The sequence below is a fragment of the Clavibacter phaseoli genome, from assembly GCF_021922925.1.
Classification (GTDB): Bacteria; Actinomycetota; Actinomycetes; order Actinomycetales; family Microbacteriaceae; genus Clavibacter; species Clavibacter phaseoli.
The window spans coordinates 173,015-229,349 of record NZ_CP040786.1 but is presented as its reverse complement, the minus strand read 5'-3'; the positions used below and the strand labels follow the sequence as shown (position 1 = coordinate 229,349).

Annotated in this window: 53 protein-coding genes and 2 tRNA genes (2 of these 55 cut by a window edge); 27 read left to right on the top strand and 28 right to left on the bottom strand. The window is 73.1% G+C overall.

The annotated features are described in order from the left end of the window. From FGI33_RS01080 to galU, 3 genes are all read right to left on the bottom strand, one after another. Positions 1-277, bottom strand: partial view of a hypothetical protein gene (locus FGI33_RS01080; RefSeq protein WP_194676076.1) — the beginning only. It extends 692 nt beyond the left edge of the window; only the first 277 of its 969 coding nucleotides appear in the window; the start codon lies at positions 275-277; the stop codon falls past the left edge of the window. Between the two features lie 97 nt (positions 278-374). Further along, positions 375-1,043 carry a GNAT family N-acetyltransferase gene (locus tag FGI33_RS01075; protein WP_119402712.1) on the bottom strand — a complete coding sequence of 223 codons (669 nt, stop codon included), beginning with the start codon at positions 1,041-1,043 and terminating at the stop codon, positions 375-377. Between the two features lie 57 nt (positions 1,044-1,100). Further along, positions 1,101-1,997, bottom strand: coding sequence for a UTP--glucose-1-phosphate uridylyltransferase GalU (gene galU, locus FGI33_RS01070; RefSeq protein WP_012039135.1), 897 nt, complete (start codon positions 1,995-1,997; stop codon positions 1,101-1,103). 40 nt (positions 1,998-2,037) lie between these two features. Between galU and FGI33_RS01065 the strand changes: the two genes are divergently transcribed. From FGI33_RS01065 to mscL, 3 genes are read left to right on the top strand one after another with little or no spacing between them, the layout of a single operon-like run. Continuing rightward, positions 2,038-2,613, top strand: a complete 576-nt coding sequence (locus FGI33_RS01065) for a 5-formyltetrahydrofolate cyclo-ligase (RefSeq protein WP_119435034.1) — start codon at positions 2,038-2,040, stop codon at positions 2,611-2,613. A gap of 6 nt (positions 2,614-2,619) precedes the next feature. Continuing rightward, entirely contained in the window at positions 2,620-3,030 is a 411-nt protein-coding gene (locus FGI33_RS01060) for an FmdB family zinc ribbon protein (protein WP_119435035.1), read from the top strand. Between the two features lie 28 nt (positions 3,031-3,058). Continuing rightward, the gene (gene mscL / locus FGI33_RS01055; RefSeq protein WP_119435036.1) at positions 3,059-3,541 is read left to right on the top strand and encodes a large conductance mechanosensitive channel protein MscL; all 483 of its coding nucleotides are present in this window, start codon (positions 3,059-3,061) and stop codon (positions 3,539-3,541) included. 41 nt (positions 3,542-3,582) lie between these two features. On the opposite strand, the gene FGI33_RS01050 is transcribed toward mscL, so the two are convergent. Together FGI33_RS01050 and FGI33_RS01045 are read right to left on the bottom strand one after the other, a co-directional pair. Beyond that, complete coding sequence (locus tag FGI33_RS01050; protein WP_237582126.1) at positions 3,583-3,846, bottom strand: hypothetical protein; 264 nt, start codon at positions 3,844-3,846, stop codon at positions 3,583-3,585. Next, entirely contained in the window at positions 3,846-7,571 is a 3,726-nt protein-coding gene (locus tag FGI33_RS01045; protein WP_119402258.1) for a DUF4011 domain-containing protein, read from the bottom strand. The genes FGI33_RS01050 and FGI33_RS01045 overlap by 1 nt, the downstream gene beginning before the upstream one ends. A 234-nt stretch (positions 7,572-7,805) precedes the next feature. Between FGI33_RS01045 and FGI33_RS01040 the strand changes: the two genes are divergently transcribed. Then, a tRNA-Arg gene (locus FGI33_RS01040) sits at positions 7,806-7,877 on the top strand. Between the two features lie 576 nt (positions 7,878-8,453). Here the strand turns inward: FGI33_RS01040 and FGI33_RS01035 are convergent. Then, on the bottom strand, positions 8,454-9,566 hold the full coding sequence (locus FGI33_RS01035; RefSeq protein WP_119434212.1) for a type I restriction endonuclease: 1,113 nt from the start codon (positions 9,564-9,566) through the stop codon (positions 8,454-8,456). Between the two features lie 295 nt (positions 9,567-9,861). Between FGI33_RS01035 and FGI33_RS01030 the strand changes: the two genes are divergently transcribed. Genes FGI33_RS01030 through FGI33_RS01010 form a run of 5 tightly spaced genes read left to right on the top strand, consistent with a single transcriptional unit; the run spans position 9,862 to position 16,600 of the window. Beyond that, positions 9,862-11,235 carry a purine-cytosine permease family protein gene (locus FGI33_RS01030; RefSeq protein ID WP_119434211.1) on the top strand — a complete coding sequence of 458 codons (1,374 nt, stop codon included), beginning with the start codon at positions 9,862-9,864 and terminating at the stop codon, positions 11,233-11,235. After that, complete coding sequence (locus FGI33_RS01025) at positions 11,232-12,791, top strand: hydantoinase/oxoprolinase N-terminal domain-containing protein (protein WP_119434210.1); 1,560 nt, start codon at positions 11,232-11,234, stop codon at positions 12,789-12,791. Before FGI33_RS01030 ends, FGI33_RS01025 begins: the two co-directional genes overlap by 4 nt. Beyond that, on the top strand, positions 12,784-13,911 hold the full coding sequence (locus FGI33_RS01020) for a DUF917 domain-containing protein (protein WP_119434209.1): 1,128 nt from the start codon (positions 12,784-12,786) through the stop codon (positions 13,909-13,911). Before FGI33_RS01025 ends, FGI33_RS01020 begins: the two co-directional genes overlap by 8 nt. Positions 13,912-13,934: 23 nt before the next feature. Beyond that, complete coding sequence (locus tag FGI33_RS01015) at positions 13,935-15,041, top strand: DUF917 domain-containing protein (RefSeq protein WP_237582125.1); 1,107 nt, start codon at positions 13,935-13,937, stop codon at positions 15,039-15,041. Beyond that, complete coding sequence (locus FGI33_RS01010; protein WP_237582124.1) at positions 15,038-16,600, top strand: helix-turn-helix domain-containing protein; 1,563 nt, start codon at positions 15,038-15,040, stop codon at positions 16,598-16,600. The genes FGI33_RS01015 and FGI33_RS01010 overlap by 4 nt, the downstream gene beginning before the upstream one ends. Positions 16,601-16,609: 9 nt before the next feature. Here the strand turns inward: FGI33_RS01010 and FGI33_RS01005 are convergent, their stop codons facing one another. Continuing rightward, a complete protein-coding gene (locus tag FGI33_RS01005; protein ID WP_204585688.1) occupies positions 16,610-18,211 on the bottom strand; it encodes an SNIPE associated domain-containing protein in 1,602 nt (533 codons plus the stop codon). A 211-nt stretch (positions 18,212-18,422) separates the two neighbouring features. Here FGI33_RS01005 and FGI33_RS01000 point away from each other — a divergent pair, with 211 nt between their 5' ends. From FGI33_RS01000 to FGI33_RS00985, 4 genes are all read left to right on the top strand, one after another. Then, entirely contained in the window at positions 18,423-19,205 is a 783-nt protein-coding gene (locus FGI33_RS01000; RefSeq protein ID WP_119435355.1) for an L-threonylcarbamoyladenylate synthase, read from the top strand. 364 nt (positions 19,206-19,569) lie between these two features. Next, positions 19,570-19,920, top strand: a complete 351-nt coding sequence (locus FGI33_RS00995; protein WP_012300007.1) for a histone-like nucleoid-structuring protein Lsr2 — start codon at positions 19,570-19,572, stop codon at positions 19,918-19,920. Between the two features lie 342 nt (positions 19,921-20,262). Then, positions 20,263-21,549: a hypothetical protein gene (locus FGI33_RS00990; RefSeq protein ID WP_237582123.1), complete on the top strand. Its 1,287-nt coding sequence runs from the start codon at positions 20,263-20,265 to the stop codon at positions 21,547-21,549. A 233-nt stretch (positions 21,550-21,782) separates the two neighbouring features. Beyond that, positions 21,783-22,547, top strand: coding sequence for an AfsR/SARP family transcriptional regulator (locus FGI33_RS00985; protein WP_119435665.1), 765 nt, complete (start codon positions 21,783-21,785; stop codon positions 22,545-22,547). 54 nt (positions 22,548-22,601) lie between these two features. Here the strand turns inward: FGI33_RS00985 and FGI33_RS00980 are convergent, their stop codons facing one another. The 4 genes from FGI33_RS00980 to FGI33_RS00965 all read right to left on the bottom strand — a co-directional run bounded on the left by FGI33_RS00980 (position 22,602) and on the right by FGI33_RS00965 (position 27,512). Further along, positions 22,602-24,668, bottom strand: coding sequence for a prolyl oligopeptidase family serine peptidase (locus FGI33_RS00980; protein WP_119434480.1), 2,067 nt, complete (start codon positions 24,666-24,668; stop codon positions 22,602-22,604). Positions 24,669-24,701: 33 nt separating this feature from the next. Continuing rightward, positions 24,702-25,199 carry an HNH endonuclease gene (locus FGI33_RS00975; protein ID WP_119434481.1) on the bottom strand — a complete coding sequence of 166 codons (498 nt, stop codon included), beginning with the start codon at positions 25,197-25,199 and terminating at the stop codon, positions 24,702-24,704. Between the two features lie 360 nt (positions 25,200-25,559). After that, positions 25,560-26,399: a C40 family peptidase gene (locus tag FGI33_RS00970; protein ID WP_237582122.1), complete on the bottom strand. Its 840-nt coding sequence runs from the start codon at positions 26,397-26,399 to the stop codon at positions 25,560-25,562. 414 nt (positions 26,400-26,813) lie between these two features. Then, positions 26,814-27,512, bottom strand: coding sequence for an iron-dependent transcriptional repressor DtxR (locus tag FGI33_RS00965; RefSeq protein WP_104235111.1), 699 nt, complete (start codon positions 27,510-27,512; stop codon positions 26,814-26,816). Between the two features lie 110 nt (positions 27,513-27,622). Here FGI33_RS00965 and serC point away from each other — a divergent pair, with 110 nt between their 5' ends. Next, a complete protein-coding gene (gene serC, locus FGI33_RS00960) occupies positions 27,623-28,741 on the top strand; it encodes a phosphoserine transaminase (protein ID WP_119434483.1) in 1,119 nt (372 codons plus the stop codon). Between the two features lie 72 nt (positions 28,742-28,813). On the opposite strand, the gene FGI33_RS00955 is transcribed toward serC, so the two are convergent. Further along, positions 28,814-29,482, bottom strand: coding sequence for a DUF3027 domain-containing protein (locus tag FGI33_RS00955; protein ID WP_119434484.1), 669 nt, complete (start codon positions 29,480-29,482; stop codon positions 28,814-28,816). Continuing rightward, entirely contained in the window at positions 29,475-29,858 is a 384-nt protein-coding gene (locus FGI33_RS00950) for a cold-shock protein (protein ID WP_119401855.1), read from the bottom strand. The genes FGI33_RS00955 and FGI33_RS00950 overlap by 8 nt, the downstream gene beginning before the upstream one ends. Positions 29,859-30,014: 156 nt before the next feature. On the opposite strand from FGI33_RS00950, the gene FGI33_RS00945 reads away from it, so the two are divergent. The 6 genes from FGI33_RS00945 (at position 30,015) to FGI33_RS00920 (ending at position 36,831) form a co-directional block, all read left to right on the top strand. Next, positions 30,015-30,284, top strand: a complete 270-nt coding sequence (locus FGI33_RS00945; protein WP_119434485.1) for a hypothetical protein — start codon at positions 30,015-30,017, stop codon at positions 30,282-30,284. Positions 30,285-30,294: 10 nt separating this feature from the next. Next, positions 30,295-32,181, top strand: a complete 1,887-nt coding sequence (locus FGI33_RS00940) for a helicase-associated domain-containing protein (RefSeq protein WP_237582121.1) — start codon at positions 30,295-30,297, stop codon at positions 32,179-32,181. A 20-nt stretch (positions 32,182-32,201) separates the two neighbouring features. Beyond that, on the top strand, positions 32,202-33,842 hold the full coding sequence (locus tag FGI33_RS00935; protein WP_119401501.1) for a DNA repair helicase XPB: 1,641 nt from the start codon (positions 32,202-32,204) through the stop codon (positions 33,840-33,842). 75 nt (positions 33,843-33,917) lie between these two features. Then, entirely contained in the window at positions 33,918-34,610 is a 693-nt protein-coding gene (locus FGI33_RS00930) for a response regulator transcription factor (RefSeq protein ID WP_012039163.1), read from the top strand. A 123-nt stretch (positions 34,611-34,733) separates the two neighbouring features. After that, entirely contained in the window at positions 34,734-36,494 is a 1,761-nt protein-coding gene (locus FGI33_RS00925; RefSeq protein ID WP_119434022.1) for a sensor histidine kinase, read from the top strand. A gap of 46 nt (positions 36,495-36,540) precedes the next feature. Further along, a complete protein-coding gene (locus FGI33_RS00920; RefSeq protein ID WP_119401499.1) occupies positions 36,541-36,831 on the top strand; it encodes a WXG100 family type VII secretion target in 291 nt (96 codons plus the stop codon). Positions 36,832-36,960: 129 nt separating this feature from the next. Here FGI33_RS00920 and groL read toward each other — a convergent pair whose 3' ends face one another. The 4 genes from groL to FGI33_RS00900 form a co-directional block, all read right to left on the bottom strand. Continuing rightward, positions 36,961-38,580 carry a chaperonin GroEL gene (gene groL / locus FGI33_RS00915; protein WP_012039166.1) on the bottom strand — a complete coding sequence of 540 codons (1,620 nt, stop codon included), beginning with the start codon at positions 38,578-38,580 and terminating at the stop codon, positions 36,961-36,963. Between the two features lie 192 nt (positions 38,581-38,772). Continuing rightward, positions 38,773-38,991: a cold-shock protein gene (locus FGI33_RS00910; protein WP_012039167.1), complete on the bottom strand. Its 219-nt coding sequence runs from the start codon at positions 38,989-38,991 to the stop codon at positions 38,773-38,775. A gap of 228 nt (positions 38,992-39,219) precedes the next feature. Beyond that, positions 39,220-39,792, bottom strand: a complete 573-nt coding sequence (locus FGI33_RS00905; protein ID WP_119434021.1) for a LytR C-terminal domain-containing protein — start codon at positions 39,790-39,792, stop codon at positions 39,220-39,222. 33 nt (positions 39,793-39,825) lie between these two features. Then, positions 39,826-40,155 carry a DUF3263 domain-containing protein gene (locus FGI33_RS00900; RefSeq protein ID WP_119434020.1) on the bottom strand — a complete coding sequence of 110 codons (330 nt, stop codon included), beginning with the start codon at positions 40,153-40,155 and terminating at the stop codon, positions 39,826-39,828. A 224-nt stretch (positions 40,156-40,379) separates the two neighbouring features. Between FGI33_RS00900 and msrB the strand changes: the two genes are divergently transcribed. Further along, positions 40,380-40,781: a peptide-methionine (R)-S-oxide reductase MsrB gene (msrB, locus tag FGI33_RS00895; RefSeq protein ID WP_012039170.1), complete on the top strand. Its 402-nt coding sequence runs from the start codon at positions 40,380-40,382 to the stop codon at positions 40,779-40,781. Positions 40,782-40,786: 5 nt separating this feature from the next. Then, positions 40,787-41,389 (top strand): nitroreductase family protein, encoded by a 603-nt coding sequence (locus FGI33_RS00890; RefSeq protein ID WP_119434023.1) that lies wholly within the window; start codon positions 40,787-40,789, stop codon positions 41,387-41,389. A 15-nt stretch (positions 41,390-41,404) separates the two neighbouring features. On the opposite strand, the gene FGI33_RS00885 is transcribed toward FGI33_RS00890, so the two are convergent. Next, positions 41,405-41,477 (bottom strand) — tRNA-Thr (locus FGI33_RS00885). Between the two features lie 41 nt (positions 41,478-41,518). Next, a complete protein-coding gene (locus FGI33_RS00880) occupies positions 41,519-42,424 on the bottom strand; it encodes a DsbA family protein (protein ID WP_119434019.1) in 906 nt (301 codons plus the stop codon). A 316-nt stretch (positions 42,425-42,740) separates the two neighbouring features. On the opposite strand from FGI33_RS00880, the gene FGI33_RS00875 reads away from it, so the two are divergent. Beyond that, on the top strand, positions 42,741-43,841 hold the full coding sequence (locus tag FGI33_RS00875; RefSeq protein ID WP_012039173.1) for an ABC transporter ATP-binding protein: 1,101 nt from the start codon (positions 42,741-42,743) through the stop codon (positions 43,839-43,841). Between the two features lie 101 nt (positions 43,842-43,942). Then, complete coding sequence (locus FGI33_RS00870; protein ID WP_119434017.1) at positions 43,943-45,247, top strand: DUF4032 domain-containing protein; 1,305 nt, start codon at positions 43,943-43,945, stop codon at positions 45,245-45,247. A 71-nt stretch (positions 45,248-45,318) separates the two neighbouring features. Here the strand turns inward: FGI33_RS00870 and rlmB are convergent, their stop codons facing one another. The 4 genes from rlmB to FGI33_RS00850 all read right to left on the bottom strand — a co-directional run bounded on the left by rlmB (position 45,319) and on the right by FGI33_RS00850 (position 49,675). Further along, positions 45,319-46,389 carry a 23S rRNA (guanosine(2251)-2'-O)-methyltransferase RlmB gene (rlmB, locus tag FGI33_RS00865; protein ID WP_204585678.1) on the bottom strand — a complete coding sequence of 357 codons (1,071 nt, stop codon included), beginning with the start codon at positions 46,387-46,389 and terminating at the stop codon, positions 45,319-45,321. After that, the gene (gene cysS, locus FGI33_RS00860) at positions 46,379-47,833 is read right to left on the bottom strand and encodes a cysteine--tRNA ligase (protein WP_237582120.1); all 1,455 of its coding nucleotides are present in this window, start codon (positions 47,831-47,833) and stop codon (positions 46,379-46,381) included. The genes rlmB and cysS overlap by 11 nt, the downstream gene beginning before the upstream one ends. An 83-nt stretch (positions 47,834-47,916) precedes the next feature. Next, the gene (gene ispD / locus FGI33_RS00855; RefSeq protein WP_237582119.1) at positions 47,917-49,149 is read right to left on the bottom strand and encodes a 2-C-methyl-D-erythritol 4-phosphate cytidylyltransferase; all 1,233 of its coding nucleotides are present in this window, start codon (positions 49,147-49,149) and stop codon (positions 47,917-47,919) included. A gap of 43 nt (positions 49,150-49,192) precedes the next feature. Further along, positions 49,193-49,675 carry a CarD family transcriptional regulator gene (locus FGI33_RS00850; protein ID WP_012039178.1) on the bottom strand — a complete coding sequence of 161 codons (483 nt, stop codon included), beginning with the start codon at positions 49,673-49,675 and terminating at the stop codon, positions 49,193-49,195. Between the two features lie 164 nt (positions 49,676-49,839). Between FGI33_RS00850 and FGI33_RS00845 the strand changes: the two genes are divergently transcribed. Further along, positions 49,840-50,406 carry a hypothetical protein gene (locus FGI33_RS00845; protein ID WP_119434804.1) on the top strand — a complete coding sequence of 189 codons (567 nt, stop codon included), beginning with the start codon at positions 49,840-49,842 and terminating at the stop codon, positions 50,404-50,406. 85 nt (positions 50,407-50,491) lie between these two features. On the opposite strand, the gene FGI33_RS00840 is transcribed toward FGI33_RS00845, so the two are convergent. After that, complete coding sequence (locus FGI33_RS00840) at positions 50,492-51,172, bottom strand: response regulator transcription factor (protein WP_119434805.1); 681 nt, start codon at positions 51,170-51,172, stop codon at positions 50,492-50,494. Beyond that, positions 51,169-52,332: a sensor histidine kinase gene (locus FGI33_RS00835; protein WP_119434806.1), complete on the bottom strand. Its 1,164-nt coding sequence runs from the start codon at positions 52,330-52,332 to the stop codon at positions 51,169-51,171. Before FGI33_RS00835 ends, FGI33_RS00840 begins: the two co-directional genes overlap by 4 nt. A 205-nt stretch (positions 52,333-52,537) precedes the next feature. On the opposite strand from FGI33_RS00835, the gene phoU reads away from it, so the two are divergent. Next, positions 52,538-53,191, top strand: a complete 654-nt coding sequence (gene phoU / locus FGI33_RS00830) for a phosphate signaling complex protein PhoU (RefSeq protein WP_012039182.1) — start codon at positions 52,538-52,540, stop codon at positions 53,189-53,191. A gap of 101 nt (positions 53,192-53,292) precedes the next feature. Here the strand turns inward: phoU and FGI33_RS00825 are convergent, their stop codons facing one another. Then, positions 53,293-54,048: a phosphoglyceromutase gene (locus FGI33_RS00825; RefSeq protein WP_119401996.1), complete on the bottom strand. Its 756-nt coding sequence runs from the start codon at positions 54,046-54,048 to the stop codon at positions 53,293-53,295. Positions 54,049-54,083: 35 nt separating this feature from the next. On the opposite strand from FGI33_RS00825, the gene FGI33_RS00820 reads away from it, so the two are divergent. Next, positions 54,084-54,896, top strand: a complete 813-nt coding sequence (locus FGI33_RS00820) for a class I SAM-dependent methyltransferase (protein WP_237582118.1) — start codon at positions 54,084-54,086, stop codon at positions 54,894-54,896. Here the strand turns inward: FGI33_RS00820 and FGI33_RS00815 are convergent. Both FGI33_RS00815 and ygfZ read right to left on the bottom strand, forming a co-directional pair. Next, entirely contained in the window at positions 54,893-56,014 is a 1,122-nt protein-coding gene (locus tag FGI33_RS00815; RefSeq protein WP_237582117.1) for an FUSC family protein, read from the bottom strand. The genes FGI33_RS00820 and FGI33_RS00815 overlap by 4 nt on opposite strands. Then, positions 55,998-56,335, bottom strand: partial view of a CAF17-like 4Fe-4S cluster assembly/insertion protein YgfZ gene (ygfZ, locus tag FGI33_RS00810; RefSeq protein ID WP_119435379.1) — the 3' end only. Its footprint extends 817 nt past the window's final position; 338 of the gene's 1,155 nt are visible here — the last part of the coding sequence; its start codon lies off the right edge, out of view; its stop codon occupies positions 55,998-56,000. The genes FGI33_RS00815 and ygfZ overlap by 17 nt, the downstream gene beginning before the upstream one ends.

Here is a 56,335-nt window from a genome sequence, read left to right as displayed (position 1 = left end):
CGCGCTGGGCGGCGGCGTCTCGCGCACGCGCGGCGGCTTCGGCTTCTTCTGCGGCCCGGCGGAGGGCGCGCTGCTGCTCGACGACGCTGCGGGCGTTGGTCTCGGCGCGCACCGCGTCGGGGACCTCGGCCGTCTCGGCCAGGATCCGCAGGGTCTGCTGGAGGCGCACGGCATTGCGCTCGGTCGCCATGTACTGGCGCCGGTGCAGCCACGTGGGCAGGAGGTAGGCGAGCCAGAGCACCGCGGAGAGCGCGATGATGATGCCGCCGGATTGCATGTCCCGAGGCTAGGAGGTCCGGCGGGCGCGACGCGGGAAGCGCGCCGCGTGTCCACGGCGACGCCGACGCATCCGCAGGTCCGCGGACGCGCGGACGTCAGATCCGGCGCTGCACGGCCAGCGGCGCGGCGGCCGCCTCGACGTCCGCGTCGGGGACGCGCGACCACTCGGGATCCACGCCGCCCTCCTTCCAGCGCGCGAGCACGCTGGTCGAGAGCTCCTCCACCACGAGGCCGAAGCAGAAGTGGTCGCGCCAGTCGCCGTTGATGTGGATGTAGCGGCGGCGCAGGCCCTCGTACCGGAACCCGAGCTTCTGCACCACGCGGAGGCTGGGCGCGTTCTCCGGGCGGATGCAGATCTCCATCCGGTGCAGCCCGAGCGTCGTGAAGCAGTAGTCGGTCGCGAGGGCGACGGCCGTCGGCGTGACGTTCCGGCCGGCGAACTCCTGGCCGACCCAGTAGCCGATGGTCGCGCTCGACAGCGACCCGTACGCGATGGACGACACGTTGAGCTGGCCGGCGAACTCGTCGTCGTAGTCGATGACGAGCGGCACGCCGAGGCCGGCGCGGGCGTTGGCCTGCAGCGACCGGATGCTCGCGCGGGTGTCGAATGCCATCGGCGCGTAGGGGCTCGTGGCCTCCCACTTCCGGAGCCAGGAGCGGTTGTCGAGCAGCGATCGCTCGAGGGCCCGCGAGTCGCGGAGCCGGATGGGCCGGACGGAGATGCGCCCGTCCCGCATGGTGGGTACGGTCTGCGGCACGTCCATGAGCCTAGGCCTCCGCGGGAGCGCCGGTGCGACCCGACCCCGCGCCGCGGATCGGGATCAGCGCTCGAGCGTCTTGACGAACTCGGGCAGCCACTCGCGCAGGCCCTCGCCGAGATCCTCGTGGTCGACGCCGAGCTGGACGATGGCCTTCAGGTAGTCGAGCCGGTCGCCCGTGTCGTAGCGGCGGCCGCGGAAGACGACGCCGTAGACGCCGCCGGTCCACTCGGGCGCGGCGGCCATCTTCTCGAGCGCGTCGGTGAGCTGGATCTCGCCGCCCTTGCCGGGCTCCGTCTTGTGCAGCACGTCGAAGACCTCGGGACGAAGCACGTAGCGGCCGATGATCGCGAGGTTGGAGGGCGCGGTGCCCGCGGCGGGCTTCTCGACCATGCCGGTGATGCGCACGACGTCGTCGTCGTCCGTCTCCTCGACCGTGGCGACGCCGTAGAGGTGCGTCTGCGAGGGATCCACCTCGAGGAGCGCGACGACAGAGCAGCCGCGCTGGAGCTGGACCTCGATCATGCGGGAGAGGAGCACGTCGCGCTTGTCGATGATGTCGTCGCCGAGGAGCACGGCGAAGGGCTCGCGGCCCACGTGCATCTCGGCGCGGAGCACCGCGTGGCCGAGGCCCTTGGGGTCGCCCTGGCGGACGTAGTGCATGTCGGCGAGGTCGGTGGACTCGTTGACCTTGCGGAGCTTCGCGTCGTCGCCCTTGAGCTGGAGGGTGGCCTCGAGCTCGGCGTTGCGGTCGAAGTGGTTCTCGAGGGCGGTCTTGTTGCGGCCCGTGATCATGAGGACGTCGTGCAGTCCCGCGCCCACGGCCTCCTCCACCACGTACTGGATGGCCGGGCGGTCGACGACCGGCAGCATCTCCTTCGGCATCGCCTTCGTCGCGGGAAGGAATCGTGTTCCGAGTCCCGCGGCGGGGATGACGGCCTTCGTGATGTGGGTGACCATGCGATCGAGCGTAGCGGGCGAACATACCTAGACTCGACCCATGCCGAGCGATGTCGGGAACGAGAAGAGGGCGCTGCGCGCCCAGCTGCGGGAGCGTCGTCGGCAGATGACCTCGACCGAGCGCGACGATGCCGCGCACGGTCTGACCAGCCGGTTGACCGAGCTCGTGGGCAACCACGACGCGCGCCGGGTCGCCTGCTACCTGTCCACCGTCGACGAGCCCACGACGCGTCCGTTCCTCCAGTGGCTGCACGCGAACGACCGGCAGGTGCTCCTCCCGGTGTCGCGCAACGACGGCCTGCTCGACTGGGTCGTGAGCGACGGCACCGAGACCGAGGGCCTGTTCGGCCTGCCGGAGCCGGTGGGCGAGCTGCTCGGGCCGATCGCCATCAACGACGTCGACCTCATCGTCGTGCCCGCCGCCGCGGTCGACCAGGGCGGCATGCGCATGGGCTGGGGTCGCGGCTACTTCGACAAGACCCTCGGATCCATGGAGGCCTGCCCCCCGGTCTACGCTGTGGTGTTCGACGCCGAGTTCGTCGACGAGCTCCCGCGGGAGAAGCACGACATGCCGGTCGACGGCATCGTGACCCCGACCCTCATCCACTCCTTCTAGGGACCCATGCCCACGTACTCCTACCGCTGCACGGTGTGCGGCAACGCCTTCGACATCGTCCAGGCGTTCACCGACGACTCCCTCACCGAGTGCCCCGTCTGCGGCGGCAAGCTCCGCAAGCTCTTCGCCGCGGTCGGCGTGAGCTTCACCGGCAGCGGCTTCTACCGCAACGACTCGCGCACCGAGGACGCCGCCAAGCGCTCGCGGCCCTCCTCGTCGGGGTCGTCGTCGGCGAAGTCGGGCGACTCGTCCTCGTCCTCCGACTCCTCGTCGTCCTCGTCTTCGTCCTCCGGATCGTCGGACTCGTCCGGGGCGTCCGGATCCGGGACGATCGGCCAGGGCTCCGGTACCGTGACCCCCAGCACCCCCTCCGGTCCCGCGTCCTCGGGCTCCGGCTCGTCCTCGCCGTCCACCTGATCGGACGGCCCGCCAGACAGGAGCACCCGTGAAGGGCTTCAAGGAGTTCATCCTCCGCGGCAACGTCATCGACCTCGCGGTCGCCGTCGTCATCGGCGCCGCGTTCACCGCGATCGTGACGGCCATCGTCACGTCCGTCTTCAACCCGCTCATCGGCGCGCTCTTCGACGCGTCGACGCTGGCCGAGGCGCTGCCCGTCACGATCCCCACCGCATCCGGCGGGGAGGCGACCATCTTCTTCGGCGCGGTCATCGCCGCGGTCATCAACTTCCTCATCGTCGCCGCGGTCGTCTACTTCGCGCTCGTGCTGCCGGTGAACCACCTCAAGAAGGTCGCGTTCGCGAAGCAGAAGGCCGAGGAGGAGGCGACGCCGAAGGACGTGCCGCCGACCGAGACCGAGCTGCTCATCGAGATCCGCGACCTGCTCGCCGGGCGCCCGTCGCCCGAGGGCGCGCACACGATCCCGTCATCCACCGGCCAGCACGTGGCCGAGCCCGGGAAGCCCGCCTAGCGCTCCATCCGCACGACCCGGCCGCCTCCGGCGTCGACCCGTCAGCCCCAGTGGGGCGGGCGGTCGAGCCGGAGGCGGTCGTCGTTCGCGTCGGAGGCGGCGGGCGCGTCGCCCCAGCCCTGCGGGGCGTCCTCGGCGGCGCGCACCGCGGGTGCGTGCGCGTCGGCCTGCGGGGTCGGGTCGGATCCGGGCACCGGCGGCGTCGACGCGCGCCGCGACCGACGGGCCGGGCGGCGCTCCCCCGCGGCGCCGGCAGCCGCGGCGTCGGCCGCCGGGTCGGCGTCCGACGCGTCGCGCTCCGGCATCAGTCCGCCCGGTGCGCGCCGGCCTGGACCTGCACGGGCGCGGTGACCGGGTGCGCGTCCGAGATCGCGCCGAGGGCGGTGGCGATGCGGCGGGCGACGGCGTCCGGATCCGCGAAGAGCTCGAAGGAGTGCACGCGGAGGTAGTGCCAGCCGAGGCGCTTGAGCATCTCGGGCCGGAGGCGCAGCGACTCGCGGAGGCTCGTCTGGTTGACCACCGGATCCGTCTCGATCGCGATGGCCCGGCCGCCGTAGGAGGCCACGAGCCCGAGCTTGTCGCGATGCCCGAGGGCGGGCGCGAGGCCGAGGCCCTCGAGGCGACGGGCGAGGTCGACGAGCATGGCGTCGCCGTCGTCCGGGATCGGGTCCTCCTTGAAGCGCGCCTCCGCCTCGGAGAGGATCTGGGCGAGCGCGACGATGCCGTGCTTCATCCGGTCCTGGTCGATGTCCGAGGGCTGGAAGCAGGAGACGACCACCATCGAGCGGCGGGCGCGCGTCATGGCGACGGCGAGCAGGCGCTCCCCGCCGGGCGCCGCGAGGGCGCCGAAGTTCGACAGCACGCGGCCGTGCGGGGTGCGGCCGTAGCCGACCGAGAAGATCACGCGGTCGCGGCTCTGCGCCACGCACTGCTCGAGCGTCGCGACCATGAACGGCTCGGCGCGGTCGCCGATGAAGAACTCGGTGACGTCGCTGCGCTTGGCCGCCGCGTGGAGCACGGCCTGCTGCACGCGCACGGCGTGGCGGGCGCTCGCGGTGATGACCATGAGGGACTCGCGCGGGCGGTGGCTCGCGTGGTCGAGCACGAGCTCCACGACGCGGATCACCTCGGCGTCGACGCTCTCGACGGCGCCGGTGTCCTCGTCGGGCATGCCGTGGCCGTCCGCGACGAAGTCGAGCGACAGGCTGCCGTGGCCGAGGAACGTGCCCGCCCACGGGAGGGACTGGATCCGGCCTCCGTAGAAGCGTCGGTTGACGAGCTCGGCCAGGTCCTCGCCGCCCGCGCGGTAGCTGCGCGTGAGGGAGAGGGTGGGCAGCAGCTCGCCGAGGCGCGCGAGCGCGGAGTCCGCGTGGCGCTCCTCGAGCGTGGAGTCGTCGTCCGCGAGCTGGGGCGTCGAGCGCTCCGGCTGCGGGACGACCGCGATGGTGAACGGCGACGGCGTCTGCGTGACGGGATCCCCGAACACGACGGTCTGCTTGCCGCGGCGGATGCCGCCGAGGGCCTCCGCGAGCGTCATGGCGCCGGCGTCGACGAGGAACACGGCGTCGAACGGCATCTCGTCGGTGATCGCGGGCACCTCGTAGGGCGACGCGAGCCAGACGGGCGCGATGGTGCGGGAGAGGTGGGGCGCGGAGTGGTGGAGGGCCGCGGCGTCGACGGGGGCGGATCCGCCGAGCAGCTGGCGCAGGTGGTGCGCCTCCTCGGGCCAGTCGACCACGCCGATCTTCCACGTCTCCGCGAGCTGCCAGGCGAGCAGGCCCGCGCTGGCGGTCGCGTGCGCCTCGTCGACGAGGCGGAAGTCGGACTCGAGGCGGTCGAGCACGCTCGTGTTCGCGTTGAGGAGCGCCTTGTCGCCCGCGAGCATCTGCTCGAGCACGGACTGCCACCAGGCGAGCTCGAGCTCGGCGGCGACGGACTCCTGCGGCACGTGCCGGTCGGAGAGGTCGCGGAGCAGCGGATCGAGGTCGAGGCGGCGGAGCTCCGCCAGCAGGGAGGTGCGCTCCTGCAGGTTCTGGAGCACCTCGCTGTCCTCGGCGAGCTGGGCCACCTTCTCGCGCAGCTCGTCCACGGGGAGCTCGCCGAGCGGGGTGGGGCGCGTGAGCATGCTCAGCGGCTCGTCGAGCACCTTGAGGTCGGCGGCGACCTCCTGGTAGCGCACGTGCACGTCGGAGATGCCGCGCGGGACCTCGGGCGTGGAGCCGACCGCGACGTAGCGCTGCCACAGGATCCGCTGCTTCTGGATGGCCTTGAGGCTCTCGTGCATGTCGGAGATGTGGACGCCCGGGCGCACGTACTCGCGCGCGAGCTTGCGGAGGCGACGGCGGGTGATGCTCGTCATCTCGGGGGCGTCGCGGCGGGATCCGGTGGCCGCGATGATCTCGCTGAGCGACCGGTCGAACACCACGGGCTGGAACTTGTCGAGCGTCTCGCGCACGTCGAGGAGGAGGCGCAGGTACACGCCGAGCTCGTCGATGGACTTGTACGCCCGCATGCGCGTCTGGCCGATGAGCTCGTCCGCGCGCTCGAGGAGGCGCGGCAGGCCGTCGGCGGAGAGCGACTTCGCGAGGTCGTGCGCGTGCGTCGCCGCCGCGCTCGTGGAGAAGGTGGCGCCGTACCAGGGCGAGTCGCCCGGGCCGTAGCGGAACTCGCCGAGGCTCGCGGCCTTGACCAGCGAGGCAGCGGCGCTCGCGCGGTCGTGCGCGATGGCGACGACGGCGTCGCGGGTGAGGCGCGCGGTCGTGGCCGGCGGATCCGGCAGGAGGGCCAGCCGGGACAGCTCGCCGAGCGCGTCGAGCACGGAGACGCCGAGGTCCCGGTCGGGGCGGCCGAGCGCGAAGCGGTAGTCGAGCAGCACGTGGCGCAGGCGCACGAGCGCGTCGTCGACCTCGGCGGTCTGCGCGGGCGCGGCCTTCTCGTTGCGGACGATGGACTGCACCACGTCGCGCTTGAGCGACTTCGGCGCGACCGCGAGCCCCGGGAGGCCGACGTCGGCGAGGCGCTGGCCGATGCCCTTGAGGGAGGAGGCGCGGGGGCTCACGACGAGCACGCGCTTGTTCTGCGCGACGAGGCAGCCGATGGAGTTGACGATGGTCTGCGTGCCGCCGGTGCCGGGGAGCGTGGTCACCACGAGCGAGTTGCCCGCGTTGATCTGCGCGATGACGTACTCCTGCTCGGGATCCGCGTCGAGCAGCAGGGTGTCGGTGACGGGCGGACGCTGGTCCTGCGGGATCGGATCCACGGGCGCGTACGCCTCGCCGACGCCCCACTTGGCGGTGGGGTTGCCGGCGATCGCGTCGATGACGAGGTGCTCGAGGTCCTCGGCGTCCTCGGCGAGCGCCTGGCCCACCTCCGCGAAGGACGAGACGACGAGGCGCGGCTGCACGGCGAACGCGGGCAGGTGCGAGGTGAGGCCGCGGAGGCGGTCGATGACGGGCTGCGGCTTGAACGCGCCGTTCTGCACGGCGAGAGCGACGAACGAGTCGGCGTCGAGCGTGATCTGGAACTGCTCCTCGAGGGCGCGCGCGAGCGCCGGGTTGAGGAACGGCTGGCCCTTGAGCCGCACCTCGTAGTCGCTGCCGTGGCGGCGGATCGCGAGCGGGCGCAGCAGCACGGGCGCGCGGAACTGCTCGTCGGCGAAGCGCCACTCGGCGAGGCCGATGGCCAGGTGGATCGACTCGATGCCCCGGGCCGAGACCAGCTCGATGCCCTTCTGGGTGATGCGGTTCGCGGCCTTGCGGGCGCTGCGGAGCGCGAGCTCGTCGCGGATCAGGGACGACAGCAGCGTCGTCTTGCCCGTGATGAACTGCGCGAGGCCGCCCGGGTGCGTCGTGCTGAGCTCGATGCGCGAGCCCGGCGCGTCCACGAAGTGGAGGAGAGGAGAGGTGCCGCCGATGCCGGCCAGCTGCTCGCGCCACTCGCGCCAGCGGGGCTCGGCCACGTTGGCGCTCCCCAGGTGCACGTCGCCGACCCGGAGGTCGTGGGGGCTGGTGCTGTTGTGGGAAGCATTCACGTGGGGGTCCTCAAGAGGCTCGGCGGCGAACCCGGAGAGCAGGTCGTCGTCGTCGTCGGATCGTTCATTGGCACGCCACACCCGGCAACAGTACGACGCGGCGGGTGGGGAAACCGGCAGGCGGGGCGGCGCGGGGCCGGATCTGCGGGGGCGCGCCGCCCCCGTCCCGGCCCGCGCGGCCGTGCGATCGGGCCTCGGCCGGCCGGGCTCCCCTCCGCTACCATGGGCCGGTCAGCCTCTGTAGCTCAATGGAAGAGCAGTTCCGTCCTAAGGAAAGGGTTGGGGGTTCGAGTCCCTCCAGGGGCACCCGGCGCACGTGCGATTCCCGCGCATCCCAGCGTACGTGGCTCGGCTAGCTCCGAGTCAGCCTCGTCGCCCTGCCCACCGATGCGGAGACGGTGTCCGACACGAGCGCGTGACGGAATCGCGTCCACGACTCCGCATCATGCAGCCCGAGGCGTGGGCCGTGCTCTCCTCGGAACCAGACCACGTTCCGCGTGAGCTCGTCGAGGTTCCATCCTATGAAGCTGGACGCGCGCCGCTGGTGGGACCGCGAGTAGTAGGAGAGCGTGTTGTCCGCCCGCTCGAGGGCCCAGAGGATCACGAAGTAGGCACGCATCGCGTCGGCGTCGCGGACACGGCCCGGGGACGTGCCCCCGTCCTGGGAATAGCGGAAGGCGCCCATCGCATCTCGAGCGGCCGCCACATCCCCCATCGTCAGATCAGCGTGGACCGCAGCGAGGCCGGCTCGCCTGCTACGTCCCGCCTCGGCGACGGTGTGCACGAAGCCGATCACGGTCGCGAGAGAGGCCGCCGCCGCGGTGACCGCGACGAGGACCGTCCAGGCGCCCTCGATGTCCTACCTCCCCTCCACGCGTCTTGTCATGCGCCTACCGACTCCCCCGCGTGCCCACGGATCGCCTCGCGGATCGAATCCGCGTGCGCGTAGATCTCGTCCAGCGATCCGATCGGGTGACGCGTCTCGACCTTGTGCGCATCGAAGAGGCCGAGGTACTTCTGCTTCTTGCCGTTGAAGTGGAGGCGGGCGATGGGCTTGCGGTTGTTGTCGTCGAGGAGGATCGCGAGGTACGACTTCGCGTCGCGGTGCACCACGCGCTGCGGCTTCACCTCGCTGCAGGCGATGGCCTTGACGATCTGATAGCCCTCGAGCTCCTCGAGCGTCGTCTCGATCTCGGTGTCGCGATCGAGGTCGGCCACGACGGCCTCCTCGCTCGTGATCGCGTCGGCCGACGGCGTGGTCGGCGCCGACGGGAACGCGGGAGCGCCCAACGCCGTCTTCAGGCGGTCGTTCACCTGCTCGTTCAGGTACTGCTTCGAGGCCTTGCCGACGAGCGTCGTGAACTGGTCGCGCACCTTCTCCGTGAACGAGCCCTCGTAGACGCGGCGGGTGAGGAGCTTCACCCATTCCGGGGTCGGCTCGCGGAACTCCGCCGCGATCGCGCGCTTCAGCGCCCCGACGTACTTGAGCTCCCCCGCGGCGCTGATGATCGAGTCGAGGTCGAAGACGTCCTTGGTGAGCTTCATCAGCTCGGGCAGCAGGGTCTCGTCGATGTCCGCGAGATCCAGGACCAGGAACGGCTTCTCGTCCATGCGGTTCGGCGCGTCGAGGTCCGTGTAGAAGTGGTAGACCTCGCCGTTCGTGAGCACCGCGATGCGCGCGTTCGTCACGGCGAAGTAGCGGAAGAGCTGCGACGCGTGCTCGATCTTGAGCGGCTCCGTCGACTTCTTGCACTCGATGAGGATCTGCACCTCGCCGTCGCGCATGATCGCGTAGTCGATCTTCTCGCCCTTCTTCAGGCCGAGGTCCGCCGTGAACTCGGGGACCACCTCGAGCGGGTTGAAGACGTCGTATCCGAGGATCGTGGAGATGAACGGCATGATGAACGCGTTCTTCGTCGCCTCCTCCGTCTGGATGGCGTCGCGCTGGTTGCGGACCTTCATTGCCAGGGCGGCCAGTCGTTCGGCGAATTCCATGGGGACTCCCTCGTCTCGGTGATCCCGACGATACGGATGTCGATGCGCATTCATGGAAATGCGCGTGGCCCCAATTCGGGCCGGCTGCCGGCGCGGCGCGCGTGTCAAGGAGACCCGGGCTCAGCACCTCGCCGCCCTCGCCCTCGTCTCCGGGTCCGTGCCGACTCGACACACCGCTCCCAGCACACCGCCCCGCTTCACACCCCCGACACGACACTCTGCACATGGCGGCCTCCTCGGGCCGATACCTACGCTGTGGCAACCCGTTGCCGCACGCATCCCCCGAGGAGTCCCCATGGCATCCACCGCACCCGACGACTACGCGCTCGCGCGGGTCCCGCAGGAGGCGCGCTACCACTGGTTCCAGATCGCGACCCAGCGCGTCGGCCAGCTCTCGGCGCTGAGCGCCTTCGTCGTCGCCGCCACGCTCGGCTTCAGCATGAGCTTCTGGGATGCCTTCTGGGCGATCACCATCGGCGCCGTGATCCTCGAGGTCGTCTGCATCTTCACGGGCCTCATCGGGCAGCGCGAGGGGCTGAACACCTCGATCCTGTCGCGCTGGACGGGCTTCGGGCACAACGGATCGGCGCTCATCGGCCTGGCCATCGGCATCAGCCTCATCGGCTGGTTCGGGATCCAATCGGGCGTCTCCGCCTCCGGCCTCAACTCGATCATGCCGTGGCTGCCCGTGTGGGCCTGGTCGCTCGCGTTCGGCCTCATCATCACCGCGGTCGTCATGCTCGGCTTCCACGGGATGCAGTGGGTCGCGAACATCGCGGTGCCCCTCTTCCTGCTGCTGGTCGGCTGGGCCGTCGTCATCGAGCTGCAGAAGCACGACATCGCGACGCTCGTGACGCAGCCGGCGCCGGGCCCGCAGATGTCGATCATCGCGGGCGCCTCGATCGTGGCCGGCGGCTTCATCGTCGGCGCGCTCATCTCGCCCGACCAGACGCGCTACAACCGCTCGGCCGCGGACGTCGTGAAGCAGACGGTCGTGAGCATCACGGTCGGCGAGTACCTCACGGGCCTGTCCGGCGTGCTGCTCGCGCACGCGGTGCGCACGGCCGACGTGTCGGCGATCATCCTGTCGTCGGTCGGCTGGGTCGGCGTGCTCGTGATCCTGCTGGGCACCATCAAGATCAACGACTGGAACCTCTACTCGTCGGGCCTCGGCGTCGTGAACTTCATCGACACGGTGTTCGGGCGGCGGGTCAACCGGGCGCTCGTCACGGTGGTGGTCGGCGTGATCGGGTCGGTACTCGCGGCGGCCGGGATCCTCGGGCAGTTCACGCAGTTCCTGATCCTGCTGGGCGTGGCCTTCCCGCCCATCGTCGGGATCATGATCGCCGAGTACTTCGTCGTCAAGAACTGGCGCCCGGCGCTCGACTCCTCCCGGGAGGCCGGCGCGCTGCCGGCGAGCGCGCCGCGCTGGGTGCCCGTGAGCCTCGCGATCTGGGTCGTCTCCGCGCTCGTCGGCTACTACGCGACCTTCGGCCTCGGCAGCCTCAACGCCGTCATCACGGCGTTCGTGCTCTACGCGGTGCTCGGCAAGGCCGGGCTGATCCGCGGCGTCGGCGAGGTGCGCACCGAGACGGCCGACCGGCCCGCCGACGGCGTCGCGGCGCCGGACGCGGCCACGGCCACGGCCGGGAAGGTGGCCACCCGATGAGGATCGGCATCGACGTCGGCGGCACCAACACGGACGCCGTGCTCATGGACGGCGACCGCGTGGTCGTCGGGATCAAGTCCTCGACCACGCAGGACGTGACGAGCGGCATCGTCGGCGCGCTCGCGGAGCTCGACCGGCAGCACCCGTTCGACCCGGTGGACATCGACGGCGTCATGATCGGCACGACCCACTTCATCAACGCGCTCGTCGAGGCCAGGCGGCTCGCGCCCACGGCGGCCGTGCGGCTCGCGCTGCCAGCCACCGCCTCGCTGCCGCCGTTCGTCGACTGGCCCGAGGAGCTCGTGGCGGCGGTGCGCGGCACGGGCTACCTCGCGCACGGCGGCCACGAGTTCGACGGGCGGGTCATCGCCCCGCTCGACCACGACGAGCTCAAGCGGCACGCGGCCGACATCGCCGCGCGCGGGCTCCGGTCCGTCGCGATCTCCAGCGTCTTCGCGCCCGTGAACAGCGAGTTCGAGGTGGAGGCGGCCGCGGTGCTCTCCGCAGAGCTCGGGCCGGACGTCGCCATCTCGCTCTCGCACGAGATCGGCCGCATCGGCCTGCTGGAGCGCGAGAACGCGACCATCATCAACGCGTCGCTGCGCGAGCTGGCCGACCAGATCGTCGGCGGGCTCGAGCGCGCGGTGCGCGGCCATGGGATCACCGCTCCCCTCTACCTGTCGCAGAACGACGGCACGCTCATGGGCGTGGACTTCGCGCGCCGCTACCCGGTCGCGACCTTCGCCTCCGGCCCCACCAACTCGATGCGCGGCGCGGCCCTGCTCTCCGGCCTCGGCACGTGCGCGGTCGTCGACATCGGCGGCACCACGAGCGACGTGGGCGTGCTCGCGGGCGGGTTCCCGCGGGAGGCCACGGCGGAGATCAGCGTGGCCGGCGTCCGCACGAACTTCCGCATGCCGGACGTGCTCTCCATCGGCATCGGCGGCGGATCCCTCGTGCGCGGCGACGGCGACCTGGTCGGCCCCGACTCGGTCGGCTACGAGCTCGGCCGCCGCGCGCTCGTCTTCGGCGGCGACACCCTCACGACCACGGACATCGCGGTCGCGGCCGGCATGGTCGAGGTCGGCGACCCGGCGCGAGTGGCGCACCTCTCGCCGCAGCTCGTGCGGCGCGCGCTCGACACCATCGCGATGCGCGTCGCCGACGTCGTGGAGCGCATGCGCACGTCGTCCGCCCCGCTGCCCGTCGTGGCGGTCGGCGGCGGCTCGATCCTGCTGCCCGAAGAGCTCGAGGGCCTCGGCCGGGTCCATCGCCCGGACAACTTCGCCGTCGCGAACGCGGTCGGCGCGGCCATCGCGCAGGTGTCCGGCGAGCTCGACCGCGTCTACAGCGTGAGCGAGGGATCCCGCCAGCAGGCCCTCGACGACGCCCGGCAGGAGGCCGTCGAGCGCGCGGTCGCCGCGGGCGCCTCCCCCTCGACCGTGGAGATCGTCGACTTCGACGAGCTCCCCATCCCGTACCTGCCCGGCAACGCGATCCGCATCCGCGCCAAGGCCGTCGGCGACCTCGACATCAGGAAGGCCGCGCATGTCTGACACGACCATGCCCCGCACCCGCCTCACCGAGATCCGGCTCGAGCACCTGCCCGCCATCGCGCGCGGCGCGGCGATCCTCGGCACGGGCGGCGGCGGCGACCCCTACATCGGCCGGCTGCTCGCGGGCGAGGCGATCAAGGAGCTCGGGCCCATCCCGCTCGCCGACCCGTTCGACCTGCCGGACGACGCCGTCGTGATCCCCGTCGCGATGATGGGCGCGCCCACCGTGATGGTGGAGAAGCTGCCGACGGTCGAGCAGCTGCAGGGGGCGATCCTGTCGCTCGCGCGCTACCTCGGCGTCACGCCCACGCACGTCGCGTGCATCGAGGTGGGCGGCGCGAACTCCACCATCCCGATGGTCGCGGCCGCGCGCATGGGCCTGCCGATCGTCGACGGCGACGGGATGGGGCGGGCCTTCCCCGAGATCCAGATGGTGATCCCGACCATCGACGGGATCCGCGCCACCCCCATGTCCTTCGCCGACGAGAAGGGCAACACGGGCGTCGTCGACACCATCGACAACGCGTGGGCCGAGCGGCTCACGCGGCCGGTGGCGGTGCAGATGGGCAGCTCGATGATCATGTCGAACTACGCCATGACGGGCGCGCAGGTGAAGGCGTCGTTCGTGCCGCACACGCTGTCGCTCTGCCACGAGCTCGGCACGCTCGTGGAGGAGGCGCGCGACGCGCTCGTCGACCCGGTCGAGGCGGTCGCCGCCCGGCTGGGCGGCGCGGTGCTCCTCGGCGGCAAGGTCGTGGACGTCGCGCGGCGCACGGTCGCGGGGTTCGCGCGGGGCGAGGCGAGGATCCAGGGCACGGGCGCCGACGCCGGACGGGAGATCGTGCTCGGCTTCCAGAACGAGATGCTGCTCGCGTCCATCGACGGCGTCCCGGTGGCCTCGACGCCGGACCTCATCATGGTGCTCGACAGCGAGACGGGCGAGCCGATCACGACGGAGACGCTGCGCTTCGGCCAGCGGGTGCGCGTGGTCTCCGCGCCGGCCGACGAGCGGTGGCACAGCCCGGGCGGCATCGAGCTCGCCGGGCCCCGCTACTTCGGCTACGACATCGACCCCGTCCGCTCGCCCGTCGACGACTTCTCCGAGCCGCCGGGCGCGTAGGGCCGGGTGCTACCGTGACGCCCGTGAGCCGGGATCTGGGAGTCGACGACCTCCCCGACCTCGTCTCGGGGCTCCTCCTGCTGGGCTCGGGCGGGGGCGGCGACCCGCGGATCCTCGCGGCCGCCACCGCCCGCCAGCTGCGGGACGCGCCCGTGCGCGGCATCGGGCTCGACGACCTCGACGCGGACGACCTCGTGGTGCCGGTGGGCTACATCGGGTCCACGTCGGTGCTGCGCGAGAAGCTGCCGTCCGGTACGGAGCTGGCCGAGGCCGTCGAGGCGCTCACCCGCTGGACGGGCACGCCGCCCGCCGCCCTCATGGCGCTCGAGATGGCGGGCGTCAACGGGCTCGCGCCGCTGTCCGCCGCCTCGACGCTCGGCCTCCCGCTCCTCGACGCCGACCTCACGGGCCGCGCGCTCCCCCGCATCGACCAGTCGAGCCTCGTCGTCTCCGGCCGCGCCATCTCGCCGTGCGCCGTCACGGAGCCGGGCGGCCGCACGATGCTGCTCGACGGCGTCACGCCCGCCGAGGTCGAGGGGCTGCTCCGGCTCGTGATCGCGCACTCGTCCGGCTGGGCCGCGCTCGCCCTCCCTCCGCAGCGGGCCGCCGACCTCCGCGCGACCGCGATCCCCGGCACGGCCGCGCGCGCCCTCGGGCTCGGCCGCGCCCTGCGGACCGCCGACGGCACGGGCACCCCGGCCGGGCTCGCGGCGGCGCTCGGCGGCGCGCTCCTCGGGCACGGCCGCATCGTGGACGTGGTCACGTCGCCGCGCACCGGGCGCTTCGACGTGACGACGGTCAGCGTGGTCGACGAGGCAACGGGCGCGGTGATCCGGCTCGAGGCCGAGAACGAGTTCGTGATCGCGCTCGCGGACGGCCGACCGGTCGCGACGGCACCCGACCTCATCGCGGTGATCGCCGTCCCCGGCACCACCGTGGCCGGGGCCCGTGTGCTCCTCGTCGACGACGCGCGGCCCGGCGCCCGCGTCGTCGTCCTGTCCCTCGACGCGCCCGCGTGGTGGACCGCGACGCCCGAGCGCCTGGCCGCCGTCTCGCCCGCCGCCTTCGGGTTCGGGCGGGTCGACGTCGACGCGGCGGTCGACAGTGCCACGGCCGGGGTGCCCGCGTGATCCGGCCGATCCCCCTCTCCGCGCTGCTCGACCACGCGTCGCTCGCGGACGTGCGCCGGGTGGCGGGGACGGCGGATCCCGCGGTCTCGCGCGTCCGCGGCGTGCGGATGGACGCCCCGGCGGACGACGCGACGACCGGCGACGGGGCCTCGCCCGCCGCGCAGGCCGACGTCGTCGTCGTCCTCGACCGCGCCGAGCGCACCACCTGGCGCTTCGACGCGCGGCTCCGACGCCTCGCCGACCGGGGCGTCGCGGCCGTCGTGCTCGATGCGGGCGTGGCGGTGGATCCCGCGACGACGCTCCTCGCGGACCGCCTCGGCGTCGTCGTGCTGGCCTGCGACGACGCGTGGGCGACGTCCATCGCGCTGCACGACCGCCTCGGCGACGCGCGGGCCGCCGCCGGCCGCGCCGCGCGCGACGCCGTGTCCGCGGTGGCCGACGCGGGCCGGGATCCCGCGGACGCCCTGCGCGCCGCCGCCGGGACGCTCGGACGACCCGCCCTCCTCGTCGACTCCTCCGGCCGCGTGCTCGCGCCCGAGGGAGCCGCGCCCTCCCCCGCCGCGCACGCCGCCATAGCGGCCGGCCTCCCCGGCCACGTCGACGCGCGTCCCGTCGGCGAGCGCGGCACGCTCGTCACCGCGCCCGTCGACTCGGGGCTCATGGCGCCGAGCTGGCTCGCGGTCGAGGTGCCCGGATCCGTCGCCGCCGAGGTCGACGCCGTCGCCGCCGCGCTGCCCGTCGTCGCCCTCGCGGTCGGCCACCGCCTGTCGCTCCGCCGCGTGGTCGACGAGCGCGAGGCCCGCTGGCGCATCGCCCTCCTCGGCGAGCTCCTCGAGGCGGGCGACTCCCCCGGCGCCGGGCTCCTGCGCCGGGCGCTCGAGCTGGGCTGGCGAGTCGAGGGCTGGCACATGGGGATCCGCGTCGTGTCGCGCCAGGACGCCGACATCGTCGGCCGGCGCTACGAGCTCATCGAGGCGCTGGCGGCGGAGGGCCTCGACGTGGGCGTCGTCGAGCAGGGCGACGGCTGGGCCGCGTGGATCTCGTTCGCGCTCGAGCCCGACGTCCCCACCGCGCACGACGCCGCCCGCGCGGTCCGCCGCGCCCAGCAGCGCTGGGACGACGACCTGCCGAGCGACGTCGGCGTCGGCCGCGTGCACCACGGCCCGGCCGGCATCGCCCGCTCGCTCGCCGAGGCCGCCGACGCCGCCCGCCTCGCGGCGTCCCGCCCGCAGTCCGGCCGGTTCCTGCACGTCGACCGGCTGGGCCTCGCCCAGCTCCTCCTCGCCTGGACGCAGACGGACACCTTCCAGCCCGCCGCCCTCGAGCTCCTCGCGCCGCTGCGCCGCCAGACCACGGGCGACCTGCTCACGACGCTCGCGACCTACCTCGACGCGGAGTCGTCGGTCGCGGAGACCGCCTCCGTCCTCGCGGTGCACCGCAACACGGTGGCCGAGCGGATCCAGCGTGTGCAGCGCATCCTGCAGGTCGACCTCCAGGACGCGGAGACGCGCCTCGCCCTGCACCTCGCGTGCCGCACGGTGCTGGCGGCGGGGGCGTAGGGCCGGTCGTCACGCGGCCGGGACCCGCTCCGCCCCCTCGAGCGCGCGGCTGGCCCGGTACTCCTCGGCCGCCGGGTGCAGGGCGTACTCGACGATCTCCACCGCGTGCGCCTTCAGGGCGTCGAGCACCGCGTCGGGCGTGACGTAGAAGAACTCGCGCCGGAGGTTGATCCGGTTCACGCGCTGCTCCGCGAAGGTCCGGTGCAGCATCGCCTCGACGCCCACCGCGTCGTCGGCGAAGAACAGCGCGTGGACGTCGAAGCGGAACGGCACGGACGCGTCGCCGAGCTCGACCACCCGGTCCATGGGCTCGAGCCGCCGGGTCATGCCGATCTTCACCATCCGCTCGCCGAACGCCCCCACGTTGGAGATGACGTAGACGTAGCCGGCGCGCACGTTCGCCGCGCGGTGGTCCACCTGCACGAGCGCCCGGTCGACGTCGTCGATCCGGTCCCGCATGCGCGCCGCGCCCTCGAGGTCGCCGTTGGTCTCGAGCGCGGCCAGCGTCGCGGCGTAGTGCGCGCGCTCCTTGTCGAGGCGATCGTGCTCGGCCTGCAATTCCGCGGACGCCTTGGCCTGCTCGCGGAGCTCCGCCCGACGCTCGCGCTCCATCTCCTTCTCCGCCTGCAGCACGCGGAGGTGGGCGCTCGCCAGCTGGAGCTCCTCCAGGCGCAGCTCGTGATATCCGTCCTGGATGCGGAGGTCGATCATCGTGCCGCTCTTCGCGATCTGCTCCGCCGCCCGGGTGAGCCGCGTCTGCGCGACATGGAGGTTCCCCGCCCTGGTCGCCTTCACCGCGTTCTCCGCCTCGGCGTTGTAGGCGCGCAGCAGCACCTTCGACATGTCGCTCACGAAACGCCGCCCCTGCGCCTCGGATCCGTTGAACGTGAAGCCGGACGTGGCGGTCACCGCCTGCTTGTCGCGGACGCGGTTCTTGATGGAGTACCGCAGCGCCTCCAGCCGCGAGGCGAGATCGGCCGAGGACTCCGCCGGGTGGTCGTAGTCGAACAGGCCGACGCCCTGGAGCTCGGCCGTCGCGGTCACGTCGACCAGCTCGGCGCGGGCGGTCGCCAGCTCGGCGTCGAGGGCCGCGCGGGCCGCGATCCGCTCGTGCACGGCCTCGTCCACCGCCTGGAGCTCGGCCTCGGCTCGCAGGCGCGCGGCCCGGGCGTCCGCCTCGGCCCGGTCGCGGGTCGCCCCCGCCTCCGCCTCGGCCCGGAGGCGCGCCTCCCCGGCCTCCGCCAGCATCCGGTCGCGCTCCTCCCGCGCCGCGGCGACCAGCGAGGTCGCCGCCTCGGATCCGGTGCGCCGGGCGGACTCGGCCTCCGCCTGGGCATGGGCCCGGTAGTCGTCCACCTCGGCGTACTCGCGCAGGCCGTGACGCCGGATCAGGTCCTCCAGCTGGGCTATGTGCGCCTCGGCGGCCGCCGCGCGCTCCCGGGCCTCGCGCTTCGAGAGGCGGTCGACGGGCGGCGCCGCGGGCGCGGTCGGCTCCGGCTCCTGCGGCGCGACCTCGGGTCGCGGCTGCACGTGCTCGGTCCACCGCTCGCCGTCCCACCAGCGGACGTAGCGGGGATCCTGGTCGTCATACCAGCCGGCGGCAGCGCTCATCCCCTCAGGCTAGGCAGCCGCCCCGGCCGTCAGGAGCCCCCGTTCGAGGCGGCGCACGCCCTCCCCTGTGGACGCTCGCCCGCCCCGCCGAGCCGCCGCGCCTACCGTCGACGTCACCGCCCTCCCGCCGCACGCGCGGCCAGGCGCACCCCGGCCCGACGCAGGTGCGCCCCGGCGGATCCACCCCGACACGCACGAGAGGCACGCGCCCATGACCGACACCACCCGCACCCTCCCCTGGGACGGCACGCTCGACGAGCGCGCGGCCCGGGCCCTCGAGGCCCCGGGAGGCCTCGTCGTCGCCGCCACCAAGGTCGGCTACATCCTCATGACGACGGACGGCGCCGGCCTCGAGCGCAAGTTCGACGCCAAGCAGCGCAACCGCGACAAGCCGGGCGTGGTGCTCTGCACGAGCATCGCGCAGCTGCAGGAGCTCGCCGTCCTGAACGACGAGATCCTCGCCTTCTACCAGGAGCACTGGGACGCCGACGTGCTCCTCGGCTGCATCCTCCCCTGGCGCGAGGACGCGAAGCACCTCATCCCCGACGAGCTCGCCGGCGAGCTCGCGATGGACCGACGCGGCACGAGCTGCTTCGTGATCCGCTTCGGCCGCCCCGCCGAGCAGCTCGCCGAGCGCCTGTGGGAGAGCCGCCGGCTGTCCTTCGCGAGCTCCGCCAACCCGTCGGGCAAGGGCAACCGCGGCCGGGTCGAGGGCATCGGCGAGCGCATCGAGCAGCAGGCCGACGTGATCGTCGCGGCCGACGACTACGTCGCGTCCATCCAGCCGGGCCTCGACGAGACGAGCCGCCACGAGCAGGGCGTCATGGTCTCCATGGTCGACGCGTCCGGCGCGCTCGTCCCCGAGCAGCGCGGCGCGCGCTCGGTCACCCCGAACCCGACGCTCATCCGCCGCGGGCTCGCGGTCGACGTCATCATGTCGGCGCTCGCCCGGTCGTTCCCGTCGTGGGACTACCGCCACGGCGAGTACTACTGATCCCGTCCGGATCATCGCCCACGAGGGCCCGCGGAGCGCGTCTCCGCGGGCCCTCGTGCATTCCCGCGTCGAGATAAGTGGTGCGCCCCACTAATTCCTTAGGTGGGGATATAGCGCGGCATTCCTCCACGATATGCGGGTCGCGCTTCGCCATGACGCCCGGGAAACGCCGCCGTCGACGTCGCGCGCACGAGGCGGAATGCGCACAGCGAGGGTGTCGAGACGTATCAAGGGACCGCGTTCCCGAGGATTCCCGGCGAATTCCGACGCCGATTCACGAAAGCTGTCGGATTTCCCCCGCTCGACCGGTATCGTGATCACCGCCGCATCATCCGGTGCGCCAAGCGCAATGAGAGGAACAGACGTGGCTCGCAAGGTTGTCACCACGCTCGTCGACGACATCGACGGCGTCGTCATCGAAGAGGGAAAGGGCGAGACCGTCCCGTTCGCGCTCGACGGCGTGAATTACGAGATCGATCTGAGCGACGCCAACGCCGCCAAGCTCCGCGAGGCGCTGGACACCTACGTCGACCGCGCCCGCCGCGTCGGCCGCGCCTCCACCGGCCGTTCGACCGGCACGCGCCGCTCCTCCTCGAGCGCCCCCAAGGAGGACCTCGGCGCCGCGCGCGAGTGGCTGCGCGAGCACGGCCACAAGGTCTCCGAGCGCGGCCGCATCTCCGCCGACCTGCTCGAGGAGTACCGCGCCAACAAGTAGGCGACACGACGCGCGCCCCGCGCGACGCACCACGAAGAGGGCCGATCCGCCACAGGATCGGCCCTCTTCGTCATCCCGCCGGGACCCCGTAAGGAATCCCGCGGCGCCGGATCGGCGGGGTTCCGAGGGGGCGGCGCGCCGGGCGTCACGCGCGCGTCACGCGCGCGTCGCGGGTGCGTCGCGGCGGCTCGAGCACTCTGGCCGGGAAGAAGGAGCACCGTGCCGAAACACCTCGCATCACCCGGGACCGCAATTCCCGCTCGCCGTCCCCGCCGTGCCCTCCGTGGGCGCTTCCTCGCCTCGGCGGGTGCCGCGCTCATCGCGCTGGTCGCCGTCGTCGGCATGACAGGCCAGATCCAGTCGGCGTCCGCCGCCGTGTCCCTCGAGACCGCGTCGCAGTGCAATTCCGTCCCGGCCGGCGCCGGCGTCGAGGTCCGATGCGACGTCACCGTCGTCAACGACATCGACCTCGCCACGCAGGTCGGCTCCTCCACCGTCACCACGACCGTGTGCCAGGGTGCCGCGGGAGCGCCCCTCTGCACCACGTCGACGTCGCAGCGCGACGGGATCATCGTGAACGCGGTCGAGCAGTGCAACAGCGTCGCCGCCGGTGGCAGCAATGTCATCTGCTCGGTCGACATCACCAACAACATCGTCGGCGAGAGCACCAACACCGCCGCCACGGTGAACCAGTGCGTCGGATCCGGGCAGGGCGGCGGCAGCGTCGTGAACTGCTCCCCGATCGCCAGCACCACGAACGCCGACGTCACCCAGTGCAACGGCTCCGGAAACGGCGGCGGCAGCACGGTCGAGTGCACCGTCATCACCTCGTCGACCACGTCGTCGGCCCTCCAGGTGCCGGTGAACCAGTGCAACGGATCCGCAGCCGCCGGCAGCATCGTCCGCTGCAGCACCGTGATCCGCAACTTCGTCTCGCCCGCCGTCGAGCCGACGGATGAGCCGACCGTCGCCCCGACCGACGAGCCGACCGTCGCCCCCACGGACGAGCCCACGGTCGCCCCGACGGTCGCCCCGACGGACGAGCCGACGGTCGCCCCGACCGACGAGCCCACGGTCGCCCCGACCGTCGAGCCGACGGTCGCCCCGACCGTCGAGCCGACGACGCCGGCGCCCACCCCGACGGCCACGACGCCGATCCCGACGCCCACGGCGCCGACCCCGACGCCCACGGCCCCGACCCCCACCCCGACGGCCCCCACGCCGACGCCCACGGCCCCGACCCCCACGGCCACGGCCCCGACGCCCACCCCGACGGCTCCGACGCCGACGGCCACAGCGCCGACCCCGACGCCGACCGTCCCCACGCCCACCGCCACGGTCCCGACGCCCACGGCGACGGTCCCCACGCCCACCGCCACGGTCCCCACCCCCACCGCGTCGGTCGGCACGCCGACCCCGACGGCGGGCACGCCCACCCCGACGGCGGGCACGCCCACCCCGACGAGCACGACCGCCGCGCCGATCGTCCCCGGGGGCACGACGCCCGGCGGCTCGCTGCCGGTGACCGGCTACGACCCCACGCCCACCATCGGCTGGGGCCTGGCCGCCCTGGTCCTGGGTGCGCTCGGAATGGGATGGAACGTCCGACGCCGGTCCGCCCAGCGATAGCCGCCCCGCGGTCCCCCTGACGGAGCGCCCGACGACACGTCGTCGGGCGCTCCGTCGCGCGTAGCCCCAAAAGCACACCCATGGTGGGGTTTCGCGTCCGAGCGGATACGGTGGCCGCGATGGAGGTGCCGGATGCAGGAGCGGATGCGCGGAGGATCCCTCCCGTCGTCGCGCCGCCCGGCGGCCGCGGCTCTCCTCCCGGCGAGATGCGGGACCCACGTCAGGGCGACACGGTGATCCGCGTCGACGTGCTCGGCGGCTTCCGCGTCGCGGGCCTCGGCAGCGACTCCGCGTCGGCCTCCCCCGGCCTGGATCCGACCGGCGCCGCCCTCTCGGACGGCACGCGGCGGCTCATCGCCGCCCTCGCCATCCGCGCCCGCCCCGCCGACCGCGGCACCCTCGCCAGCCAGCTGTGGCCCGACGCGCTGGACGGCCGTGCCGCGTCGAGCCTCCGCTCCGCCATCGCCCGCCTCGGCGACGGCGGCCGGGAGATCGTCGACTCCGCGCCCGGCGGGCTCGTGCTGCACGACGCGGTCGCCGTCGACCTCAGGACGGCTCGCGCGACGGCCGCCCGCCTGCTCGAGCCCCGGCCGCACGGGGCGGACGAGGCGGACATCTCCCCGGTGGCGGTCGCGCTCTTCAGCGCCGACCTGCTGCCCGACTGGTTCGACGCCTGGCTGGAGCCGGCGGCCGAGGAATGGCGGCACCTGCGCGTCAACGCGCTCGAGGCGCAGTCCCAGGTGCTCCTGGCCCGCGGGCGCCTGCACGAGGCGGCTTCGGCGGCCCGCCGGGCGATCGACGTGGATCCGCTCCGCGAGACCGCGCAGCGCTGCCTCATCGCCGTGCACGTGGCCGCCGGCAACCAGTCGGACGCCCTGCGCGCCTACGCGCTCTACCGCACGCGCCTCGACCGGGAGGTCGGCCTGCAGCCGACCGCGATGCTGACCGACCTCGTGTCCGGCCTCCGCCCGCGGACCCCCTCCCGCCGCGACGGCTGACGACCGGACCACCAGGACGGCCGCCCGCCCGGCGAGCAGCCGCGCCGCCGCCGCTCAGGCCGCCGCGCCCCCGAGCCGCTCCCAGAGGAACGCGTGGATGAGCGACTGCAGGCGCGCCGTCGCGGGGTTGTCCGCCGATCCGCCGTGGCCGCCCGCCGTGTTCTCGAAGTACCAGGCGTCCTCGACCCCGGTCTCGTGCAGCAGCGCGACCATCTTCCGCGCCTGCACGGGGCCGACCCGGTCGTCGCTCGTGGCCGCGTAGACGAGCGTCGGCGGATACGAGACCCCCGCCCGCACGTTGTGGTACGGCGAGAAGGTCCGGATGAAGTCCCAGTCGGAGGGCACGTCGGGGTCCCCGTACTCGGCGATCCACGAGGCCCCCGCCGACAGCCTCGTGTACCGGCGCATGTCGAGCAGCGGCACCCCGCAGATCACGGCGCCGAACAGCTCCGGGTAGGTCGTGAGCATGTTTCCGACCAGCAGCCCCCCGTTGCTCCTGCCCTCGCAGCCGAGGCGCGCGGGCACGGTCACGCCGCGCGCCACGAGGTCGCGCGCGACGGCGGCGAAGTCCTCGTACGCCCGGTGCCGGTCCCCCCGCAGCGCGGCGCGGTGCCAGGCCGGTCCGTACTCGCCGCCGCCGCGGATGTTCGCCAGCACGTAGACGCCGCCGCGCGCCAGCCATCCGCGCCCCACCACGCCGCTGTACGACGGCAGGCGGCTGTTCTCGAAGCCGCCGTAGCCCGAGAGCAGCGTGGGCGCGGATCCGTCGAGCGGCAGGCCGCGCGGCCCCACCTGGAAGTACGGCACGCGCGTCCCGTCGTCCGACACGGCGAAGTGCTGCTGCACCTCGAGCCCGTCGGCGTCGAACGACGCGGGCTGCTCCTTGACCGGTCGCGGCGCCCCCTGTCCGACCACGCCGTGCAGCAGCGTCGGCGGCGTGAGGAACCCGGTGACCGCGAGCCAGTACTCGTCGGTCTCGCGGTCGGTCGCGACGACGGAGACGGACGCGAGCGGCGTCCCCACGCGCACGTCCTCCTCGCGCCAGCCGGCGGGGCCCGCCTCGGTCGGCGGCGTGAGCACGCGGATCCTGCTCGCCACGTCCTCGAGCAGCGTCACCACGAGGTGCCCCGCGGTCCAGGCCCAGTCCTCCAGGCTCCGCGACGAGGTGGGCGCGAACAGCACGGTCAGCTCGCGGGATCCGGCGAGGAAGTCGTCCAGGCGCGCCGCGAGCAGCGACCCCGCCGCGTGCACGCCGCCGCCGATCTCCGTGTCGGTGCGCGGCCGCAGCACGAGCCACTCGCGGTGCAGGTCGACGTCCACGTCCTCGGGCACGTCGATCGGGACCGTCCCCGTGTCCGTCAGCAGGAGCGTCCTCGACGTGAAGAAGTCCGGCACCTCGCGGACGACGTCCCGCTCGAAGCCGGGGGTGGGGTCGTGCGTGACGTGGACGAGCATGTCGGTCGCGGCGACGGCGTGCACCTCGGGGGCGTCGGCCAGCGCCTGCCCCCGGCTCCAGCGGCGAGCGGTGCGCGCGTAGGAGCTCTCGGTGAGGCTGCCCGGCCCGAAGTCCGTCCCTACGAAGACCGTGTCCCGGTCGATCCACGACACCATCGTCTTCGCGACCGGCACCGCGAAGCCGCCATCGACGAAGCGCCCGGTGGTCAGGTCGAGCTCGCGCACCGCGACCGCGTCCCCGCCGTCGGGCGAGAGCGACACGAGCGCCCGGTCGCGCGCGGGCGACAGCAGCTGCGCGCGCGAGAACTGCCACGGGATCCCCTCGGCGGCGCCCAGCGCGTCCAGGTCGAGCAGCACCTCCCACTCGGGCGCGGGCGCCTGGTACTCGTCGAGCGTCGTGCGCCGCCAGAGCCCCTGCACGTGCTCCGCGTCGCGCCAGAGGTTGTAGAGGTGCTCGCCGTGCCGGGTCACGTACGGGATCCGCTCGTCCGACTCCAGCACCTCGAGCAGCTCGCCCGTCAACTGGGCGCGCGACCCCTCGGGCGACCGGCCAAGGGTCCGCTCGTTCTCCGCGCGGACCCACGCGAGGGCGCGGTCGCCGTGGATCTCCTCCAGCCAGAGGAACGGGTCGTCGGGGGTCGGGGATACGCGAGCGTCGGCGGTCATCCCCTCAGCCTACGGACGCGAGGGGCGCCTCGATCAGGCGGCCGGAGCCAGGAACTCGTCCCACCCGGGCGCGGGCCGCTCCATGCCGCTGACCACCCAGCCGCTCCCCTGAGGAGCGCGCGGGGCCGTGCGCAGCGTCCACCCCATCTCCTCCGGCGTGCGGTCGCTCTTGCGGTTGTTGCACGACAGGCAGCAGGCCACGAGGTTCTCCCACGTGTCCTTGCCGCCGCGCGAGCGCGGGAGCACGTGGTCGATTGTGGTCGCGTTCCGGGCGCAGTACGCGCACCTGCCGCCGTCGCGCCGCAGCACCCCGCGCCGCGAGACGGGCACGCGGCGCGCGTGCGGGATCCGCACGTACCGCGTGAGCAGGATCACGGACGGGCGCCCCCAGGCACCGCCGCTGCCGAGGATGGGGTGCTCCTCGTCCTGGGCGAGCATGGTGGCCTTGCCGCTCAGCACGAGCACCAGGGCCCGCTTGAACGACACGACGGCGAGCGGCTCGAAGCCCGCGTTGAGTACCAGTGTGCGCACGACATCCCTCTCAGACCGGCCTGGACGGCTTCCAGGAATCCGAATGAGGCGTCCCGCCCCCGGGAACACGCGAAGGCACCGCCGAACGCTCGGCGATGCCTTCTAGGAGAGCGGGTGACCGCTCGGGTGGACCAGGTGGATGCCCACCCGGGGATGGTGCCGATGGCCGTGCCGCACGTGCGCATCCATGGTGCGGATGTCAGGTGCGGTGGTCATCGGGGCTCCCGGGCGGGTCGAGGGACGTCTCACCGGACAGGGTAACCCGTCGATCCCCGTTTGTCCCGGGGAATGCGAGAGGCCGGCGGTGCATCTCGGAGGATGCGTGCCGCCGGCCTCCCGGGGTCATGCGCGTGCCGGTCGTCAGCCCAGGAGGCGGACGAAGTGCACGTTGGTGCTCCAGATCGGGCGCTCCTTGACGTGGTCGCCGGGCTTCGGCGCGTCGATGAAGATGCCGTTGCCGGTGTAGATGCCGTCGTGGCTGAAGTCGTTCCACACCACGATGTCGCCGGGGCGGGCGTCCTCGCGGGACACGACGACGCCGGCGTTGTGCTGCGCGCGCACCGAGTGCGGCAGGTTGAGGCCGAACTGCGCGAAGACGTACTTGACGAGGCCCGAGCAGTCGAAGCCGGCGGGCGTCTCGCCGCCGAAGACGTAGGGCACGCCGAGGTACTGGCGGGCGACGGCGGAGACGCCGCTCGCCGATGTGCCCTGGTAGATGGGGTTCTGCGCCAGCTGCGTGGCGGAGGCGCCCGAGTAGCTGGTGGCGGACGAGGCGAGCTGCGTGCGGCGCTGCTCGGCGAGGGCGGCCTGCGCGGCGGCGGCCTTCTGCGCGTTGAGCTCGGCGACGGAGGTGGCGGTGAAGCCCTCCTCCTCGACCGGGGCGGACGACGCGCTGTCCGCGGTGACGACCTGCGCGTTGGCGGCCGTGTAGTCCTGCAGCGACGCGCCCTCGGCGGTCGCGGTGTGCTCGAGCGAGGATCCCGCGGCGTAGGCCGGGATGGCCATGACGCCGACGAGGCCGGTGACGAAGGTCATGACGACCGCGTTGGCGGCCTTGGTGCGGCGCGACCGACCGGCGGGGGCCGGGGTCAGACGGGGAGCGGGGGTCGCCAGCGTGCGGGTCGCGGAGTCGCGGCGGGGGCGGACGGCCTTCGCGCTCTCGGCGGCGCGGAGCTCGCGGCGGGTGGGCAGACGATCCATCCCGGGTGCGGGCGGTCGAGTCGGGTCGGACGGGTTCCCGACGGAACCGCTGATGTCACCATGGGCCAAGTTGTCAACCTCCTGCGTCTCGACGCCGGACATGCGGGCGCCCCGTCCCTCCAAGGTCGTCGAGGGGTACACATGCAGGGGACGGGTGTCGAGACGCCCTGCACCGGGCCCGGAACCTCTGTGGTGGTCGGTCGGGCCTGTTCGAGAGTAAGGGACGCGCACCCGTTTGTCATCCTGAGGGACCATATTTCTAACGAATCCATAACGGAGGACGTCATCCTCGCGACGGATGCGGGACAGAACCCCCGGTGACAGCGGCGAGCCCCCGCCGTGCACCCCGTCCGGGGGTGGTCCTGGGGATCCGCCCGCCGTCGCCCGCGTCGCCGACGACGACGCGCGCCGGGATCAGCGCCCGATGAAGATGTGCCCGGCGACCTCGAGCGGGAGCTCGAGCCCCGGCCCCGCGCCGTCCACCCGGACGAGCACGTAGGCGCCCTCGCGGGAGAAGGATCCGGTCGCCCCCGGCAGCACGCCGGCCTGCTTGAGCTGCGAGAGCAGCTCCGGGTCGAACTGCACGGGCTCGCCCAGCCGGCGGATCACGCCGCGCGCGGGGGCGTCCTCCGTCGTGCCGAGCGACGCCTCGACGATGCTCACGACGCCGGCCATGAACGCGACGGCGGGCGAGTCGCCCAGCTCGTCGAGCCCGGGGATCGGGTTGCCGTACGGCGACTCCGTGGGGTGGCCGAGGAGGTCGAGGATCTTGCGCTCCACCTGCTCGCTCATCACGTGCTCCCAGCGGCAGGCCTCGTCGTGGACGAACTCCCACTCGAGCCCGATGACGTCGCTGAGGAGGCGCTCGGCCAGCCGGTGCTTGCGCATCACGTGCACGGCCTTGCTGCGGCCCTCGGGGGTGAGCTCGAGGTGGCGGTCGCCGCTGACGATGACGAGGCCGTCGCGCTCCATGCGGGCGACGGTCTGCGAGACGGTGGGGCCCGAGTGGCCGAGGCGCTCGGAGATGCGCGCCCGCAGGGGGACGATGGCCTCCTCCTCGAGGTCGAGGATGGTGCGGAGGTACATCTCCGTCGTGTCCACGAGATCAGTCATCGGGCCTCCCTTGCGCCAGCGTCCAGCCTACTTCCCCGGGTGCCGGATGACCGGCGCGGGAGCGCGCGCGGGGCCGGGGCCGGTCGCGGGCGGTCCCCTAGCATTGCCGCATGCCGACCACGACGATCCCCACCGAACTGCTGCCCCTCGACGGACGATTCGGCTGCGGGCCGTCCAAGGTCCGGCAGGCGCAGCTCGACCACCTCGCGCTCGCGGGCGCGCAGATCCTGGGCACCTCCCACCGCCAGGCTCCCGTGAAGGACATGGTCGGGCGCGTGCGCGACGGGCTCTCGCGGCTGTTCCGCCTGCCCGACGGCTACGAGGTCGTCCTGGGCAACGGCGGCTCGACCGCGTTCTGGGACGCCGCGGCCTTCTCCCTCATCGAGCGCCGCAGCCAGAACCTCGTGTTCGGCGAGTTCGGCGGCAAGTTCGCGACCGCGGCGGGCGCGCCGTTCCTCGAGGCGCCCGACGTGATCCGCGCCGAGCCCGGCAGCCGCGCCTCCGCGAACCCGGTCGAGGGCGTCGACGTCTACGCGTGGCCGCACAACGAGACGTCCACCGGCGTCATGGCGCCTGTCACCCGCGTCCACGGCGACGAGGGGGCGCTCACGGTCGTCGACGCGACGAGCGCGGCCGGCGGCATCGACTTCGACGCGGCCCAGGCGGACGTCTACTACTTCGCCCCGCAGAAGAACCTCGCGAGCGACGGCGGCGTCTGGCTCGCCCTCTTCTCCCCCGCGGCCCTCGAGCGCGTGGAGCGCATCGCGGCGTCCGGCCGGTGGATCCCCGAGTTCCTCAGCCTGAAGAACGCCGTCGACAACTCCCGCCTCAACCAGACGCTGAACACCCCGGCCCTCGCCACGCTCCTCATGCTCGAGGACCAGCTCGACTGGATCGACCGGGCCGGCGGGCTGACCTGGGCGGACGCCCGCACGCGCGAGTCGTCGTCCGTCCTCTACGAGTGGGCGGAGCGCGTGGAGTACGCGCGGCCGTTCGTGGCGGATCCCGCGCACCGCTCGCAGGTGGTCGTGACCATGGACTTCGTCGACGCGATCGACGCAGCGGCCGTGGCGAAGACGCTGCGCGCCAACGGGGTCGTCGACACCGAGCCGTACCGGAAGCTCGGGCGCAACCAGCTGCGGGTCGCGACGTTCACGGCCATCGAGCCGGACGACGTGCGCGCGCTCGTGCGCTGCATCGAGTTCGTGGTGGAGCAGGGCGCGGGCTGACCCGCCCCTCCCGGTGACGACGACGGCGGCGGTCCCCTCGGGGGCCGCCGCCGTCGTCATGCGGGATGCGGGTCAGCGATCGGCGCCGTCGAAGCTCGTGTCGTCGTCGTCGTCGTCGTCATCGTCATCGTCGTCCGATGCGGGCGCCTCGAAGTCGACGCCGTCGAGGACGTCGTCCGTGTCCTCGGCGTCCTCCGCGGAGTCGTCGTCCTCGTCGTCATCGTCATCGTCATCGTCGTCGTCGTCGTGCTCGTCGTCGTCGTGCTCGTCGTCGTCGTCGTCGGACTCCGCCGCGAGGCGCTCGGCCTCCTGGTCGGCCTCGATGCCGGCGAGCCGGTCGGACCACGGCAGCCACTCGGGCGAGAGCAGGGCGCCCTCGCCGGGCATCAGCTCGGCCTCGAGCACCGTCGGGGCGGCGTCGTCGACGCGGGCGAGCGTCACGGTCCAGAACCAGCCGGGGTAGCCGGGCATCGTGTTCGCGAAGAGGAGCGACAGGACGCGGTCGCCCTCGACGATCGAGCCGGCCGGCTCGCCGACGGTCTCGGCCGGCGTGATCTCGAGCAGCGCCGCGCGCGCCAGGTCGACGGCGGCGAGCAGCTCGGCGTCGGGGACGGCGGGCTCCCGGGGCGCCTCGGCCTCCGTCGCCGTGTCGCCCGACGTCGGGTCGTCGGCCATCGCGTCAGCCGCGTCCACGGGCGCATCGTCCACGGTCGTCATCTCGTCGTCCCGCGGCTCAGGCATCGAGCTCCTCCGCGACCCGGCGCAGCAGCGCCGCGATCTTCCGGCCATGCGCGTCGTCGGGGTAGCGGCCGCGCTTGAGGCCGGTGCCGATCCCGTCGAGCACCTTCACGAGGTCCTCGACGATGACCGCCATGTCGTCGGCGGGCTTGCGGGACATGCGGACGAGCGAGGGCGGGGCGTCGAGGATCCGCGCGGAGAGGGCCTGCGCGCCGCGCTTGCCGTCCGCGATGCCGAACTCGAGCCGGGTGCCGGCCTTCACGCCGGCGACGCCCGAGGGCAGGGCCGACGCGTGCAGGAAGACCTCCTGGCCGTCGTCCGAGCTGATGAACCCGAACCCCTTGTCCTCGTCGTAGAACTTCACCTTGCCGGTGGGCATGCGATCCTCTTCCCTCGCCCCGAGGGGCTCGATGTGCTGGTGGGCGGTCCAGTCTATTCGCCGGGACCCCGGCCGAGCCGGTGGCGGAGGAGGACGACCGGCCATCCGACGCCCGCGCGACGCGCCCGGGCGCGTGCCACGGCGTAGTCTGAGCGGATGGCATCCGAGACCGCACCGAGCGAGGGACGGGCCGAGCGCATCCTCGCGTACATGCTCGCCGGGATCCTGCTGATCGCCGTCCTCAGCATCCTCGCGATCCTGCTGGCGCCGCTCATCGCCGTCGACGCGTCGCAGTACAGCACCCCCCTGTGGCAGGTCATCCTGCTGCTCCCGGCCGTGGGCATCCCCATCGCCGCGCTCCTCTTCATCGCGATCCTGATCATCAGCGTCCGGCGCCGACGTCGCATGGACGGCACGTCCCGCTAGCGGGACGACCATGACCGACTCCCTCGTGCTCGCGGCCCGTCTCCGCGCGCTCGACGACGCGGCGCTCGCCGCCCTGGTGCGCGACCGCGGGATCGACGCCGCGCGCATCGCCGACCTCTTCGACCTCGCGGACGCGCTGCTCGCCCCGGACGCCGTCGCGCGCGCCCTGGAGCAGCTCGACCGCACGGCGCTGGCCGTCCTCGCGGTCGCCGCCGAGGAGGGGGCGACCTCGCGGCCCGTCTCCCTGGACGCGCTCCGCGACGCGCTCTCCCGCCGCTCGGGCGAGGAGCCGCTGCACCCGGCGGATCTCGGCGACGCCGCGGGACGCGCCGCGGACACGCTCCTGGCCGACCTCGACGACGCGGGCGTCACGACGCATCCCGAGGTCGCGGCAGCCCTCGCGGCCTGGCCCGCCGCCGGCCTGCCGGGCACGGACGAGCTCGCCCGCCTCGCGCCGCCCGCCCCGCTCGCCGCCGTGCCGCGCGTCGACCCCGACGAGGTCGACCGGCGAGCCGGCGAGAGCGCCTTCCGCTCCGTCGTCGCCGTCGCCGCGCTCGTCGACGAGCTGGCGCGCGAGCCGGCGCGCGAGCTGAGCCGCGGCGGCATGTCCCTGCCCGACGCCCGTCGGCTGGCCGCCGCGCTCGGCGCCGACCTCGACGACGTCCCCGTCCACCTGTCCCTCGCCGAGCGCGCGTCGCTCGTGGCCCGCAGCGGCCGCACCTGGTCCACGGCCGCGGCGGCGGCCGCGTGGTCCGCGCGCCCGACCGCCGAGCGATGGGAGGCCCTCGCCGCCGCGTGGCTGGACGCGCTGGCCCCCGCGACCCGCGGCATCCTCGCCGAGCGCGCCGACGCGTCATGGGGAGCGGGGCTCGTCGACAGCGTCCTCTGGCGCTTCCCGGGCGGATCCGCGTGGATCGGCGAGCGCATCACCGCCTTCACGCGCGACGCCGGCCTCCTCGGCATCACGACGGGCGACGTGCCGAGCTCCGCGGGCCGCGCGCTCCTCACGAGGGGATCCGCTGCCGCGGCCGCCGCGCTCGCCCCGCACCTGCCCGCCGAGGTCGACCGGGTCTACCTGCAGCACGACCTCACGGTCGTCTCGCCCGGGCCGCTCGATCCGTCCGTCGAGTCGCGGCTGCTCCGGGTCGCCGACGCGGAGGGCCGGGGACTGGCCGCGACCTACCGGATCTCCGCCGAGTCCGTCACGCGCGCGCTCGCCTCGGGCGACACCGTGGACGCCATCCGCGCCTTCCTCACGGAGGTCTCGCTCACCGGCCTCCCCCAGCCCCTCGCCTACCTCCTCGATGAGGCCTCCGCGCGCTTCGGCCGGCTCCGGGTGCGCCCGGCGCCCCCCTCGGACGCGCCCGCCGACGCCCGGACCGCGGTCGTCTCCGAGGACGGGCCGCTGCTCGCCACCCTCCTCGTCGACCGCGACCTCGCACCGCTGCGGCTCGTGCGCGCGGGCGACACGGTGCTCACGTCCGCCGCGCCGCCCGACGCCGTCGAGCGCGCGCTCGCGGCCGCCCGGCTCGCTCCCGTCCGGGAGGACGCCGAGGGACGCCGCATCGCGCCCGCACCGCGGACCGCCCCGACGACCCGGCCCGCCGGGGATCCCGAACCCGACGGGGCGGACGCGCTCGTCGCCCGCGTCCGCGCGGCCGACGGACCCGACGACGGAGCCGCCTGGACGACGCGCCAGCTCGAGGTGGCGATCCGCGCCAAGGCCGCCCTCCGCGTCCGCGTCCGCATGCCGGACGGCCGCGAGGTGGACCACGTGCTCGAGCCCTCCAGCGTCGCCGGCGGCCGGCTGCGCGCGCGCGACCGGGTCGCCGACGTCGAGCGCACGCTGCCCCTGTCCAGCGTCGTCGCGATCTCCCCCGGGCCGGCTCCCGCGTGAGCGCGCCTAGGCTGACGGGCATGCCCGACGGCCCCCTCATCGTCCAGAGCGACCGCACCGTCCTCCTGGAGGTCGCCCACGCGGACGCGGAGGACGCGCGCCACGACCTCGCCGTGTTCGCCGAGCTGGAGCGCGCGCCCGAGCACATCCACACGTACCGGATCACCCGCCTCGGCCTCTGGAACGCGCGCGCCGCCGGCCACACGGCCGAGGACATGCTCGCCACCCTCGAGCGCTACTCCCGCTTCCCCGTGCCGCAGTCGGTGACGGTGGACGTGACCGACACCGTCGGCCGCTACGGCCGCCTCGTCATCGGGCGCGACGCCGACGGCGGGCTGCAGATCTCGAGCTCCGAGTCCGCGGTCCTCTCGGAGGTCGCGAGCTCGCGCCGCATCGCGCCGCTGCTCACCGAGCGCGTCGACGCGACGACCTACCGCGTGCAGGCGTGGGCGCGCGGACAGCTCAAGCAGGAGCTCGTGAAGATCGGCTGGCCCGCCGAGGACCTGGCCGGCTACACGCCCGGCACACCGCACGACATGGCGCTCGTGGAGGACGGCTGGACGCTCCGCGGCTACCAGACCGACGCGGTCGACCACTTCCTCGACGGCGGATCCGGCGTGGTCGTCCTCCCCTGCGGCGCGGGCAAGACGCTCGTCGGCGCCGCCGCGATGGCCCGCGCCAAGACGACGACGCTGATCCTCGTCACGAACACGGTCTCGGCGCGGCAGTGGCGCTCCGAGCTGCTGAAGCGCACCACGCTCACCGAGGACGAGATCGGCGAGTACTCGGGCCAGTCCCGCGAGGTCAAGCCCGTGACCATCGCGACCTACCAGATCCTCACCGCCAAGAGGAAGGGCGAGTACGCCCACCTGGCGCTCCTCGACGCGCTCGACTGGGGCCTCGTCGTCTACGACGAGGTGCACCTCCTGCCCGCGCCCGTCTTCAAGCTGACCGCGGACCTCCAGGCCCGCCGCCGCCTCGGCCTCACGGCCACGCTCGTGCGCGAGGACGGCCGCGAGGGCGACGTCTTCAGCCTCATCGGCCCGAAGCGGTTCGACGCGCCGTGGAAGGAGATCGAGGCCCAGGGCTTCATCTCCCCCGCCGAGTGCTTCGAGGTGCGCATCGACCTGCCCGACGACGAGCGCCTCGTCTACGCCGCGGCCGCGGACGACGAGCGCTACCGCCTCGCCGCCACCGCGCCCGCCAAGCTCGACGTGACGCGCGCGCTGGTCGAGCGGCACCGGGGCGAGAGCATCCTCGTGATCGGCCAGTACCTGGAGCAGATCGACGAGCTCGCCGAGGCGCTGGGCGCCCCGAAGCTCACGGGGGCGACGCCCGTCGCCGAGCGCGAGCGGCTCTACCAGGCGTTCCGCGACGGCACGGAGCGGGTGCTCGTGGTCAGCAAGGTCGCCAACTTCTCGGTGGACCTCCCCGACGCCACCGTCGCGATCCAGGTGTCCGGCTCGTTCGGGTCCCGCCAGGAGGAGGCCCAGCGCCTCGGCCGCCTGCTCCGCCCCGAGGCGTCGGGCCTGTCGGCGAGCTTCTACACGCTCGTCTCCCGGGACACCGTCGACCAGGACTTCGCGCAGAACCGCCAGCGCTTCCTCGCGGAGCAGGGCTACAGCTACACGATCCTCGACGCTGCCGGCATCGCCGCCTGACCGGGGCAGGACGCCAGCCACGGCCTGTTCCGTGCATCCAGGTGGCTCCCAGCGAGCGCGCAGATACTTCATCCCATGAGCGATGGCCCGAAGATCCTTATCGTCGATGACGAGCCCAACATCCGCGACCTGCTGACCACGAGCCTCCGGTTCGCCGGGTTCGCGGTCCGCGCCGTCGGCAACGGCGCCCAGGCCATCTCGGCCGTCCTCGAGGAGGAGCCCGACCTCATCATCCTCGACGTGATGCTGCCCGACATGAACGGCTTCGGCGTCACCAAGCGCCTCCGCGCGGCCGGGTACACGGCCCCCATCCTCTTCCTCACGGCGAAGGACGACACCGAGGACAAGATCACCGGCCTCACCGTGGGCGGCGACGACTACGTCACGAAGCCGTTCAGCCTCGACGAGATCGTCGCGCGCATCAAGGCGATCCTGCGCCGCACCATGCACGCGGACGAGGACGCGATCATCCGCGCGGGCGAGCTCACCATGGACCAGGACACTCACGAGGTCCTCGTCGGCGAGGAGCCCATCGAGCTCAGCCCCACCGAGTTCAAGCTCCTGCGCTACCTGATGCTCAACCCCAACCGCGTCCTGTCGAAGGCCCAGATCCTCGACCACGTGTGGGAGTACGACTTCAACGGCGACGCCGGCATCGTCGAGTCCTACATCTCCTACCTGCGGCGCAAGCTCGACCAGCACTCCTCGGAGCCGGTCATCCAGACCAAGCGCGGCTTCGGCTACATGCTCAAGGCCGCCAAGTCCTGAGCCCTCCGGACCCCTGAGGGGTCCGCGCCACCCGGACGGCCGGTCGCTCCCCCAGCGCTCGGCCGTTCGCACATGCTGGGTCGCCTATCCTCGTGACTCAGGTCAGCGAGACGGGAACACGAGGTGCGTCCAGTGCACGACTACGTGTCGGAGAAGTGGAACAACGTCTCCCTGCGCACCAAGATCACGAGCGTCACGGTGCTCCTGCTCCTGCTGGGCCTCCTCGTCTCCGGCGCCGGCACCATGTACCTGCTGCGGCAGCAGATGGTGAGCCAGCTCGACGCGCAGCTCCGGGTCACGATCACGCAGCTCCCGAAGGTGCTCAACACCGACGCCACGATGCCGGACACGTTCACGCAGGACGACGTGGCGACCGCCGATCCCGCCTGGTTCGTGGTCCTCCTCGACGCCCAGGGCGACGTCCTCGCCGACAACTGGTCGGGCGACTCCGCCGAGCACCCGCGCGTCTTCGGCCTCGACCTGGCGCGGGCCTCCCAGATCAACAACGAGATCGTCGTCTTCTCGGACAACTCCGGCAAGAAGGCGTGGCACGGCATCGTCCGTGTCTCGCAGAACGCCTCGCCGGACGCCATGGAGTACTCGACGCTCGTCGTCGCCCGTCCGCTCGAGCAGGTCGACGACCTCGTCGCCACGTACATCGTGATCTTCGCGAGCTTCGGCCTCGCCGTCGTCGTCCTCGGCGCCGCGGTCACCCGCATGCTGGTGACCAGCACGTTCGGCCCCCTGCGCGAGGTCGAGCGCACCGCGGCCGCCATCGCGGGCGGCGACTTCGGCCAGCGCCTCGGGGGCGCGACGCCGAACACCGAGGTCGGGCGGCTCAACCGCTCCCTCAACATGATGCTCAGTCGGATCGACCGCGCCTTCGCCGACCGCGCGAAGACCATCGACCAGATGCGGCGCTTCGTCGGCGACGCCAGCCACGAGCTCCGAACGCCGCTGGTCTCGGTGCGCGGCTACGCCGAGCTGTACCGGATGGGGGCGCTGCAGACGCCCGAGGACGTCTCGCAGGCGATGGAGCGCATCGAGAAGGAGGCCATCCGGATGGGCGGCCTGGTCGAGGACCTCCTAGAGCTCGCGCGCCTGGACGAGACCAAGCCGCTGCAGCTCGCGCCCGTCGACCTCTACCCGATCGCCCGCGACGCGGCGCTCGACGCGATGGCGTCCTCCCAGACCCGCACCGTGACGGCGCTCCCGCCCGTGCTCGTCAACCCCGTCGGCCCGATCCTCGACGCCGACGGCCTGGAGCCCACGCAGGAGATGCCACCGGAGGCGCTCCGTGGCACGGGGGCGGTGACGGGCAACGACGTGACCGGACCCATCGCCTTCGCCGGGGCCACGCTGTCCCGGTTCCGCTCCCGTCGCTCGCGCCGTCCCGGCGAGACCGCCACGGACGCCCTCGCTCCCGCCCGTCCCGGCGACGACGACGCCCGGGTGCCCGCCGAGGGCTTCGCGATGGTGTCCGCGGAGGAGAACAAGATCCGGCAGGTGGTGACGAACCTCATCGGCAACGCGGTGCGCTTCACGCCCGCGGGCAGCCCGATCGAGCTCGCCACCGTCGTGGACGAGGCCGCGCGGGAAGCCCGCATCGAGGTCCGCGACCACGGGGACGGCGTGCCCCCGCAGATCCGGGAGAAGATCTTCCAGCGCTTCTGGCGCGCCGACACGTCGCGCACCCGGGAGACGGGCGGCAGCGGGCTCGGCCTCGCCATCGTGTCGGCCATCGTCGCGGCGCACCGCGGCCGGGTCGACGTCGTCGAGACCGAGGGCGGCGGCGCGACCTTCCGCGTGATCCTGCCCCTCCTCCCCAGCTCCGAGAACCCCGCGACCCCCACCGCCGGCGCTCCGGCAGCCCCCGCGTCCTGACCGCCGCGTAGCCTCCGCCCGTCCGACGACGAGAAGGAGGAGACGCATGACGAGGTACCAGGTGGACAGCGAGGCCGTCCTGTCGGCCACCGCGGCCGTCCAGGGCAGCATCGGCCGCATCCAGGCGGAGGTCGCGGGGCTGCACGGCCAGCTCGCCGACCTGCAGGGGTCGTGGTCCGGCAGCGCCGCGACGGCGTTCCAGGGCGTGGTCGCGGAGTGGAAGGGGACGCAGCAGCGCGTCGAGGAGGCTCTGGCGAGCATCAACCAGGCGCTGGGATCCGCCGCCCGGCAGTACGCGGAGGTGGAGGAGGGCAACGCCCGCATGTTCGCCCACTAGGGCGGTCCGGCGGCCGCCTTCCCGCGCGGTGCCGCGCACGACGAAGCGGGCGGCCCCGTGAGGGACCGCCCGCTTCGTCGTGCTGGTCGTGCTGCTGGGCCGGAGCGCTCCCGCTTCGGCCCGGTCGGACTAGAAGTCCATGCCACCCGTGGGGTCGCCGGCCGGGGCCGGGTTCTTCTCGGGCTTGTCGGCGACGACCGCCTCGGTCGTGAGGAACAGGCCGGCGATGGACGCGGCGTTCAGCAGAGCCGAGCGCGTGACCTTCACCGGGTCGTTGATCCCCGCGGCGAGCATGTCGACGTACTCGCCCGTGGCGGCGTTGAGGCCGTGACCCGAGGGCAGGTTGCGGACGCGCTCGGCCACGACGCCGGGCTCGAGGCCCGCGTTGAGGGCGATCTGCTTGAGCGGAGCGTCGACCGCGACGCGGACGATGTTCGCGCCCGTCGCCTCGTCGCCCTCGAGCTGGAGCTTCTCGAAGGCGAGCTTGCCGGCCTGGATGAGGGCGACGCCACCACCAGCGACGATGCCCTCCTCGACGGCGGCCTTCGCGTTGCGGACGGCGTCCTCGATGCGGTGCTTGCGCTCCTTGAGCTCCACCTCGGTCGCGGCGCCGGCCTTGATGACGGCCACGCCGCCAGCCAGCTTCGCGAGGCGCTCCTGGAGCTTCTCGCGGTCGTAGTCGCTGTCCGTGTTGCCGATCTCGTTGCGGATCTGCTGCACGCGGGCCGCGATCTCGGTGGCGTCTCCGCCGCCCTCGACGATCGTGGTCTCGTCCTTCGTGATGACGACCTTGCGGGCCGTGCCGAGCAGGTCGAGGGTGACGTTCTCGAGCTTGAGGCCGACCTCCTCGGCGATGACCTGGCCACCGGTGAGGATGGCGATGTCCTGCAGCTGCGCCTTGCGGCGGTCGCCGAAGCCGGGGGCCTTGACGGCGACCGACTTGAAGATGCCGCGGATCTTGTTCACGACGAGCGTGGCCAGGGCCTCGCCGTCGACGTCCTCCGCGATGATGAGGAGCTGCTTGCCCGACTGGATGACCTTGTCGACGATCGGCAGCAGGTCCTTGATGTTCGAGATCTTCGAGTTGACGATCAGGATGTACGCGTCCTCGAACACGGCCTCCTGGCGCTCGGGGTCGGTGACGAAGTACTGCGACAGGTAGCCCTTGTCGAAGCGCATGCCCTCGGTGAGCTCGAGCTCGGTGCCGAAGGTGTTGGACTCCTCGACGGTGACGACGCCCTCCTTGCCGACCTTGTCGATCGCCTCGGCGATGATCGCGCCGATGGTGGAGTCGCCGGCGGAGATGGACGCGGTGGCGGCGATCTCCTCCTTGGTCTCGATCTCCTTCGCGGCGGCCTTGAGCTCCTCCGTGACGGCCGCGACGGCCTTCTCGATGCCGCGCTTGAGGCTGATGGGGTCGGCGCCCGCGGCGACGTTGCGGAGGCCCTCGCGGACCAGGGCCTGCGCGAGGACTGTCGCGGTGGTCGTGCCGTCACCGGCGACGTCGTCGGTCTTCTTGGCGACCTCCTTGACGAGCTCCGCGCCGATCTTCTCGAACGGGTCGTCGAGCTCGATCTCCTTGGCGATGGACACGCCGTCGTTCGTGATGGTGGGGGCGCCCCACTTCTTCTCGAGGACGACGTTGCGGCCACGCGGGCCGAGGGTCACGCGGACCGCGTCGGCCAGGATGTTCAGGCCGCGCTCGAGGCCGCGGCGGGCTTCTTCGTCAAAAGCGATGATCTTAGCCATGTGTATCTCTCGTCCCTCCCGGACGTCAGGAAAAAGGCAGTCGTCTAGCACTCCCCGTGAGGGAGTGCCAGGGACGATTCTGGCACTCGCCCTACGGGAGTGCAAGCGAGCCGCTCACAGGCGGCGACCCCGCGGGAGCACGACGACGACGCCGCCCGGACGGGCGGCGGCGTCGCGGCGGTGGGCGGCTCGCTAGGCCAGCGTGACGTTCTCGGCCTGCAGGCCCTTGGAGCCCTGCCCGATCTCGAAGGCGACGCGCTGCCCCTCCTCCAGGACCTTGTAGCCGGACATCTCGATCGCCGAGTAGTGGACGAAGACGTCCTGCTGGGCAGGACCGCCCTCGACGGCGTCCACGGTGATGAACCCGAACCCCTTCTCCCCGTTGAACCACTTCACGGTGCCGTTGGCCATGTGCTTCTCCATGTGCGAATGCGCGGTGTCGGGAGCGCGGTGCCGCCACCCCCGGGTCGGCCGCGGAGCCCTGCATCGACCCCGCGCCACGCCCTCGGGACGTACGGCGCGCAGCACCTGGTACGCGGCGGGCGTGCGACCAGGCAGCACCCTAGACAGGGCCGGCGGCGCCCCGTCGGGTTACTCCACGGCCACGGCCACGGGTAGGCGGGAAGAGGCGGAGGCGGATCAGCCCTCGGCGGCGTAGTCGGCGCCGAGGACGGCCGTCAGCTTCGCCGACTGTGCCGCCGAGGTGCCGGCCGCCGGACGGAACTGCTCGGACTGCGCCACGTCCCCCACGCCCAGCTCCGCCGCCAAGCCGCGGGCGGCGCCCTCGTCCGCGGCGTCGTAGTAGTAGACGGTGGTGGTGGCGATGTCGGTGGAGCTGGCGTTCAGCCGCGACGCGATGGCCCAGCCCGCATCCTGGAGCGCGGTCGCGGCTCGGGCGGAGAGACCCGAGGTCCTCGTGCCGTTGAGGACCGTCACGACCATGCCGGGCACCGCGGTGGGAGCCGCGGTCGGCGCCTCCGTGGGCGCCGCCTCCTCGGACGACCCGCCGCTCGGGATGATGTCCGTGAACGACACCCGGTCGTCGATCACGAAGAGGCCGACGACGCCGAGGCCGACGAGGAGGCCGGTCGCGAGGGCCGCCCAGGCGAAGGCGCGGAAGCGGTGGTGCCTCGGACGGGGCGCGCGATGCGCGCCCACGCGGCTCAGGTCGCCGGGGACGTCGTCGAAGCGGTCGGGAGCGTGGGAGGGCATGCGGGTCTCGTGTCTCCTCGGTGGGGCGCGGGGTCAGCGTGCGGTCGGGCGGTGCGGGAGACCGGTGGGGAGGGCTCGGGCCGCACGGGCGGCGGCGCGGGTCTCGCGGAGGCGCAGGAGGCGCCCGACGAGCAGAGGGTCGTAGGCGAGGGCCTGGCGCGTCTCGAGCAGGGATCCGAGCAGCTGGTAGTAGCGCGTGGCGGAGAGGCCGAAGGCCTGGCGGATGGCCTCCTCCTTCGCCCCTGCGTGACGCGTCCAGTCCCGCTCGAAGTCGAGGACCGCGCGCCCGCGTTCGTCGAGCTCGACCGCCGGGTGCTGCCCGGCCGTCGGGGCGGTCGCGGAGCGGGCATCGCGCTGGTCCACGGCATGCTCCTTCCCCGACATTCCCCACATACTAGGTGCGGCTCGCTGAGCGCCCCGCGCAGCTCCCCGGGGTGTCCGTGCAACGCGATGCGCCCGCCGGAGCGCCGGCCTCCCGGACGGGATCCTCCCCCGCATGCAGGAATCGACGGGGCCCCGCTGCGGTTGACCATGGAGGCGCGCTGGGACGCCGCCCCTAGGATCGACCAGCGAGAAAGGACCCGCACATGGCCTACGAGATCGAGAAGACCGACGACGAGTGGCGCCAGGAGCTCTCCCCGGAGGAGTACGCGGTGCTGCGCCAGCAGGCCACCGAGCGCCCCTGGACCGGCGAGCTGCTGGACGAGGAGCGCACCGGCGTCTACGGGTGCAAGGCCTGTGGCGCCGAGCTCTTCACGAGCGACACCAAGTTTGACTCGCACTGCGGGTGGCCGAGCTTCTACGCGCCCAAGGAGAGCGACGCCGTCAAGCTGTACACGGACACGAGCCTCGGCATGAAGCGCGTCGAGGTCGTCTGCGCCCGCTGCGGTTCGCACCTCGGGCACGTCTTCGACGACGCGCCGCAGACCCCCACCGGCGACCGGTTCTGCATGAACTCGGTCTCCATGTCGTTCCGCACCGCGGAGTGACCGACGTGCCGCGGCATCGGGCGGGCGGCGCCGCCGACCCGTCCGGGCCCGGCACCCCCGCGCACGGCGGACCCGTGCTGGAGGCGCTCCGCGGTCGGCGCTCGCGCTCGTCCGTGGGCGAGGCCGCTCCGACGCACGAGGAGCTCGTCCCGCTCGTCGAGGCCGCCTCCCGGCTCGCCGACCACGGCGGGCTCCGGCCCTGGCGGGTCATCGAGATCCGCGGGGGCGCGCGCGACCGCCTCGGCGCCGCGATGGACGAGGCGGCGGGCGATCCCGGATCCGGCAAGCACCGCAAGAAGACCCACCGCGCGAGCCTGCTCGTCGCCGTGGTCGTCTGCCTCACCCCGAGCCGCAAGGTGCCGGACTGGGAGCAGGAGGCGGTCGCCGCCGGTGTCGCGCACGCCCTCACGCTGCTGCTCGAGGAGCGGGGCTGGGGCGTGTTCTGGCGCACCGGGGGACTGACCCGCAGCGACGCGGTGCGACGGATGCACGGCCTGATCGACGGAGAGGACCTCCTCGGCTGGCTCTACGTCGGCGACGTCGCGGCCTACGACAAGGGCCCGCGGTCGACCGCGGACGGCGAGCGGATGATCACCGTCCTCGACTGAGGTCGCAGCGTGGAGAGCCGGCCACGGGACTCGAACCCGTAACCGCCGCATTACAAGTGCGGTGCGCTACCAATTGCGCCAGGCCGGCCGACGGACCTCGCGGACCGTCGATCCATCATACGAGCAGCGCTACGGCGCGGTCGTCGGCGTCTCGGACGGCGCGGGCGTCGTCGTCGCGTCCTGGCCGGCGGCCTGGAGCACGAACGCCGCGAACGCCTTCGCGTCGTCGGGCTGACCCGTGTACTGGCGGTCGCCGACGACGATGATGGGCGCGCCCACGACCTTCTCGACGTTCGAGTCGGGGATCTCGCCGTCGAGGACGCGATCGGTCGCGGCGTTCACCCACGACTGGAAGCGCTGGTCGGAGACGCACTTCGCCACGTCGGAGGATCCGGCGCCCGCCTGCCCCGCGAGCTCGACGATGCGGTCGTCGCTGAGGCCCGTGCTCTGCTCGGCCGGCTGCTCCGCGAAGAGGGCGGAGTTGAACGCCCAGAAGTCGTCGGGAGCGGAGTCGGCCACGCACGCGGCGGCGTTGGCCGCCCGCATCGAGTAGGCCTGCGACTTGCTGGTGAGGATGGCGACGGGGTGGATCTCGACGGTGGCGGCGCCCGACTGGAGCCAGCCCTCCATCTGCGCGCCGTTGGTGTCCTGGAACTCCTTGCACGCGGTGCAGAGGTAGTCGACGTAGACGCGGATGTGGGCGACGCCGGCGGCCTCGGACTCGGTGGGCACCGGATCCTGCTCGGGGTCGAGGGCCTGCGTGGGGACCGCGGCGAGGTCCTTGCCGATGAGGATGCCGTCGCTCGCCATGTTCTGGGGGCCGGGTCCCGCCGGCCGGGCGCCCTGGACGACGACGAGGCCCACCACCACGACGACCGCGATCAGAGCCGCGGCGATGCCGCCGCGGATGGCGTAGCGGCCGAACACATCCCGGCGGCGCTGCTTCATCCGGTTGAGCCGCGCCTTCTCGCGCGCGGCCTCGCGGCGTCGTCGGTGACCGCCGTGCGGTTCGTGCGCGGGCGGCGTGCTGCTCATGGATCCTCGCTCAGGGGATGGGGGAGTCGGGTGCGGGCGGGCTCCCGGACGACCTCAGGACTCTAGGCGGCCAGTCTGGGAAAGCGCCAACGCGGCGGGCGCGGGGACGACGCCGCAGGAGACGATACAGGGCCGCGGCACCCTGTCCCCGGGTGGGGAATAGCCGCCGATCCGCATCATGCCGGGCTTCCCGACCTCGGGCCCCCGTGCAATACTCATCGGGTGGTCGTCGTCGCCCACAGCGATGAGCCATGAGCATCACATCCATCACCACGGATCGTCGGGCACGTACCTGCCCGTGAAGGAGAACACCGAAATGGCATCTGTAACTTTCGACAAGGCCACGCGCCTGTACCCGGGCTCGACGCGCCCCGCGGTCGACCAGATCGACCTGGAGGTCGCCGACGGCGAGTTCCTCGTCCTCGTCGGCCCGTCCGGCTGCGGCAAGTCGACCACCCTCCGCATGCTCGCGGGCCTCGAGGAGGTCAACGACGGCAACATCTTCATCGGCGACCGCAACGTCACGGACGTCCCGCCGAAGGACCGCGACATCGCCATGGTCTTCCAGAACTACGCGCTGTACCCGCACATGACGGTCGCCGAGAACATGGGCTTCGCGCTCAAGATCGCGGGCGTCGGCAAGGACGAGCGCGCCACCCGCGTCCTCGAGGCGGCCAAGCTCCTCGACCTCGAGCCCTACCTCAGCCGCAAGCCCAAGGCCCTCTCCGGCGGCCAGCGCCAGCGCGTCGCCATGGGCCGCGCCATCGTGCGCCAGCCGCAGGTGTTCCTCATGGACGAGCCGCTGTCGAACCTCGACGCCAAGCTCCGCGTCCAGACCCGCACGCAGATCGCGTCGCTCCAGCGCCGCCTCGGCGTCACCACGGTCTACGTCACGCACGACCAGACCGAGGCCCTCACCATGGGCGACCGCATCGCGGTCCTCAAGGACGGCGTCCTCCAGCAGGTCGGCACCCCGCGCGACCTGTACGAGAAGCCGCAGAACGTCTTCGTGGCCGGCTTCATCGGCTCGCCCGCGATGAACCTCTTCACCGCGAACGTCGTCGATGGCGGCGTGCAGTTCGGCACCGCCGTGGTCCCGGTCGAGCGCGACGTGCTCACCAACGCCACCGGCGGATCCGTCACCATCGGCGTGCGCCCCGAGGACGTCGTCGTCAGCACCTCGCAGGGCCAGGGCCTCTCGGTCACGGTCGACCTCGTCGAGGAGCTCGGCGCGGACGGCTACCTCTACGGCCACACCGACATCGAGGGCAAGCGCACGGACCTCGTCGCGCGCGTCGACGGCCGCCTGCACCCGAACGCCGGCGACACCGTCTTCATCACGCCGCAGCCCGGCCACCTCCACGCCTTCGACGCCGAGAGCGGCCTCCGCCTCAACGCGCCGGTCGCCGCGAGCTGATCGAGCCTCTCCACCGCCGCTGCCGCGGTCCCCACGCTCCCCTCACCGGGAGCGCCGGGGGCCGCGGCAGCGGCGTTTCCGCGGTCGGGTAGGGTCGCAGCATGGCCGGATCCCTGAACATCACCTCGGCGACGGTCGATCCCGCGCTCCTCGACCTTCCGTGGCAGCTGCCGCTCGACGAGTGGCCCTCCTCGGCCATCGCGACGCTCCCGAAGGGCATCTCGCGGCACCTCGTGCGCTTCGCGAACCTCTCCGGCTACGTCATCGCCATCAAGGAGACGACGGACGAGATGGCCCGCGGCGAGTACGACATGCTGCGGACGCTGCAGCGGCTCGAGATCCCGTGCGTGGAGCCCGTGGCCGTGATCACGAACCGCACGGACGAGGACGGCGAGCCGCTCAAGTCGGTGCTCGTCACGCGGCACCTCAAGTTCTCGCTCCCCTACCGGGCGCTCTTCTCGCAGCAGCTGCGGCCGGACACGGCGACGCGCCTCGTGGACGCCCTGGCCGTGCTGCTCGTGCGGCTGCACATGATCGGCTTCTTCTGGGGCGACGTCTCGCTCTCCAACACGCTCTTCCGCCGCGACGCGGGCGCGTTCGCCGCCTACCTGGTGGACGCGGAGACCGGCAAGCTCTTCAACGGCGGCCTCTCCAACGGGCAGCGCGAGAACGACCTCGAGATCGCGCGCGTCAACATCGCCGGCGAGCTCATGGACCTCGAGGCCGGCGGCCGCATCGAGGAGGGGCTCGACCCGCTCGAGACCAGCACGCGCATCGTCGCGCAGTACCGCACGCTCTGGAAGGAGCTCACCGGCCGCGAGGAGTTCCCGACGTCGGAGCGCTGGCGCATCAACGAGCGCGTCGACCGCCTCAACGACCTCGGCTTCGACATCGAGGAGCTCGCGATCCGCACGACCGCGGAGGGCTCGCAGGTGCGGATCCAGCCCAAGGTCGTCGACGCCGGCCACCACCAGCGCCGGCTGCTGCGCCTCACCGGCGTGGACGCGCAGGAGAACCAGGCGCGCCGCCTGCTCAACGACCTCGACTCGTACACGGCGACGTTCGACAAGCAGGACCTCGACGAGGAGATGGTCGCGCACGAGTGGCTCGCGCGCGTGTTCGAGCCCGTCGTGCGGGCGATCCCCCGCGACCTCCGCGGCAAGCTCGAGCCGGCCGAGGTCTTCCACCAGCTGCTCGAGCACCGCTGGTACATGTCGCAGAAGCTGAGCCGGGACATCCCGCTCGCCGAGGCCGTGACCGCGTACGTGCAGGACATCCTCCGCCACCGGCGCGACGAGGCGACCGTCATCGACCCGCCGACCGAGTCGATCGGCGTCATCGAGGACGAGTCGGACGTCCCGATCACCGAGGCCGAGGCCGCGGAGGACTGGCGCACGAAGGTCTGACCGGCGGCTCCAGGGCAGATGCAGGAGGAGCCGGGACCCCATGGGTCCCGGCTCCTCCTGCGTGCGGCGAGCTACGCGCGCTTGGCGGCCCGCAGCTTGCCGATCTCGTAGAGCGTGACGCTCGCGGCGATGCCGGCGTTGAGCGACTCGGTCGAGGCGCCGATGGGGATGGAGACCACGGTGTCGCACGTCTCGGTGACGAGGCGCGACAGGCCCTTGCCCTCGGATCCGACGACGACCACGATCGGCCGGTCGGCCAGCGTGAACTCGTGCAGCGACATGTCGCCGCCGCCGTCGAGCCCGACCACGAAGACGCCGCGCTGCTTGAGCGCCTTCAGCGTCTGGGTGAGGTTCGACGCCATGGCGACGGGCGTGCGCGCCGCGGCGCCGGCCGAGGTCTTCCACGCGCTCGCGGTGAGGCCGACGGAGCGGCGCTGCGGCACGATGACGCCGTGGCCGCCGAACGCGGCGACCGAGCGGATGATCGCGCCCAGGTTCCGCGGGTCGGTGATGCCGTCGAGGGCGACCAGGAGCGGCACCTGGCCGCGCGAGATCGTCTTGTCGAGCAGCTCGATCGCGTCCGCGTACTCGTACGGCGGCACCTTGAGCGCGAGGCCCTGGTGCACGGAGTCGTGGCCGGCGATGCGGTCGAGCTCGGGGCGCATGACCTCGAGCACGGGGATCCCGCGCCCGGTGGCGAGCGACAGCACCTCCTTGACGCGGTCGTCGTACTCGATGCGCGACGCGATGTAGAGCGCGGTCGCGGGGATCTTGGCCCGGAGCGCCTCGACGACCGAGTTGCGGCCGGTGACGACCTCGGACTCGTCCTGCTGCTTCGCGCGGCGGGCGCGCGGGGCGTCCGCGCCGGCGGGCCGGTCGGTCGCGCGGGCGCGCGGCGCCGCGGATCGGGGCGCGGCGGAGCGCTCGGCGCGCTCGTCACGGCCGCGGTTGGCGCCCGCGGACGCCGCCTCGTACCGGTCCTTCGCGAGCTTGCGCTTGCCGGCGGGGTGGTACGGCCGGTCCTCGGCCTTGGGCGTGGGCTTCTTGCCCTCGAGGGCCTGCCTGCCCTGCCCTCCGGATCCCTTGAGCGGGCCCTTCTTGGTCTTCCGTACCGCGCCTGAGCGGCTGGGCTTATTCGCCATCGATGCTCCAATGCGACCCGCCAGGCGAGTCCTCTATCGTGATGCCGGCCTCGGCCAGCTCCTGTCTGATGCGGTCGGCGAGGGCGAAGTCCCTGGCCTCCCGCGCGGTCTGTCGCTCGGCGATCCGGTGCTCCACCAGCGCCTGCAGCGCACGGCGCGCGGGCTGGTCGGACGCGGTGCGCCACTCGTCGGCCAGCGGGTCGATCCCGAGCACGGCCACCATCGCGGAGACGTCGGCGCGCAGCGACGCGGCCTCCTGGAGGTCGCCGGCGTCGAGGGCGGCGTTGCCCGCGCGGACGGCGTCGTGCAGCACGGCGAGCGCCTGCGGGACGCTGAGGTCGTCGTCCATCGCCTCGGCGAACTCCTGCGGCACGGCCGCGGGCGAGCCGTCGGCCGCCGCGGGCGCGGCCTGGAATCGCGTGCCGGCGAGGCGGCGCGCGCTGCGGTCGAGGAACGTCTCGATGCGGTCGAGCGCGGCCTCGGCCTCGGCGAGGGCCCCGTCGTGGAACTCGAGGGTCGAGCGGTAGTGCGCGGAGCCGAGGAAGTAGCGGACCACGACCGGCCGCGCGGAGGCGAGCAGGTCGGCGGCGAAGAGCGAGTTGCCGAGCGACTTGCTCATCTTCTGGCCGGCCACGGCGACGAGGCCGTTGTGCAGCCAGTACCGGGCGAACGGATCCCCCGCCGCCCGCGACTGCGCGAGCTCGTTCTCGTGGTGCGGGAAGCGCAGGTCGAGACCGCCGCCGTGGATGTCGAACTCGGCGCCGAGGTAGCGCGTGGACATGGCGGAGCACTCGATGTGCCACCCGGGGCGGCCGGCTCCCCACGGGGACGGCCAGGACGCGCTCGCGGGCTCGCCGGGCTTCGCGCCCTTCCAGAGGGCGAAGTCGCGCACGTCGCGCTTGGCGCGCGGATCGGCGTCGGCGGCGGCCTCCATGTCGGCGGCGCGCTGCCGCGTGAGCTCGCCGTACTCGGGCCAGGACGCGGTGTCGAAGTAGACGTCGCCGGATCCGTCGTCGGCCGCGTACGCGTGGCCGCGCTCGACGAGCCGCCGGATGATCTCCTGCATCTCGCCGATGCTCGCGGTCGCGCGCGGCTCGTAGCTGGGCGGGAGGATCCCGAGGGCCGCGTACGCGCGCGAGAACTCGAGCTCGACGCGGTAGGCGAGCGCCCACCACTCCTCGGTGCCGCCGGCCTCCTGACCCCGACGGGCGTTGTCGATGACCTTGTCGTCGATGTCGGTGACGTTGCGCACGAGCGTGACGTCGAGCCCGCGGTACGCGAGCCAGCGGCGCAGCTGGTCGTACGCCAGCGCGCTCCGGAGGTGGCCGATGTGCGGCGCGGACTGCACCGTGGGACCGCAGACGTAGATGCCGACCCTGCCGTCGACGAGCGGCACGAAGTCCCGCAGGGACTGCGTCCGGGAGTCATGGAGGCGCAGGGTCACACACAGATCCTAGTCAGCGCGCATCCGCGGCCCCGTCGGATGACGGGCCGGGACGGCGCGGGACGGCCGCCGCGACGGCGCGGTCAGACGCGCTCGACGAGGGCCGTCGCGACCGCCGCGACGCCGTCGCCGCGCCCCGTGAAGCCGAGGCCGTCCGTGGTGGTGCCGGCCAGCGAGACGGGCGCGCCCACGGCGGCCGAGAGGATCCGCTCCGCCTCGGCCCGCCGCGGCGACAGCTTCGGGCGGACGGCCATGACCTGCACGGCGACGTTGACGACACGGTAGCCCGCGCCGCGCACGAGCTCCGCGGTCCGTCGCAGGAAGACCTCGCCGTGCGCGCCGTCGAGCTCGGGGTCGTCGGTGCCGAAGATCCCGCCGATGTCGCCGAGGCCCGCGGCGGAGAGGAGCGCGTCGCACATCGCGTGGCTCACCGCGTCGCCGTCGCTGTGGCCCGCGAGCCCGGCCTCGCCCGGCCAGTGCAGGCCGGCGAGCCAGAGCGGCTGCGTGGCGTCGACCGCGTGGACGTCCGTGCCGATGCCCGAGCGGAGGCGGGAGGCGGCGGATCCCGCGCCCGCGTCCCTGGCGACGAGCTCCTCGGCGCGGCGGAGGTCCCACGCGGTGGTGACCTTGAAGGCGAGCGCGTCGCCGGGGATCACGCGGACGCGGCCGCCCGACGCCTGGAAGAGGGCCGCGTCGTCCGTGTGCTCGGCGCCGGCCCGCTCGTACGCGGCGTCGAGGGCGGCCCGCGGGAAGCCCTGCGGGGTCTGGACCCCGACGAGGTCGCTGCGGTCGACGGTGCCGAGGCACTCCCCCGCCGGATCCACGCGCTTGACGGTGTCGGTGACGGGCAGGCCGGGGACGACGCCGGCGCCCTCCGCGCGGACGGCGTGCGCCACGGCGGCGAAGAGGGCGGTGGGGGTGAGCGCGCGGGCGGCGTCGTGCACGAGGACCGTGTCGACGGATCCGGCGAGCGCGGCGAGGCCCGCCCTCACGGATCCCTGCCGGGTCGCTCCCCCGACCACGACCGCGACCGATGCGCGTGCCACGCCCGCGACGGCGTCGACGACCGCGGTCGTCTCGGCCAGGTGCGTGTCGGGCGCGACGACGACGACGTGCGCCTCCTCCGCGAGCCCGAGCGCCGCGGACAGGGAGCGGGCGAGCAGCGTGGCGCCGCCGACCTCGACGAGCGCCTTCGGGATCCCCGCGCCCAGGCGCGTGCCGCTGCCCGCGGCCACGACGACGACGCCGAGCCGCGGCCCGTCCGCCGCGCCGTCCGGGATCGCGCGGGAGGACGGGGCGACGGGGTCGTGGCTCATGCGGTCAGGCTACCGGCAGCGACGCGCGCCGACGCCGCGCGGGTCAGGAGGCGAGGACCTCGTCGAGCAGCGTGGACGCGTGCTCCTCGTCCGTCTTCTCCGCGAGGGCGAGCTCGCCCACGAGGATGCCGCGGGCCTTCTGCAGCATGCTCTTCTCGCCGGCGGACAGGCCGCGGTCCTGGTTGCGGCGCCACAGGTCGCGCACGACCTCGGCCACCTTCAGCACGTCGCCCGACGCGAGCTTCTCGAGGTTCGCCTTGTAGCGCCTCGACCAGTTCGTGGGCTCCTCGGTGAACTCGGCGCGCAGGACCGCGAACACGCTCTCGACGCCCTCGCGCCCGATGACGTCGCGGACGCCGACCATGTCGACGTTCTCCGCGGGCACCTCGATCTGCAGCCCGCCCTGGTTGACGTCGAGCTTGAGGTAGAGCTTCTCCTCGCCCCGGATGACGCGCTTCTTCACCTCGATGATGGTCGCGGCACCGTGATGCGGGTACACGACGGTCTCGCCGACCTCGAAGAGCATGGGTTCCCCGTTCTATGGACGTGATCTCCAGGATACCAGCCGGGTCCCGCGCGCTCCCGGGCGGCCGGGCGCCACGTGATCCCGTAGGCTGAGCGGGTCAGCTGATCCAGCGCGGACGCCTCCGGACGCCCCGGCGCCGGCCCGCGCGACAACCGGAGGGTCCCGTGAGAGCGCGTACCGCATCGTCCATCGTCCTCGCGGCCCTGATCGCGGTCGGCACGTCGTCGTGCACATTCATCACGCCCCAGGCCACGCAGATCTCCTACTTCCCGAGCGACGGCTTCGACGCCACGGTCGGCGACGTCGAGGTGCGGAACGCCATCCTCCTCACCGACGGCGACTCGGCGGCCGGCGCGAGCCTGGTCGTCACGCTCGTCAACAACTCCGGCGCCAGCCAGCGCGTCGCGTTCCAGCACGAGCTCACCGAGGGCAGCGCGGACCGCGAGACGCGCACCGTCACGGCGGCCCCCGGCCTCACCAAGTTCGGCGCCGAGGACTCCCAGCGCATCACCTTCGACTCGGTCGACCCGACGCCGGGCTCGCTCACCAAGATCTACATCCAGTACGGCGACGCCGAGGGCGTCGAGATGGACGTCCCCGTGCTCAACGGCGACCAGGAGACCTACACGAACCTGGTCCCCGGCGAGACCGGCTCCACCCCGGACACCACCGTCACCACGACCCCCGGCACGACCGAGGGCGACGAGGGCCTCGGGGACAGCACGAACTAGCCCGCCGGTCCCGCTCGCGGCCCGCACGACGAAGGCCCCGCCCCTCAGGGGGGCGGGGCCTTCGTCGTGCGGGCCGTCAGGCGGCCTACGCCTCGAAGCGGTAGCCCAGCCCGCGGACGGTGACGAGGAGCACGGGGTCGGACGGCTCGCGCTCGATCTTGGAGCGGATCCGCTTGATGTGCACGTCGAGCGTCTTGGTGTCGCCGAAGTAGTCGGAACCCCACACCCGGTCGATGAGCTGGCCGCGCGTGAGCACGCGCCCCGCGTTCCGGAGCAGGAGCTCGAGCAGCTCGAACTCCTTGAGCGGCATGGCGATCTCGCGGCCGTCGACCTCGACCGTGTGCCGCTCGACGTCCATGCGCACGGCGCCGACCTCGAGCACGTTGAGCGGCTCGTCGTCGACCTCCACGCGGCGGCGCAGCACCGCGCGGATCCGCGCCAGCAGCTCGCGCGTCGAGTACGGCTTCGTCACGTAGTCGTCGGCGCCGAGCTCGAGGCCCACCACGATGTCCACCTCGGAGTCCTTGGCGGTCAGCATGATGATCGGCACGGCCGAGCGCGTGCGGATCTCCCGGCACACCTCCGTGCCGGGGAGGCCCGGGAGCATGAGGTCGAGCAGGATCAGGTCGGCGCCGTCCCTGTCGAACGCGGCCACCGCGGCGGGACCGTCCTCGACGACGTCGACCTCGTAGCCCTCGCGCTGGAGCAGGAAGGCGAGCGGCTCGCTGAGCGACGCCTCGTCCTCGACGAGCATGATGCGTGTCACGTGGGTTCTCCGATGTCCGTACCGGCGAGCGCCGGCGTCTGCGATGCCTCGGGGAGGCGGATGGTGAAGGTGCTGCCGCGGCCGGGTCGGGACCAGACGCGCACGTCGCCGCCATGATTCTGCACGACGTGCTTGACGATGCTGAGCCCGAGTCCCGTGCCCCCGGTGTCGCGGGCGCGGGCCTGGTCGACGCGGAAGAAGCGCTCGAAGATCCGGCCCTGCTCGTCCTCCGGGATGCCGATGCCCTGGTCGGTGACCACGACCTCGACGGCCCCGTCGTCGACCATGACGCCGATGCCGACCCGCGATCCGTCCGGCGAGTAGTTGACCGCGTTGCTCAGCAGGTTGTGCACGGCGACCACGAGGAGGGCCTCGTCGCCGTACACGGTCGAGCGCGACCGCTTGCCGCGGGCGAGCTCGATGCCGCGGAGCTCCGCGCCGAGGCGCACCTGGTCGAGCGCGACGCTGATCACGTGGTCGACGTCGACCGGCTCCGCCTTCTCGAGCGCGTTCGACGCCTCGAGCCGCGACAGCTCGATGATCTCCTGCGTGATGCGCGCGAGCCGGGCCGACTCCGTGGTCAGCCGGGCGGCGAACCGCCGCACCTGGACGGCGTCGTCGGCGCACGAGTCGAGCGCCTCCGCGAGGAGGCCGACCGCGCCGATGGGGGTCTTCAGCTCGTGGCTGATGTTGGCCACGAAGTCGCGCCGCACCTGGTCGAGGCGGTGGGACTCGGTGCGGTCCTGCGCGAGCAGGAGCACGTAGCGGGTGCCGAGGCGGGCGACGCGCGCGTGCATCTGGAACTCGGCGGCGCCGAACGGGCCGCGCGCGAGCGAGACCTCCTCGGCCAGCGGCTCGCCGGATCGACGCACGCGGTCGACCATCGCGACGAGCTCCGGGTGCACCAGCGCCTGGTGGAACACGAGCCCGGAGGAGATGGCGCCGGGCGAGGCCTTCATCACGTTGTTGGAGGGATCCAGCACGATGCCGGCCGACTCGAGCGCCTCGAGCACCTGGTCCACGCCGTCGGGGACGACCGGGTTCGTGATCTCGACGGCGCGGTCGCCGCGGTCCGCCGCGTGGTGCAGCAGCCACACGAATCCCGCGCCGACCGCCAGACCGATGAGGAGGCAGACGAGCACCAACGCACCGGTGTCCATGCGCCCACACTAGGAGACCGCGTCGGGCCGTCCCGGCCGCATGTCCCCGCCATCCGGGCTGCGAGGCCGCGAATTCAGCTCGACGGCACCGTGCGTTAACCTCGCATGACCAGAGTCGGAGGATGTGGGCCCGTCACCCGGGGCCCGCCGTGCCCGAGAACCACCCCGCCCCTCGCAGCGGGGCGGCCTGAAAGGACGTCCCCCCATGCGCGAAGTGTTCCAGCAGGAGCTCCACGAGGTCCAGGAGCGTCTCATCGAGATCTCCGCGCTCGTCGCCATCTCCATCGAGAACGCCACCCGCGCGTTCAACGAGTCGAACGTCAGCCTCGCCGAGACCGTCATCGAGCAGGACCGCCGCATCGACGAGCTCGCCACGAGCCTCGACGAGCTCGCGATCAACATCCTCGCCCGCCAGCAGCCGGTCGCCCGCGACCTGCGCATCGTCGTGAGCGCGCTCCGCATCAGCGCGTCGCTCGAGCGCATGGGCGACCTCGCCGAGCACATCGCGCAGCTGTCGCGCTACCGCTTCCCGGACAAGGTGGTCCCGAAGTCGCTGCGGCCCACCTTCCTCGAGCTCGGCCAGCTCGACGTGGCCATCGCCCGCAAGCTCACGGACCTCCTCACCACCGAGGACCCGAAGCTCGCCGAGGAGATCCGCAACGACGATGACCGCATCGACGAGCTGCACCTCAGCGTCTTCGACAAGGTGCTCGGCGAGACCTGGAAGGGCGCGGCCGTCGACACGGTCGACTCCACGCTCGCCAGCCGCTACCACGAACGCTTCGCCGACCACGCGGTGTCCATCGCGAAGACCGTGCAGTACCTCGCGACCGGCGACTGGGTGCAGGCCGACGCCTGATCCGCGTCCGCCGGCCGCGCGCCGGCCCGCCGCACCGCGGTGACATGACGAGAGCCCGACCGGATGATCCGGTCGGGCTCTCGTCGTGCGTGCGGGTGGCGCTACTTCTTGCTGCCCTGCGCGGCCACGGCCGCGGCTCCGGCGGCGGCCGCCTCCGGGTCGAGGTACTCGCCGCCGGGGACGATCGGGCGGAAGTCCTCGTCGAGGCGGTAGACGAGCGGGATGCCGGTCGGGATGTTGAGCTCGGCGATGTCCGAGTCGGAGATCCCGTCGAGGTGCTTCACGAGCGCGCGGAGCGAGTTGCCGTGCGCCGTGACGAGCACGGTGCGGCCGGAGGCGAGGTCGGGCTGGATGTCGGACTCCCAGTAGGGCAGCATCCGCTCGATGACGTCCTTGAGGCACTCCGTGCGGGGCAGGGCGTCGCCGAGGTCCGCGTAGCGGGGGTCGCGCGACTGCGAGTACTCGTCGTCGTCGTCGATGGGGGGCGGCGGCACGTCGAACGAGCGGCGCCACGTGGCGAACTGCTCGGGGCCGTACTCGGCGAGGGTCTGCGCCTTGTCCTTGCCCTGGAGCGCGCCGTAGTGGCGCTCGTTGAGGCGCCAGGTGCGCTGGACGGGGATCCACGAGCGGCCGGCTCGCTTGAGCGCGATGTTGGCGGTGTCGATGGCGCGGATGAGGACGGAGGTGTGCAGCACGTCGGGGAGGATGCCGGACTCGGCGAGGAGCTCGCCGGCGCGCTGGCCCTCCGCGACGCCCTGCTCGCTCAGCTCGACGTCCACCCATCCGGTGAACAGGTTCTTCTGGTTCCAGTCGCTGTTGCCGTGACGCAGCAGCACGAGGGTGCGGGGTTCAGCCATGCGGCCAGCCTATCGAGCGATGGGAGACTGGACCCATGCCGGGCGCCGCCTCCCCCGTCGGCTCCGTGACCCGCGGGACGACCAACACGAACCGCCTCCGGCGCGTCGACAGGTGGATCACGACCCTCGGCTCCCTGCGCACCGCCCCGGACCCGCTCGTCGTCGACCTCGGCTACGGCGCCAGCGGGATCACGGCGCTCGAGATGCACCGGAGGCTGCGCGCGACGCGGCCGGACGTGCGGGTCGTGGGCATCGAGATCGAGCCGGGCCGCGTGGCGCGGGCCCGCGAGCAGCTCGCGGCGTGGCCGGACGCGGAGGCCCGGGAGCGCGTGTCGTTCGTCCGCGGCGGGTTCGAGGTGCCGCTGCCCGGCGGCGAGCGGCCGAACGTGATCCGCGCGTTCAACGTGCTGCGGCAGTACGACGAGGCCGAGGTGCCCGCCGCGTGGGCGCGCATGGCCGCGCGGCTCGCCCCCGGCGGATCCGTCGTGGAGGGCACGTGCGACGAGATCGGCCGGGTCGCGAGCTGGGTCGACGTGCGCGCGGACGGCCCGCGCAGCCTCACGATCTCGCTGCGGCTCGCGGGGCTGGAGCTGCCGTCGATCGTGGCCGAGCGGCTGCCGAAGGCGCTCATCCACCGCAACGTGCCCGGCGAGCGCGTGCACGAGGTGCTCGCCCTGCTCGACCGCAGCTGGATCCTCAGCGCCCCGCTCGGCGTGTACGGCCCGCGGCAGCAGTGGCTGGGCGCGGTCGCCCGGATGCGCGACGCGGGCGTCCCCGTCGAGGGCGGCCACGCGCGCTGGCGGCTCGGCGAGCTGACCGTGCCGTGGTCCGCGGTCGCGCCGGCCTAGACCTCCGGCAGCGCCCCGCGCGCGGTCGCGGCGTCGACGCCCGCGGCCACCTGCAGGTCGACGAGCAGCGGCCGCAGCAGCATGACGAGCATGACCTCGCCGACGGGGGCGCCGGGGATGAGCTCGCGCGGATCCAGCCGCACGGCCACGAGCACGAGGTTCTGCTGGGCGAGCGGCACGGCCGACGGATCCGACAGGCTCTGGCCGAGGAGGTTCACGCCGTTCGAGACGGTCGCGAGGAGCTCGGCGAGCACCGGCCGCCGGACGCCGTCGACCACCAGGAAGTCGATGCGGCGCGAGATCACGCGCAGGTTCCGCACCGCGAGGTCCATGCCGTCGAGCACGCGCCGCTGGGCGCGCAGCTCCGGCAGGTGCCGGCGGAGGAACGGGGAGATGCGCGCGATGGAGAGGGCCGAGTCGGCCGCGGCGCTCCACGCGTCGATGAGCGGCTGCGTGCGCCGGAGCCGGTCGAGCGCGCGGTCGGCCGCGGTCGCGTCGCCGAGCCGCAGCGCCGTGACGAGCGAGGCGAGCGCGTAGGAGCACTCGGAGAACACGCGGCGGGCCTCGCGCAGGGCCTGCCGCCGGGGATCCCGCGGGATGAGCGCCGTCGCGAGGAGCGCCACCGCGCCGCCGACGAGCCCGTCGACGCTGCGCACGAAGACGCCGCCCGGCGGCGCGGGCAGCAGCGCGACGAGCACGGCCTGCACGCCGGCCGCCACGGCGAACGCGGCGTTCGACGACAGGAGCCGCGCCACCAGCAGCGTCGCCAGGATGATGACGAACAGCTGCCAGGCACCGCGGCCGATGCCGAGCAGCAGCACCTCGCTGAGCGTGATCCCGACGGTCATGCCGATCGCGGTCTCCAGCACGCGCACGGGCCGCGCGTCGCGGACGAAGCCGAGGCTCGTGATGGTCACGGTCGTCGCGAGCAGGGGGGTGTCGTGGCCGAGCACGTGGTGCGCGAAGGCCCAGCCGCCGGTGGCCGCGACGGCGATCTGCAGGGCGGCGGGCGTGGATCCCCAGAGGCGCAGGAGCGCGGCGCGCGGATCCGCCCGGTGCCTCAGGGTGCGGGCGGCACGGGCCGACCGCTCCCGCGCGCGCTCAGCGGCGGACCGCACCGAGCCGGGGCAGGCGGGGGACGTCGGCGGAGCGGCCGGCGTCGGTGGGCACGATGACGTCCTGCGCCGCCTGCACGCGCACGTCGTCGGCGACGACCTCGAGCTGGAGGGCGGGATCGACGTTGCGGCGGACGACCGCGAGCGCGACCGGCCCGAGCTCATGGTGCAGCGCGCTCGACGTGACGGCCCCGACCACCTCGCCCGCGGTGCCGTCGGTGGCGGCGGGGAGCCGCACCTCGGATCCCGCGCCCGGCAGCACCGCGTCGGATCCGTCGAGCTGCAGCAGCACGAGGCGGCGCGGCGGCCGCCCGAGGTTGTGGA

Bases quoted from the DNA above. Each gene is read 5' to 3' on its own strand.
- FGI33_RS01075 (WP_119402712.1), bottom strand. From the start codon at position 1,043: ATGGACGTGCCGCAGACCGTACCCACCATGCGGGACGGGCGCATCTCC.
- galU (WP_012039135.1), bottom strand. From the start codon at position 1,997: ATGGTCACCCACATCACGAAGGCCGTCATCCCCGCCGCGGGACTCGGA.
- FGI33_RS01065 (WP_119435034.1), top strand. From the start codon at position 2,038: ATGCCGAGCGATGTCGGGAACGAGAAGAGGGCGCTGCGCGCCCAGCTG.
- FGI33_RS01060 (WP_119435035.1), top strand. From the start codon at position 2,620: ATGCCCACGTACTCCTACCGCTGCACGGTGTGCGGCAACGCCTTCGAC.
- FGI33_RS01050 (WP_237582126.1), bottom strand. From the start codon at position 3,846: ATGCCGGAGCGCGACGCGTCGGACGCCGACCCGGCGGCCGACGCCGCG.
- FGI33_RS01035 (WP_119434212.1), bottom strand. From the start codon at position 9,566: ATGGAATTCGCCGAACGACTGGCCGCCCTGGCAATGAAGGTCCGCAAC.
- FGI33_RS01030 (WP_119434211.1), top strand. From the start codon at position 9,862: ATGGCATCCACCGCACCCGACGACTACGCGCTCGCGCGGGTCCCGCAG.
- FGI33_RS01025 (WP_119434210.1), top strand. From the start codon at position 11,232: ATGAGGATCGGCATCGACGTCGGCGGCACCAACACGGACGCCGTGCTC.
- FGI33_RS01020 (WP_119434209.1), top strand. From the start codon at position 12,784: ATGTCTGACACGACCATGCCCCGCACCCGCCTCACCGAGATCCGGCTC.
- FGI33_RS01005 (WP_204585688.1), bottom strand. From the start codon at position 18,211: ATGAGCGCTGCCGCCGGCTGGTATGACGACCAGGATCCCCGCTACGTC.
- FGI33_RS01000 (WP_119435355.1), top strand. From the start codon at position 18,423: ATGACCGACACCACCCGCACCCTCCCCTGGGACGGCACGCTCGACGAG.
- FGI33_RS00990 (WP_237582123.1), top strand. From the start codon at position 20,263: ATGACAGGCCAGATCCAGTCGGCGTCCGCCGCCGTGTCCCTCGAGACC.
- FGI33_RS00980 (WP_119434480.1), bottom strand. From the start codon at position 24,668: ATGACCGCCGACGCTCGCGTATCCCCGACCCCCGACGACCCGTTCCTC.
- FGI33_RS00970 (WP_237582122.1), bottom strand. From the start codon at position 26,399: ATGGATCGTCTGCCCACCCGCCGCGAGCTCCGCGCCGCCGAGAGCGCG.
- FGI33_RS00965 (WP_104235111.1), bottom strand. From the start codon at position 27,512: ATGACTGATCTCGTGGACACGACGGAGATGTACCTCCGCACCATCCTC.
- serC (WP_119434483.1), top strand. From the start codon at position 27,623: ATGCCGACCACGACGATCCCCACCGAACTGCTGCCCCTCGACGGACGA.
- FGI33_RS00955 (WP_119434484.1), bottom strand. From the start codon at position 29,482: ATGCCTGAGCCGCGGGACGACGAGATGACGACCGTGGACGATGCGCCC.
- FGI33_RS00950 (WP_119401855.1), bottom strand. From the start codon at position 29,858: ATGCCCACCGGCAAGGTGAAGTTCTACGACGAGGACAAGGGGTTCGGG.
- FGI33_RS00945 (WP_119434485.1), top strand. From the start codon at position 30,015: ATGGCATCCGAGACCGCACCGAGCGAGGGACGGGCCGAGCGCATCCTC.
- FGI33_RS00940 (WP_237582121.1), top strand. From the start codon at position 30,295: ATGACCGACTCCCTCGTGCTCGCGGCCCGTCTCCGCGCGCTCGACGAC.
- FGI33_RS00935 (WP_119401501.1), top strand. From the start codon at position 32,202: ATGCCCGACGGCCCCCTCATCGTCCAGAGCGACCGCACCGTCCTCCTG.
- FGI33_RS00930 (WP_012039163.1), top strand. From the start codon at position 33,918: ATGAGCGATGGCCCGAAGATCCTTATCGTCGATGACGAGCCCAACATC.
- FGI33_RS00920 (WP_119401499.1), top strand. From the start codon at position 36,541: ATGACGAGGTACCAGGTGGACAGCGAGGCCGTCCTGTCGGCCACCGCG.
- groL (WP_012039166.1), bottom strand. From the start codon at position 38,580: ATGGCTAAGATCATCGCTTTTGACGAAGAAGCCCGCCGCGGCCTCGAG.
- FGI33_RS00910 (WP_012039167.1), bottom strand. From the start codon at position 38,991: ATGGCCAACGGCACCGTGAAGTGGTTCAACGGGGAGAAGGGGTTCGGG.
- FGI33_RS00905 (WP_119434021.1), bottom strand. From the start codon at position 39,792: ATGCCCTCCCACGCTCCCGACCGCTTCGACGACGTCCCCGGCGACCTG.
- msrB (WP_012039170.1), top strand. From the start codon at position 40,380: ATGGCCTACGAGATCGAGAAGACCGACGACGAGTGGCGCCAGGAGCTC.
- FGI33_RS00880 (WP_119434019.1), bottom strand. From the start codon at position 42,424: ATGAGCAGCACGCCGCCCGCGCACGAACCGCACGGCGGTCACCGACGA.
- FGI33_RS00875 (WP_012039173.1), top strand. From the start codon at position 42,741: ATGGCATCTGTAACTTTCGACAAGGCCACGCGCCTGTACCCGGGCTCG.
- FGI33_RS00870 (WP_119434017.1), top strand. From the start codon at position 43,943: ATGGCCGGATCCCTGAACATCACCTCGGCGACGGTCGATCCCGCGCTC.
- rlmB (WP_204585678.1), bottom strand. From the start codon at position 46,389: ATGGCGAATAAGCCCAGCCGCTCAGGCGCGGTACGGAAGACCAAGAAG.
- ispD (WP_237582119.1), bottom strand. From the start codon at position 49,149: ATGAGCCACGACCCCGTCGCCCCGTCCTCCCGCGCGATCCCGGACGGC.
- FGI33_RS00850 (WP_012039178.1), bottom strand. From the start codon at position 49,675: ATGCTCTTCGAGGTCGGCGAGACCGTCGTGTACCCGCATCACGGTGCC.
- FGI33_RS00835 (WP_119434806.1), bottom strand. From the start codon at position 52,332: ATGGACACCGGTGCGTTGGTGCTCGTCTGCCTCCTCATCGGTCTGGCG.
- phoU (WP_012039182.1), top strand. From the start codon at position 52,538: ATGCGCGAAGTGTTCCAGCAGGAGCTCCACGAGGTCCAGGAGCGTCTC.
- FGI33_RS00825 (WP_119401996.1), bottom strand. From the start codon at position 54,048: ATGGCTGAACCCCGCACCCTCGTGCTGCTGCGTCACGGCAACAGCGAC.
- FGI33_RS00820 (WP_237582118.1), top strand. From the start codon at position 54,084: ATGCCGGGCGCCGCCTCCCCCGTCGGCTCCGTGACCCGCGGGACGACC.